Raw genomic sequence first — 57,671 nt, 5'->3', positions numbered from 1 at the left:
GGCAATTACGAAGTTCAGGAACCAAATGAAAAGCAGCTCAAAGCTCTGGCCTGGCTCTGTGCCAAATTAAGTCTTAAATATCAGGTGCCTCTGGACAAGATAAAAGCACACAAAGATTACGCAGAAACATTGTGCCCCGGTAAAAATCTGTACCGCTATTTGCAGGATGGTACTCTATTGAAAATGATTGAACATTTTAAAAAAAATTAAAGATTAAAGGGTCTGGGTGGCTTCGGCTGTGTGTTGGCGGGTAATATGTCCCTTCGTTTCCAATGAAATGAATCGTGTACACCTCAATGCCCCGGCGCAAGCAGAGAAGAGATGAACATTAAAAACAGGGGACCTCGAATTCAGAAGTCCCCTGCTCAGTGGTTTCTCAAATGTCCTGTAAACCTTATCTCAAAGCCGGCTTGCTTTTATCAGGATAGGACGGTTTGGGAAATGGGGGACGGGGATGTTCTTTGATCATCTTTAACAACACGTCAATGGTGCGCTCTAATTGAGCATCCCTACCAGCCAGCACATCTTTTGGCCAGTTAACCACCGTAATATCCGGATCAACCCCGTGGCCTTCGATGATCCACTGTCCTCTGGCGTTGTACTCTCCAAATTGAGGTGGTGTAACCGTCCCGCCATCCACCAGATGCTGGTGGGGCTCAATGCCTACAGCGCCGCCCCATGTACGCTGCCCGATAACCGGCCGATCTTTGTAACGGTACTGCCAGGCTTCGGAAAACAGTTCTCCATCCGATCCGGTATCGCGGTTAATAATCAGGGCCATGTGTCCGCCAAACGTTCTTTCCGGAACAGGGGTCGGTTTGCCTTCGCGGGGCTGAACGTAGCTGTTAATCGTACGTTCCAGGCGATCGTGAATCATTTTACTGGTAAATCCGCCGCCATTGTACCGCGCATCAATAATGATGGCTTTTTTGTAGTATTGCGGATAAAAATATTTAGCAAACTGGATCAATCCCCCCTCCATCATGTCGGGCAGATGGACGTAGCCAATCTGGCCTTTACTTTTTTGCTCCACGTACTGCGCATTGTTTTGTACCCACTCGTTGTAACGGAGCTGATATTCTGAACGCAGTGTTTTTACCAGATACGTTTTTGCTCCTTCAAACGTGGGCTTTGAGTTGTAGAGGATTTCAATCACTTTGCCGGCTTTGTTTTGCAAATATTGGTACAGGTTGTCGTTTTTGTGCAACCTTAGACCATCGATGCCCAGGATGTAATCGCCCGTTTTAATGGGACAGCCCGGCGTTTCAAACGGCGAACGCAACTGCTCTGAAGAATTATCGCCATGCACAATACGCTGGATTTTAGGGAAGCCTTTCTCCAGAACAAAATCGGCGCCCAACAATCCACAACTTACATGTTTACCGCGTTCCATGTCGCCGCCATATACGTAAGTATGCCCGGCGTTTAATTCAGCGATCATTTCGCCAATCAGGTAGTTTAGATCACTACGTCGCCCACAAAAGGGTACAAATTTTTCGTAGATTTTGCGGACTTTGGGCCAGTTTAAACCGTGCATATTTTTGTCATAAAACCAGTCGCGTTCAATGCGCCAGGCTTCGGCAAACATTTGTTGAAATTCCTGAAGCCGGTCGATCATCAACGTTACATCTTTAAAATTTAGCGCGCCATCGCCCACTTTGGCTTTGCCCACATCAACCACGCCAAAACGATCACCCGCACGGTAAATCAACCGTTTCTTGTCAGCCGACAGATGGTATTGGCCAATTCCACTTAACAAGGTTTCGTCTTTCTGCTTTTTCAGAGAAAAGCGATGCAATTCCAGATTTGTAGCCCGATTTTCATCGTTGACAAACTGATATTTTAAAAATTCATATTCCGTCTTTTTTAAATAGAGAAGGCCATCGTCAATGGCTTCCAGACGAAAGAGATTACCGGCCTTGACCGGTACCGGAAGAATGCGCTGTGCAAAGTGTTCTGTGGTGATTATAACGTTGTCCGCTCTGGAACTTTCCTCTGTTTTCTCCTGCTGATCGCTATCATTTTGCGGAGCAAAGGGCGAAGGATCTCCCTCTTTCAAAATCAAAATGTAAGGCCTGGTCATGTCTAGAAAGATGTGATTTTGATCCACAAAGCCCATGATCGGTTTAAACGTACGATTGGACAGAAAATACAGGTATTTGCCATCCGGACTAAACGATGGACTCCAATCTTTGGTCATGGAATCGGTTACACGAAAGCGTTTTTGGGTTTGCACATTGTACAGAAAAATGGAAGGGTAGAGCGATTGCTCCAATTTGGAATAGGCAATCCAGCGGCTGTCCGGTGACCAGCAATAGGTCTGAATGCCCCATTCGTACCAGGCGTCATCGTATTCGCCCTGATCTACCACCGTAATTTTCCCGGTAGCCACATCCACTAAATTCAAGCGCATAAATTTATCGTGAAAAATAATGTACTTACTGTCCGGCGACCATTTAGGATTTGTACGGAAGCTAAAGCCATTGTGCGTAACCTGTTTCCATTCTCCGCCGTTTGGTTGGACCAGGTACAACTCTTCTTCACCTGTTTTGTCAGAAAAGAAGGCCACCCATTTGCCATCTGGCGACCAGATGGCGTTTTTTTCCCGGGAAGCGGAAGAATTTGGTGTGAGATGGTAGGTTACTCCCTTTTCCGTGGGCATATTGACGATTTCACCCCGAATATTCAAAAGCGCCCTTTTACCTTTGGGAGAAAGCGCAAAGGTGTACACATATTTTTCCGGATTTTCGAGTAAAAATTGACGCACCAGCGTGCGATCAGAAGGAATTTCTACCGGCACCATTTTACTCTGTTGGGTCTTCAAATCAAACAGGTACAAATTTTCGGCGTACTGGTAAACAATGTAATCGGGCCCCAGAGAAGGGTATTTGATATCGTAATCATCGTACATGGTGAGGCGTTTAAACTGTTTGCTTTTAAAATCGTAATGGTAAAGATTCATAGTGCCATCCAGGCTGTCTGAAATAAAATAGAGGCCGGAAGTGTGCCACATGGGGAAATTGTCCGTTCCGCGAAAGGTCGTAATCGGTCTGTAATCCCCTCTGGCAATTTCGCCGACCCAGATATCCTGGGCCATGCCGCCCTTGTAGCGCTTCCAATTACGAAATTCACGCGAAATGCGATTGTAGGCTAATTTTTTTCCGTCCGGAGAAAGCGCAGCCAGTCCGGCCCGATCCACATGTACTTTTTCGGGCATGCCCCCTTCAATGGACACCTTGTACAACTTATCGGCGCGATAAGGCCATTCTCGGCGTGAACGAAACAGAATGTGTTTGCCATCCGGGTACCAATCAATCACCAGATCGGATGCCGGATGAAAGGTTAGCCTTCGCGGTTCCGAACCGTCACGATCCATCACGTAAACGTCATTGCCCCCATCGTAATTGCCGGTAAAAGCAATTTTTGAGCCGTCCGGTGAAAATTTCGCAAAAATTTCATTGCCATCACTCCGTGTGATCCGTTTGGCTTTGCCTCCGGTAATGGGCACCAACCACAGATCACCTTCGTAAGTAAAAACAATGTAGTCTTTAGACACATCCGCAAAACGCATTAGATGCGATTCGGCCCATGAAAAATTCAAAGACAGCAATACAACAAAGATGTAAAGATACCCTTTCCGCATAGTAGACCCTTTCTGCTTTTAATTGGACAAATCTATTTCATAAAACAAATTAAAAAATAATTTCAATAAAAAAAATTGATTTTTACAACTTTTTTCTACCCCAGCGCGCCATGGCCATCTACAATACGCTTTTCCCCAGGGCAAAGGTTGCCCCTCAGCCGTGCAAAATAATTTAGCCATTGACCAGCGTCTTAAAAGTCATTAAAATACAAAAAAAAGAAGAGGGTTCACTTTGGCTTATTTTATCAGGCGTTTTTGGGTATTGGTTCTTTTAACCGTCTTGCTGTTGAGCATTTCCACCATTTTCTTTAATCTGACCTATCAGGCATTAAAACAGGAAGAATTAGAAGGGAAAATAGCGACAAAGGTCCAATCCATCCGGGCTGCAGCCCGACTATTGTGGCAGGCCGACTCCGGCAACGCAACGCGTTTTGTCGACCAGCTTTCAAAAATAGTGGACGATCTGAATCCGGATGGTGGTTTATTCATCATTAAAGAGAACAACCGGATAATCTGGAAAAAGGTTCAAAATGTTTCTGAAAATGTTTTAAGTGCATTGCCTACTGATGCTGATGCCGATTCCGCCTCTCGCCCTCTGATCAGTGGCTGGAGCAGAGATCAAGCGTTTTACTGGTCGATCTTAACTCTGCCTTCTGACAACTGGCAATTCATTTTGGTTTACCCGGCCAGTCTGCCCGGACTCTTTTCTCTTGAAGCCATTAAACAGTTCTCTCCCGTTTTAATCAATTTGACCGCCTTATTAAGCTTAATGTTGTTCCTGGTTTATTATTCATTCAAGAAACCATTCAAATCGGTGCGCAATCTGGCTGAGCATCTGAATGCCGGCGATTTTCAATACCGGATTGATTACGATCGGAAAGATGAGTTTACCGACACTTTCATGCGTCTCAATCAATCTCTGGAACGCATGGGCATGATTTCTGAAAGTTACCAGAAGAGCGTCAAAAATATTGAAAACATGCTCGAAGCGCTGGAAGAGAGTTTAGTTATTGTGGACGCCAACTTTAAGGTAGCCACCTTTAACCCGGCTGCGGTGCGGCTGCTGCGCTGTCCTTCGCCCAAAATATTCCGCGAATTTTTTGACAACATTCTGGCAGAAAACATGGAATTTCGCCAGCTACTGTTGCGCTGCAAAGCCCTGCCGGAAAAATCGTTAAGCAAACAATTGCTGGTCTGGTTACCCGGTAGTCAAGAAATCAATGTTGACGTCACCATTCAAAAATTGCCAGAAGGGGGCTACCTGATCCTGTTCAAAGATCTGTCGCGTCTAAAGGAGCTGGAGAACAATCTCCTGCGCTCCATGAAATATGGCATCATTGCCAACCTTGTCTCTTCGGTTAGCCATGAAATTCGCAATCCTCTTTCTGCGGTGGGTATTCATGCCGAAATTTTGAATAACCGCCTGCAAAAAGAATACCCCGACCTTGATCCAAAACTCAAAAAATCATTGAATCTGATTCAAAACGAAATCAAGCGCATTCACCGCATCCACACGCAATTTTTCAATTTAGCGCGTAAACGGGAATTGAAACTGACCACTCTTAAACCCAATGCCCTGGTCGAAGACGTGGTTCGTCTGGTGCAACATCACGCCCTGGAACAACAAATCACAATTGAGCTTGAACTGGACGATGCCATCGATTTCATTTACGGGGACGCCGACCAAATCCAGCAGGTTTTGTTAAACATTGTGCTTAATGCCTTTCAGGCCGTTGACAGAGGCGGGAAAGTGGCTATCAAGACCGACCAGGACCAGCAAAAGATTTACATCCATGTTAAAGATAATGGTCAGGGAATTCCACCGGAAATCGGTCGGCGCATCTTTGACCTGTATTTTTCAACTAAACAGGAAGGCGGGGGCATTGGGCTGGCCCTGTGCAAAAAAATCATGAAAGCCCACGAAGGGGACATCACCTACCGCAGCAAAGTGGGAGTTGGCACCATTTTCACCATCATTTTTCCGCGTGGATTTAAAGAACGCCAGGAAGAAATTAAAACGCGCCTGCAACATTTGCAGGGTTAAGACAACCCACAAATCATGAAGGCGGCCGACGAAAAGAGTTGAAGGTAAAAATATCTTCACCCCCTTTGCGGTTAAAAGAATTCTTGTTTTAGAATACTTCCTTCAAAACTTATAATCCCGCTTAGCGGGATGCGAAAATTTTTGTGTTGAGTGAGTGAGTGATTTAAGCTGTTGAATTGTTGATTTGTTGATTTGTTGAAGGGTTGAATGAGCATTGGGCTGACACAGCGAATTTCCATTAATCGTGAAAGGGGCCATGAAAGAAAATCTTCAACACAAGTGGTAAGCCCTCCCCCTCTCCCAGATTTTTATTCTGGGAGAGGGGGATCGAGGGGGTGAGGGCTAATTCATGAAATGACTTCTGCTGTTATATGAGTGTAAAAGTTAAAAGGTTCCGAGGCACCGGACTGTCATTTTTTAAAGAAGTTTTTTTGTTGCGGCTATGCTTCCTTAGGATACTTCCCTCAAAACTTATAATCCCGCTTAGCGGGATGCGAAAATTTTTAAGCTGCCTAATTACAGGGCAATCCCAAACGATTGAGTAGATGAACATTTAGAAATCAAATTTTACAAAGCAAAGATTAAAACTCCCCCTTCTCTTTTTTTAAAGGGAAGGGGGGCGGGATGATGGGTTTTAGAATAAAAACCTACCTTAAATGCTTAGCCCTTACAAAGTCGCGGACTGAAGCACGAATTAAATTGCTCTTTCGAATGGTCTGCCAATGTAAGGGATTCTCAGAATGACATGCCGGCACAGGCCTTCACCGCCTGGGCATAAGTTGCCCCTTCGCAAATTAATTCGTAATTCGTCATTCGTAATTTTTAATTAAAATTAATTCTTACTGCCCTTTGCGGTTTTCTAAAGGACGCGGCTTTGCTGCCTTTGCTTTTTCGTCCAGGATTGCCTTTTTAAAAAAGTTCATTTTTTTCAGAAAGAGATATTGACAGGCGTCAATCTATTATTTATATTCTATGCCTCGTTTAAGTGAAGGGTGTTTTAAGATAGGTTGCAGAGCGGGCTGCTGTTATCCCGCAGATGCGATAGTTGATTCAATTTTCTGCTACAGTAAAAAGGTCCGGCGTAGCTCAATTGGCAGAGCGGGTGGCTGTTAACCACTAGGTTGTAGGTTCGAGTCCTACCGCCGGAGCTTAAAGCCTTCAAGAATAAAATTTCTTGAAGGCTTTTTTGTTTGAACTGCATGAATAGCAAAAAAACTCCGGCTTAAAATCGAAGTTTAGAATACTTCCTTCAAAACTTCAATCCCGCTTAGCAGGATGCGAAAATTTTTAAGCGCCCTAATTAACAGGGCAATCCCAAACGATTGAGTAGATGATCATTTAGAAATCAAATTTTACAAAGCAAAGATTAAAACTCCCCTTTCCTTTTTTTAAAGGGAAGGAGGTCGGGGGGATGGGTTTTAATAAAAACCCACCTTAAATGCTTAGCCCTTACAAAGTCGCGGATTTAAGCACGAGTTACATTGCGTTTGCGTGTGTTCCAGTGGAGGGGATTCTTCTCCCGCTGAAGCGGGAGAAGAATGACATGCCAGCACAGGCCTTCACCGCCTGGATCCAACTTGCCCTTTCACAAAATAATTTTTAATTTAAAAAGCTTCTCTGTGCCCTCTGTGGTTGCTTAAATCCCTGCAAAAACGTTTTTGGTTGCGGCTATGCTGCCTTAGAAAATTTACCTGACTTTAAATAATTTGCAGGTTTTGAATTGTTGATTCTGCCAAATATATCATTTCAACTTTATCATTTTTTTTAGCGCACGAAATGTGCCTGCCTGTAAACGATAGATGTACAGCCCACTCGGTAATTTATCTGCTTTGAACTCAATCGTGTAATAACCAGGATTTTGAACACGATCTACCAGTGTGGCTACCTTACGACCCAGTAGGTCATAAACCTGCAATGTAACACGACAGGGTTCTGGCAATTGATAATGGATGATCGTTCCCGGATTAAATGGATTAGGAAAGTTTTGCGCCAGTTTAAAATTTTGAGGTAGGTTTGCTTTTTGCACCTGTGAACCGCTCAAATCAGCCGATGCTTCAGGTGAAGGATCGCTATGGTTATCATGAATGTCTATAGTAACCACTTTGTAATAATTGACTTTACCTGCTTCAGGACTTTCATCCAGATAAGACGTATCAGTCGTGGTAGCAATGCGCAGTTCTTCGCTGGGCGTAAAGCCCTCTTGTGTAGATCGGTACACTGCGTATTCACGCACATCTGGATCGACGGTATTTTTTTGCCAGTTCAATTTTACTTTTGAATCTTCCGTTACCTCGGCATTCAATGACTGCGTACTTTGAGGCGCTAAATTATCCAGACTATAAGCAGAAACCACGTTAGAAATCCATGAATCTTTTCCATCGGCCGATCTGGCTACTACCCGATAATAAGCCCGGCCATTTGTTTCGTCACAAGAATCGTTTAATGTGGCTACTGTGTAACTGTAAAAGGGCTGGTGATTAGCCGAAATTGAAGCCACACTTTCCCAGGCAAATTGGCCATAGTCTGGTTTTAAACTGCGCTGAATAATGTATTCGCTTACGCCTTCAATCTCAGGTTTATCGTAAGCGCTGCGTGAGAATTGCATGTAAAGGTAGCCCCCCTGGTCGCCAGGTACGTCGCTAATACTATAAATATGTGGCAAGACTGACGGCCCACTGGGATTATACAGATAGGCTCTGCCAGGCGTACCATCGTAAACCTTCGCACCAATTAATAAATCCGGAATACCGTTGAGGTTTACATCGCCAATGTCGGCTAATCCTGCGCCCAGCTGGTAATAAGGCGATTCTCCGTAAAATTTTATGTCAGGTTGATTATCCATCGAAGCAGCCCCAAAGTAGATGTACACTTTACCGGCATCATAACCAGCCTGATCATCCCTGGTTGCAGAAATGGCCAGATCAACATAGCCGTCACTATTAATATCGCCGGCTGCAGAAACGGCAACCCCAAAATAATCATTGTTTTGCTCTCCGCTAAAGGTTACATCGGGTGTATTGTCCATAAATTCGCCGCCATAAAAAAGGTAGGCTTTGCCGGGATTACTTACGTAGCTATAATCGTAAGGAGATCCAATTAGAACGTCATCGTAGCCGTCATGATTGACGTCTCCCACACCGGCAACACTCTGTCCAAAATGGTAGTAACCGCTTTCACCGTTCATGACCACATCTGCTACGGTATCCATATTAGCGCCGCCAAAATAGATATAGGCTTTTCCAGATTTCTCACCATTTTCGTCATTGAAATGTGCGCCCACAATAAGATCGGAATAGCCATCATGATTTACATCTCCTGCACAAGCTACACTGTTGCCAAATTCATCCCCGGCATTTTCTCCAGTTATGGTTAAATCGGCCACGTTATCCAGCGATTCGCTGCCAAAATATATATAAACCTTACCGACATTATTTTTATCGGGAAGATCAAAATATTGTGCCGAAACAACAAAGTCGGCATAGCCATCGCCATTGAGATCTCCGGCCGGAGACACTTCGGTCCCAAACTGATCCCCGGCATTTTCACCATATATAAAAAGGTAGTTATTCTTAATAGTTGGCCCTCCATAGTAAAGGGAAACTATCCCTGAATTTTCGCCGTTTTCATCGCTTAAATAAGCTGCTATTAAAAAATCATCAAAGCCATCGCCATTTACATCGCCAGCCGTAGAGAGAGCATTCCCGAAATAATCTTCGCTATCTTCCCCGACAAAGGTTTTATCAGCCTTATTATAGCGCGCCTTCCCTCCAAAATAAAGGTACACTTTTCCAGCATCATAGCCAATTTCGTCATTTTCTTGTGCACTAATTAAAAAGTCGGGTTTATTGTCTCCGTTAACGTCACCTGCGCTAGCCACCACCGAACCGAAATAATCGCTATTTTCTTCTCCCTGTAAGGTGTAATTTGTTTGCGCTCGAGTGGTTTTTAAGGTGTTAAAATAAAGCAGCGCTTTACCTCGATTGTTATCAAAATAAGGAGCGCTCACCAAAATTTCACTGAGACCATCCCCATTCAGGTCTCCTCCAATGCCCACCTTATTTCCAAATCCACTACCGTATTCTTCCTGATAGATCAATAAGTCTGGAATATTATCCATATCGGGTGAACCAAAAAAGACGGCCACATAACCTGGAGTGGTATCATAATTCCCCTCGGCACCAACAACCAGATCCTGATATCCATCCCCATTTACATCCCCGGCCATTGAAATGCTGTTACCGAAGAATTCTTTAGTGCGTCTTCCTTCGAAGGTTAAATCAGCCGTATGGTCCATATTGGCGTCGCCATAGAAAAGATAGACCTTACCGGAATTGAGACTGTCGCTATCGTAGTAACCCGTACCTACCAAAATATCGTCATTCCCATCTTTATTAACGTCTCCGGCGGAACAAAGCGCATAGCCAAAGTAATCGTATTCTGCTTCACCATCCATGGTCCAATCGGGGACATTATCCATGGAGCTTCCGCCGAAATAAAGATAGACCCTTCCGCTACTTTCACCATGATTGTCAGCCTCTGGCGCGGCTATCAGCAAATCATCATAGCCGTCATTATTGACATCCCCGGCGCCGGCCACGGTTGAGCCGAAATGATCATAACTGGCTTCGCCTAAAATTGTCAAATCAGCTACGCCGTCCATTTGCGGACCGCCAAAATACACATAAACTTTACCGGCCTGGTTATCATTTTCATTATTGTCTTTCGCGCCAACGGCCAGATCGGTGTAACCATCGCCGTTTAAATCTCCTGCTTCGGCAACAAAACAGCCAAACTCTTCAATTGAGGATGTTCCATGCAGTTGCACATCGGGAATGGTGTCCAGAACGAGTCCGCCAAAATAGACATAAACCACATCATTGAGCGTTCCCACCATAAAATCGGCATAGCCATCGCCGTTAACATCTCCGGCAGAACTCGCCGAACGACCGAGCCAACTGCCGTCCTTTTTACCATTTAGCACCAGATCCGGCAAATTACTAATTTGTCTTCCGCCAAAATAGAGATATACCTGCCCGCGATCTTCACCTAACACGTCTACCCGGTCTGCGCTAATTAGCATATCGTCGTAACCATCATTATTTACATCTCCAATAAACGCCACAGATTGCCCCAAATAATCATCAGGCTGTTTACCTTTAAATACACGTTTACTTAAACTGGTTGTACTGCTAATGCTTTGTGATTTCTGTAGAAGGTCTTGAACATCAAAAAAAGGCACATTAAAAGTCGTCTGAGCCCTAAGACCTGAAGAAATTAGGACAACTAAAATCAAAAGGAATACAATGCGTTTCATAACAACCTCCTTTTTTAAAATTTGAATTAAGTATTCAGTTTTTATTGGAGTTTGGTATTTCGAAAAATTTGTCCATTTAACAAAGAATAGGATTCCATTTTTCTAATGGCTTCAACTCTATTAATTAATACAACATAATATCGATGTTTATATGTGTTAAGACAAAACGGTTATAAAATTTACGCCTCTGGCGTTCCTTAAAACAATTTTTAATTGATGCCATTTCCTGCAATATAACAGCAATTGTTTTCTATATCTACAACTTTCTAATATTATGTTAGCCATAATTTTTAGATTTGAATAGAATAGCAATTTGCCTTCAGAATCAACATTTTGTAACCAAGGAATTTTAAATATCAGAAAAATCGATCAATATAACAGCAAACATTAAGATTACTTTTATGGACAACTTGAGCAGAAAAAGGACATTAAGGTTCGTAACGCGAGTCACCCCATCTTTTATTACAATTCCATATGGTTTCTAAAGTTGAAGTTGTTTTTGTAATTCCCTGAACTACAATTAATATGTTGCTTGTTGATAATTATTTTAATATTCTGCTGTTGGGACCTGTCATTTGTCAAAGAACAGGCTTTTTTTTTATTTTCGTTAGAATCTGTTTTAAACTTTAGTGAAGAACTGTTTTATAGTGTGCAAAAATTTGTGCACTACCGGCAATTTGCAAGACAGGCCTACAGACGAAAAATCGTAGTGCCTTCATGCTCTTTCTGCAAGCTCATTGGATTTAATAAAATAGGCAGGATAGCCCCAGCTACAGAGAAAACCGCAAAGCTATAATTGTATAAATGATATTTTGATAATAGAATTTCTCCATTACCGGTTTCTGCAATTCCGCATTGCGGTAGTGAGAGCTGAAAGGGAAGGGCTGTTACTTAACAGATTATGGCAAAAAAATTAAGCCCCTCCCCTAAAGCACAATAAGATTTTTGCACATTATGGAGCTATATTTTTTAAATGAAATTCTAAATTGAAAAAGGCTACCAAAGCGGTAGCCTTTAATTAGGTGGCGCCTCCCGGAATCGAACCGGGGACACACGGATTTTCAGTCCGTTGCTCTACCGACTGAGCTAAAGCGCCAACCATTTTTAAAGAATTCAAATTTATTATTTTGTTTTCTTCAATGCAAATTTTATTATTTAAAAGAGACTCAGTTTTAATCCCTTTTTACGTAAACGACGGGTTAAAGAATCTACCGAAAGCAGTGTTTTGTTCAAATTTTTGTACAGCGTTGAATCGTAAATCACTTTACCTAAAGTGCCTTGTTGGGCCTTAATAGCCTGCATGGTTTTGTTGAGTTGTGTGGTAAGAAGATTGATATTCTTGCCCATAGCCTGAATTTCTTTAAGAGAAGCGGCCACCGGTTTTTGATTCTCATCCACCAGCTGGTGTACTTTTTTGATGGCCGAATTCAATTGACTTAACGTAAAAGAAAGTGTGTCGGGAAGCGTTTTTAATCCTGAGCTCATCGTATTTAAATTATTTAAAGTCGCGCTGATATCTTTCTGCAGTTGTCCGGAACGGAGTAATTGGTTAATGAGAGCCGTGGTGGTATCCAGGCGGAAGGTTAAAGCGGACATGTCCTGGGCCAGCTTGTCGATGGTTAAGCCAACATCCACAATGCGTCCCCCATATTTGCCACGAAACGGTTGTCTGGCCAGATTCAGCCTTTTGTTGGATTTTCCTGGAAAAATTTCCACTTTCATACCGGCCAGCAATTCAGCGCTAATAATGATGAACGTTGCATCCTCGTACAACTTTACACGGTCATTTAACTCAATAGTGACCAGGACCTCGCGCCCTTTCCAGTCGATGGCCACCACTTTGCCCTCTTTAACCCCATTGACTGTAACCGGATCTCCAGGCACCATACCGCCCACATTGTCAAACACCAGTTGCAAATGATATTTATTGGTTTTTAGTCGATAGCCTTTGCCCCAGATGATGCCATAGACCAGAATAAAGGTGGCCAGCACCACTGTCAGGCCGACTTTAAGTTCGGTTGAAAAAATTTTCTTGTTCATCGCACTTCATTTATTTTGTAAAACTTTTTTCAAAGGAATGGGCCGGGCCGAAGGCACATCCTGACAATAAAAATCGATGCCCAAAGCCATCAATTTCTTAAAGGAATCCACCTCCTGTTCATTTAAAAACAGGTAGGGCAAAAATTCCTTACGTCCTTCTTTGTAATGGATGCCCCCTACATTAATAGATTTTGGTGCACTGCCCTTTTGCACCAGGGTTTCGACCACAAATGGTGAATTAACTAACACAATGGCTTTGCTAAGATCGTTTTTGTCTTTTTTGAAATACTCAACCATCTCATCGGTAGAGAGAACCCGGGCCTGGACATTTTCAGGAACGCTGGACAGGTAGAGTTCTTTTTCCCAATCATTAAGCGCTACAGAATCATCACATAAAAAAATTTTTTCTGAATTGAGAAAATTGAACCAGCCAATGACAACCTGTCCGTGAATCAATCGATCGTCAATACGAAACAGTTGAACATTCATACTCTGAACTCTGCTCCCCAATGAAACTGATTTTTTTTTTCGTGTACCTTAGCGCAAAATAATGCCCTTCTGAGCGTCTGCAGTAATTTTTTCCATCAATGCCGCCCACTCCAGTCGCTTAAAATTGATCAGAAAAGAGACAATCATCGGGACATTTACGCCGGCCAGCACATTGATATTATCGTTGTTCTTTTTGATTTTATTAGCAATTATCCAGCATCCGCCGCCAACCAGATCAACAAACAGCAACACCTTTTCCGGATTTTGCCTTTGAATTTTTTCCTCGAGTCGCGTAATGATTTCTTCGGATGAAAGCACTTTGGTTGAAAAACAGTGTAATTTAATTTCCGAAGCCATCAAATTCTCTGCTACATTGGCCAGAGCACAGGCCAGTTCACCATGGGTAATGATAGCCGCAAAAATATTCTCATTCATTCCCTGTCTTTCTTCAAATAATCCCGATCCTGGTAAATGGGCACTTCGTCCTTGTGCATCATGTAATCACGTAAACGTTGATTAAATTCGCGTGCCGCATGATAGCCATAGGTTTTTAGCAGATGATTCATGGCAATGGTTTCGGCAATCACGGTAATGTTTTTACCGGGATTGATGGGCAAAATAACCTGGGGAATTTCCACCCCTAATATTTCGGTAAAATTGTCTTCCAGACCGGTGCGTTCGTAGTCCCTGGTCTTTTCCCAGTCAACCAGTTTTACTTCCACTTCCACACGCTTTTGCATGCGTACACCTCGGATACCGAAAATACGTCGAACATCGATTAAACCAACACCGCGCACTTCCAGAACATGCTGGGCAATTTCCCGGCCTTTACCGATTAAAACCTCTTCGCCCTGACGAGTAATAATTACCAGATCGTCGGCTACCAGGCGGTGCCCGCGCTCAACTAAATCCAGAGCCACTTCGCTTTTACCAATGCCGCTGCGCCCGGTGAATAAAATGCCAATGCCGTAAACATCCACCAGCGAGCCGTGCATGGAAATCCTGGGCGCAAATTTTTCCTCTAAATACTCACTGAGCAAATGAACCAGGCGGGTTGTACTTAAGGGCGTACTAAAAATGGAAATGTAGCGCCTGGTGGCAACCTGAACAAGGTATTCAGGAATTTCATTGTTGTTGGTGACAATTAAGGCCGGAATCTCAAATTCCATAAATCGATCAACAGAACGGGCTAATTGCCTGGGAGGCAAACTTTGCAGATATTTGATTTCAGTATTACCCAAAATCTGAATGCGATCCCAGGTGAACAATTCTACAAAACCAGAAAGCGCCAGCCCAGGCCGATGAATTTCACTGGAAACGATTTTACGGTTCAGACCATTTTCTGAACAGATAAGCTGAAGCTTTAAACGTTCCTGGTTTTCTCTCAGTAAGGTTCTTACTGTAATGTATTCATTCATAACGTCCTAAGTTATTAAACATACTTTCAATGTGCAAAATAAAAAAGAAAAGCGCCTTGCGGCGCCTTTCTTATTGTACAACTTCGGTGATTTTCTTTTTATCGTGCCCTTTGATTTTTTCTTTGATTTTGGTAATTTGCCGTTCCACATTGTCTATGGCTAAATCTATGGATTTAAAAATATCTTCCGATCGTTCTTTTACAATAAATTGCTTTTTTCGAAGATTAACTTTGAACTCAACCACTTGATCAAGCTTTTCATAAGAAAAAATAGCATCTATATCCATAATCTGATCCTCAAAACGATTCAGACGTTTCAGTTTGTCGACCAAATAGCTCTTTAACCGTTCAGGTGCTTTGTAACCACGAGTGGTGATTGATACGTTCATCACGACCTCCTTCGGTTTTTTGATGATTTATTGGATGCCCGCGGATGGGCTTGATTGTAAATTCTTTTTAAATGGTCTATGGAAAGATGAGTGTAAATTTGTGTGGTGGCTAAATTTTCATGCCCTAACAGATCCTTAACCACACGAATGTCCGCGCCATTGTTCAAAAGGTGCGTGGCAAAGCTATGTCGTAAAACGTGGGGACTCTTTTGCTTAAGATTGCTGGCCAGGGTCAAATATTTTTTTACCATCCGCTGAATTGCCATTGGGTACATTTTTTTTCCAGATTTAAGCACAAATACATTATCGACAGATTTTTCTGCAAATTGAGGCCTAAGAAGAAGATATTTTTCAAGAGTCGCTTTTGCGCTTCCGCCAAATGGCACAATCCGTTCCTTATCTCCTTTGCCAATGATTCGAATCAATTGCTGATGAAAATCAATTTGATCGACTTTTAAATTAATTAACTCAGAAAGGCGAAGGCCAGTTCCGTAGAATAATTCCAGAATAGCCCGATCGCGTAACCCTTCAAAGGTGTTCTCGTCCGGTAGACTTAGCAATTGTTCTGTCTCTGAGGGGGACAGATGCTCCGGCAATTTCTTTTCCAGTTTAGGGGTCTTTAATGAAGAGACCGGATTGCTTTGAATAATTTCATTTTTAATCAGGTAGCGGAAAAAGGATTTTAAGGTGGCCAGTTTTCGGGCAATGGTCTTGCGCGTCACCTGTTTTTCCTGGAGCTTGATCAGAAAAAAACGAATGATGCGTTTGTCGATCAGGCGCCAGTTAACCTCTGGGGTACCGAATAATTCTTCTACAAAGGTCTGAAACTGAATTAAGTCGTTTCCGTAAGAAACAATGGTGTTGCGCGCGTAACGCCGTTCTAAATAAAGATAACGTAAAAAATCACGTATTTCTTTGTTCATCTATTCTTTTATGCTGGTTCTTCGTATTTACAAGCCGGACAGCGAAGAATGAGCCCTTTACTTTTCAGGTTCTTTTCTACCATGTAACGGTTGCCACATTGCGGACATTCCCGATTAACCGGTTTATCCCAGGAGACAAAATCGCAATTGGGGTAATTGGAGCAACCATAAAAGGTTCTCCCGCGTTTGGTACGACGTTCAACAACCTTTCCGTCGCAGCCTTCTTTGGGACAGTTAACGCCGGTGCTTATGGGCCTGGTGTTCTTGCACTGCGGATAGTTGGAACAGGCCAAAAACGCGCCAAAACGTCCGCGCTTAATCACCATGGGGCTACCGCATTTTTCGCAGATTTCATCGGTCTCCTGCGGCGCTTCGTTTCCCAGGGGCTTGGTGTTCTTACATTCCGGATAACCTGTGCAGGCCAAAAAACGTCCGTTCCGTCCCCAGCGGATGACCATGGGGCGCCCGCACTGATCGCAAACCTCATCCGTTGCTTCGGTGAGCAGGGCCTTTAACTCCTGTGTCTGGCTTTTTACTTTTTCCAGATCAGAAACCAGGGGCTGATAAAATTCGTTCATCACATTCTCATACGTGTTGCCATTCTGTGCAATCTGATCCAATTTTTCTTCCATTTTGGCTGTAAACCGAACATTAAACAGATCCGGAAAACTCTTGATCAGAATCTTGTTCACCACCTCGCCTAATTCGGTAGCATATAGTTTTTGCTCTTTACGTTCTACATATTTCCGTTGTAAAATAGTGCTCACAATCTGGGCATAGGTGCTGGGTCTTCCAATGCCCAAACGATCCAATTCTTTAACCAGGGTGCTTTCGGTGTAACGAGCGGGCGGTTTTGTAAAGTTCTGCTCGAGAATCAGTTCTTTAAGTGTACAGCGCATATCGGCTTCCAGGCCTGCCGGAATATCCGATTGCCCATTGGCTTTTGTACCTTCGTCAACATCCTCCCGGTAAATTTTCATAAAACCAGGAAAGGTCATCACCTCTCCCTGGGCCTGAAATAGATAATTTCCAGCCGTAACTTCAACCGTAGTCTTTTCAAATTCAGCTGGCTTCATCTGGCAGGCGATAAAGCGTTTCCAGATTAAATCGTAAAGCCGGAATTGTTCCTTGTTCAGTTTGTCCTTTAGGGCCTCCGGAGAAAATTCGGGCGTGAGGTAGGTAGGCCGAATAGCCTCGTGAGCATCCTGAGCCGATTTTTTGCTGCGAAAATGGTGGGCGCGGGCTGGCAAAAATTCTTCGCCGATTTCATTTTGAATGTACTCACGCACGGCGGAAATAGCCTGCTCACTGATGCGCGTTGAATCGGTACGCATGTAAGTGATTAAACCAACGCTGCCCTGCCCGGGAATTTCCACACCTTCGTACAGAGATTGGGCAATGGCCATAATACGTTTGGTGCTCATGCGTAATTGTCGGGCAGCTACCTGTTGCAGTGTGCTGGTAATAAAGGGCGGCGGCGCCTGACGTTTTATTTTTTTCTTTTCTACTGCAGAAATAACAAAGGGCAGCTGTTTTAGCTGTTCAACATGCGCTTTAGCCTGCGCTTCATTTTCTATTTTTACTTTTTTATTATCTACCTTGATTAACTTGACTTTAAAGACCGGTTTGTCCTGCGCCTGCAAAAGAGCAAAAATGTTCCAGTACTCTTGCGGCTTAAAATTTCTGATTTCCTCTTCGCGTTCACAGATTAAGCGCAACGCCACAGATTGAACGCGACCGGCGCTTAATCCACGGTAAATGATTTGCCAGAGTAAAGGAGATATTTTGTACCCTACAATGCGGTCTAATACGCGTCGCGCCTGCTGGGAGTACACGCGATTCATGTCAATAGTACGCGGGTGCTGCATGGCCTGTTCTACAGCCGACCTGGTAATTTCGTTAAACTCCACGCGTAAAATGTCGGATTTCGGTTTGTCTAAAATCGAAGAAATATGGTAGGCGATGGCCTCGCCCTCACGGTCCGGGTCGGTGGCCAGATAAACTTTATCGGACTGTTTGGCTTTTTGCTTGAGCTCTTTGATTATTTTTTCTTTGCCCCTGATGCGTACATATTGAGGTTTAAAGCCCTCTTCAATGCTCACGCCCAATTTACTTTTAGGCAGATCAATGATATGGCCAACAGAAGCCGCCACGTCATAATTCGTTCCCAGATATTTATTAATGGTCCTGGCTTTTGCCGGAGATTCTACAATGACTAAAGATTTTTTATTATTGGCCATAAATAGTTCTGGCGTCTCCTTTCTTTAATAAATAATAAACGATTGTCTTCAAGAATGCAAAAATTATTGTATGGTATTAGAGCCAAACGGGAAAAAGAAACCATCCCAGACGCCTTCTCTCATGGAGTCGTTGCCGAACACAACCATGGCCGCAAGGCGCTTAATCTCTTCAATTTCAACAGTGGGCGCAGCATTGACAATGGCTTCGTCGAGCACCTCTTCAAATTCGGCATCGTTCAGCAGACCTAACTGATGCATTTGTAGTAAATACCCGTAGGCTTCCGGAGTAAAAACAATCTTTTCCAGATCGTGCAACAGGCGATTGGCGCGTGAAGAGTACTCCAGCGCGTGATCGCTCGTGCGTTTTTTTTCGCTCAAATGGTTAAAAATCCAGTTCAGAGCAAAATTGATTTCCATATTGCTGTAGCCACTGGCTACCAGTTTTTGTGAAAGTGAGTTGTAATCCGCTTTGTTCTGTTCGCTATTGAATTCCTTTAACAGGTACATAATAACTTCAATTAAGCGTTTTTGCATTTTTTCGACCTTCTCTATGTTTTTGAAATGGTTCAACTCCGGTTTTCAGTAACGGTTCCCTGTTTTATTGTATTGTAAAACGAGCAGAGCTACTGTGTTCTAAATCATTTAATGCGGTCGAATATCTTCAATGACCAGTTGTAAACGATTTCGGCCCTGCCAGTTATTAATGGCTATCCTGAAAGCGACGTCAACCGCCTGGCCAAACCTAAGGGCATCTTTGTATTCTGAAGCATTCCACCACACGCACTCATAGGACTGATTGCCTTTTTCGATGAACAGTCTTAGATGTTTGCCTTTGCCCATGAGATACATTTCGCTGATGAGCACATTCTGGAAGACAAATACCGGTTCCGGATTGCCTTCGCCAAAAGGGCCCAGTTCTTCCAGGGTGTGGGCCATGTTCATGTGCACCTGATCGATATCCACCACAGAATCGATGGTTAGTACCGGAATCAGGTCTTCGTCAGACAATCGTTCATTCACATAGGCTTCAAAGGATTCCTTGAATGTTTCAAAATTTTCCGGACTCATGGTCAAACCGGCGGCTTTATGGTGTCCTCCGTAATTGAGAAACAGATGCTTAAACTGCGTTAAAGCATTGGTGATGTGAAAGGCATCGATGCTGCGGGCCGAGCCAACCAGGTTGCCATCTTCGTCGCTGGTAAAAGCGATGGCCGGCCTGCCGTAGCGCTCTTTTAGCTTGCCGGAAATTAGACCGATCAGGCCGGCGTGCCACTGGCTATTATTTACGATGATTACCTTGTTCAGTTTGTTCTTTTCTTTTGGCAAAGAATCGATTACATTTTCCAGGTAATTTTGTTGCAGATTCTGGCGCTTCTGATTCAGCTTGTCCAGGTAAGAGGCCAGATACGAGGCCCGTGTTTTGTCCTGCTCAATTAACAGTTTGACCGAGGTGTCCGCTTCCTCAAGGCGCCCGGAGGCATTTAAGCGTGGTGCCAGAAAATAACCAACGGAGATAGGGGTTATGTTCTTGCCGTTTAAACCGGCAACTTTTTTTAACTCAATTAACCCGGGTTTTTTGGTGCGCGACAAAACTTTTAAACCAAATTTAACCAACGCGTGGTTTTCGTCGCGCAGGGGCATCACATCGGCTATGGTGCCGATGGTAATCAGATCCAGTTGATCCAGCAGAAATTGCTTAAAATCATCTTCGGGCAGCAGCTTTTTAATTAAAGCCCAGACCAGTTTGTAGGCCACCACAGCGCCGCAAATCGCTTTAAAAGGATACTCCGAATCGTCGCGATTCGGGTTGATTACGGCCACGGCTTCGGGCATTTCCCCTTCCGGAAGATGGTGGTCGGTTACTACCACCTCAATGCCTTTTTGCCTGGCGTAGGCGATGGCTTCTGCGGATGAAATGCCATTGTCAACCGTAATGACCAGTTGCGTGCCTAATTTGGCGATCTGGTCAATGGAAGAGGTGCGTAATCCATAGCCATCCTTTTGGCGATGGGGTAACATATAATTGACCGGATAGTTGATTCGACGAAAAAATTGCAGCATCAAGGCCGTTGAGGTGATCCCGTCCACATCGTAATCACCAAAGATCAAAATGTTCTCACGCTTCTCCAGAGCCTGTAAAATGCGTTTTACGCCTTTTTCCATATCCGGCAGCAGATAGGGATCGTGCATCCTCTCGGAAAGCTTGAACGTTTTTAGGTGACGGTCAGACAGCTTTCTGTTTTCTAAAAGAACTTCAACAATCGGGCGATTGGGGTCTGTATTTAAAATTTTCCAGGTGTTTTTAGGTAAGCGCAATTTTTACTCCTTATCAGAATGCATGTCCCGTTGACCAGGAACATACTGTCATCGCTGTTCTCAAGTTCGGCACACTACGTTGTTCATTTTTTTAAAGGCAATTTTACACAATAATCGCAAAGGAAGCAAAATTGATCAAAGGACTGTTTTAATATCAATCATGGGCCGAATGTCTTCTAAAAAGGGACTCGACCGGTGCCGTCTGCCAAATCGGTTGCGAACCAGAGTGAAGATAACTTCACTTTTACCCCGCGTGATGCCCACGTAAAGAAGTCGTTTTTGTTCGGCTAATTTTTTCTGAAAAGGACGATCGTCTTCGTCGTCATCACGATAGGTGTAACCACTGGGAATGTTTCGGTCTTCCATACCGCAAATGATCACTTTTTCAAATTCCAACCCTTTGGCAGCGTATAGGGTCAGCAGCGAAACGGCATTGATGGTTTCCAGGTTGTCCTGTGTGTTCATCAGGGAGATAAAGGCCAAAAATTCACTGATCGCCTGATCAATAGGCCTATTTTTGTACTCTTTGCTCATCTGCAAAATACGTTCGAAGAATTCATGATTGGAATCGAACTGCTGTAAACGCAGATCGTGCCTTTGGGCTACGGTTTTTAGTTCCTCATTGAGTTGCGCCTCATCTTTTTGAAAATGGAGAGCAAAAGATCTTCTAATTCTGGAAAATGGCGACAGCAGTTTGTTCAGCCCAATGGTAAAAAGCACACGATCTTCTTTTCTGATTAAAGTTTGTTCCAGAAAATTGCCCAGCGCCACAAACTCGGTAAATTCTTCACCCGCTGTAAAAATTTCTCTTTTACGCGCCTCTTTTAAAAGCTGGAGAAAAATCAAGTTCAACACTTTTACATCATCCAGAGCCCGATGGCGCGTGCCGGCATCCAATTTGTAGCGGTAGGCGAGAGCGTCGATTGAATTTTTTTCATTGGGGAAAAGGCTGCGTGCCAATATTAAAGAATCGTAACGAATGTGCTGTGGTTTCTTTAAATTTAGTTCTCTGTTCAAACGATCCAGAATTTTAAAATCAAAAGCATAGCCATTGTGGGCAATTAGGAGATCGTTTTCGATGAACGCCAGAAAACGGGGCAAAACTTTGTCGATAGTCGGTGCGTCCTGGATATCGCTGGCGGAAATGTGATGCACTTCTTCAGCCCGCGGATCGATCTCCATCTGCGGATTGACCAGGCTCTGGAAGGTATCGATGATCTCTCCGTTTTCCACTTTAATGGCAGCGATTTCCACAATTCCGGCCGTTTGCGGATTGTTGTCTGTGGTTTCCAGATCAAAAACAACGTAGCGGTTGAAAATTTTTTCATCAATCGTTTGTAGCTGATATTGTAGCCAGCGAAAGAGTACGGTAAGGCTACCCTGACGCGCGCTGCCTTTGCTGCGGTAAAGGTGAAGTTCAAAGTCGGACAACGGTTCACTCTTAAAAGGGCTTAAAAGTAAAATCAAATCGGGCTTGGCCACATGGACGGTCTTCTCTTCATCCAGACCATGGATGGGAAAGTCCAGAGCCTGTTCCAGCATCTGGCAGGCAATGTAGCAAATTTGCGGGTCGGGATGGTAGAGCCAGACCTTGCGCTTTTCGCTGAACAGATATTTCTCTTTTTTAAAAGAGACCTCTTCCAGGTGTTGATAGGCTGCTTTTAAATGGGAAGCCTGTAATGATTGAATATTGTTAATGATCTCCTTGGCTAACTGGTCAAAGTGGAAAAAGCTTTTCAGGTTGATCAGGTTGGCCAGGTTGCCGATAAAGGTTTGCAATTTATTGCGTACATTTTTACTGTTGAATTCCTGCGCAGCCAGTTCGTTTAGCGCTTTTTTTAAAGAGACATTGTTTTGCCTGGCCCACTGTTGAATCTTTTTAAAAAGATGTTCGCCCAGCTCGTAAAGCATGAGTTGTTCCAGAATAAGCGGATCGGAAGGATCGCGGATGAGTTTCAGATAGAGTAAAAAGCGTTTCATCACCGGATGATCGGTCAGGTTGCGCCCGGCAGCCATCTGAAAAGGAATGTGATCTTTAATGAAAAAAGAGGCCAGTTTTTCTCCCATGGCGTGATAAGGGTAAAGAATGGCCATGTCGCTGAAATCAATCTGCTCTTCTTCATGCCATTGGTGAATTTTTTTTAAAATAAAGTCGATTTCCTGAAACTCCGTGTCAAAAAAAATGGCGGTTAGGTTGGCTTCCGAGGACTGCACACTTTTAATCTTTTTTTCAGGTTCAATGCGGTCGGTGTCTTTTAAAATGGTTTGTGCCGCTTCAATGATCGGCTGGGCCGAGCGGTAGTTCTTTTCCAGGAAATGGATCTGTTCGATTCGAAAATCTTCAATAAACTGGCGGATGTTTTCGGGATTGGCGCCGCGCCAGGAATAAATGGACTGATCATCATCGGCCACGACAAAGATGTTCCGGTGCTTTTCGGCGAGCATCTTTAAAATTTGGTATTGAATTTTATCCGTGTCCTGAAACTCATCGACCAGAACGGCCTGAAACAGAAAACGATATTGTTCCAAAACATCGGGATGCTGTTCAAATAAATCCCGGGTCAATACAAGAATCTGATCGTAATCAATCAGATGATGCCGATCGAGATGGCGCTGATATTCTTGAAAAACACTGGAAGAAAACGGAGGCAGAGGTTTTTCTTTTACACGATGGTTGGCAATGGCCAATTGAATGGCCCGCGTTTTTTGCAGCACATCGCGTACCATTCTGCGATTCAGAATGTCGCGGATCAGGGATTTTTGATAATCATCGTCGCAAACAGAGAAGAAAGGATGCAGGTTAACCAGTTCATGGTTTTTTCGGAGAATCATTAAACAGAAGGAATGAAAGGTTCCGCAGAACACTTTGTTGGCCCGTTCCTGAAGGGTTTGTTCCAGGCGGCTTTTTAATTCATTGGCAGCTTTATTGCTAAAGGTCAGAGCCAGAATTTGATCCGGCGCCATCTTAAATTTTTCTACCAGATAAATAATGCGGGCAATAATAGTACGCGTTTTACCTGTCCCTGGCCCGGCAATTAATAAAATAGGTTGACGTGGACTTGTAACCGCAGCTAATTGTTCTTTGTTTAGCTCGTTCAAATATTTTTCGCTATCCATCCTTTAAGAAGCTTTAATTAGTTTTACGAAGCTGCCAAATTTTTCAAAGGAAAGATCAAAACGCCCGGCGTCTCTGAAGGCTTTGTATCGTTGCCGGCTGGCTTTCAGGCGTTGCGGATCGTACGTTTCTGCAAAATCAATAATCAGCGGATATTCTCCAATTTGATCTATCTGGAGAGGATCGTTCAAAATGAGAGTGTCTGCCCCAAAGTCAACCGGTCTGTCAATCAAAAGAATCGGGTCGGGGGCCCCTGCTTCCATTTCACCACTGTTTAGAATGGAGTGAGGTAAAAAGCTGTCGGGCTTACGGGTCCACAATAAATTGTTTATCTTTAGCAGCGCTTCACGAGTTGATGAAAAAATGTGCACCTTTTTGCCTGCCAGATAGAGACTTTCTGTAATATCTGCAACAAAATGATCTTTACGTGCAATGGCCAGTTCAATAAAAACAACTTTTTGCATCTTAAAACATCTTTCCGATTTCTAAACGAATATCAAAGGTAGAATGATTGGTCCGTTGAGCAAACGATTCGGTAAATTTGATAAGGCGATATTGCAGGCGAATCCCCAGAAAGTACTGCCGTTCCAGAGCCACATCCACGCCGCTGGCCAAATAGCCGCTAAACCCTGGTACGTATTCATCTTTACGCCTTTTGTCTTCCGGAAAATTGATGCCATACACAGGCCCCAGCCCCACCATTACAAACGGTCGTAAGGTGTCGTCAATTTCTCTGGCGAAGAGTCGCTTTTTTACGGTGATCAACAGGTCCATCATGTAAGCGTTGTTCTGTTTGTTGATGGTGATGGGTAAACCGGTCCAGGGATCAACCAAATCAATTTGATTGCGATCTCTTAAGAGGAAGACATCAAGCTCAGCGCCAAAATGGAAAAAGCGGCGTGTTGGCAAAGCGTAAAACACGCCAATACCGGTTCCTTGTTCAACCACGCTAAAGGCCACCCCACTCTGTTTAAATGATTTAGGCTCAGGGTCTTTTAGCAGGTATTTTTCATATTGGGCGAAAATTTGCACGGGCAACATCAAAATGATTAAAAAAATAAAAAAGGATTTATTCAAAATGGCCTCCTGATTCGGTTTCCTTTTCTTTTTAATGGATTCGGGCGCCATGTGTTCCGTTGAAATTTTTCTGAGTATTGCAATGTTTAGTAAAATATTTTTCAGTTCCATCTTTGCCATTCATTAGATATTAACAAAAGATTCTGCCACCCGGCCCCTGGCCATAAAAGCAGCGCAGCCTGCTTTTAACCCCAACTTACCATTTTTTTTACTAAAAATGATACATTTGTCGTTAAGAATATTGACATTTTTTAAGTATATACCTTTGATATATTTAATTTCAAGTGAATAATATTGATAAAACATTGTATTTTTTTTCGCCTCTTTTTTTAAGGGACAATGAAAAAGACAAAATTCTAACCATAACTTAACAATTCTTTAGAAACAAAAAAACCCTTTTCCAATAGAAAAGGGTTTACATAAAAATTCGTCGAAAAATCAACTTAGCGAAACATGGCTTTGATCGCTCCCCAGGTGCGGTAAATGTCGGAAATACTGGGATGCACAATCAAAGACATCTCTTCAAGCACTTTATTATTGGCGTCCACAGCACGAACCTTGTAAAAAAAGATGGAAATATCTTTAAACATTACGTTGCGGTCAATATATTCGTATTGGCTGCCGGCGCCTTGAGGGGCAATGCGCGCCATTTCAACATAGTGGTTGTCATCATTAGAGCGTAAGACGACGAATTGGGCTACATCATCTTCTGAACGCGTCGTCCAGGTAATCTTAACCTGATTATTGCTGGGAGAAGCGATGCATTCTACAAAAACATTATCGGCCAGAGCCAGGGAGAAAACCAGCATTAAAAATGTGACAGTAAATAAAAAACGACGCATACGCTCTTCTTTTTTAAAGAATTACACTTCAACAAGAATATAATATTTTATTTATTAAAGTCAAGATTTTTTTTGATTTGAATTTCGTTAACATCCGGTAAGGACGGGACAATCAGGATCAGAGAATCTCCGACCGTTCCCACATTAAAAAGCCAGAGAACCGTTTCCTGATCGAGTTCGGCCAGAACAGAATCACGATTGTCAAAATAACTGGCCGGCAAAAAATCTCCTTTCATGTTTTGCAGATGAACGTAACCATGCACAAACAAATCATTTGCCAAATTCAGACGCTGATTGGGAACAATAATCGTTAACCAGTTATCCTTGCTATCGACATCCAGCACGGCTCCTTTAATCTTTAATGAGTCATGGAACAGCGTAACATTGCTGTTTCTGGAAATAAATGGCGTCTGCCAGGGGTTAATTTTGGCACGCAAGGTAAGGTTGTCCCTGTTTTCCAGGGAGAGTAGAATTGCACCCTGTTTAACTGTGTCGTCTAAGCTGACGAAGATTTGGGCCACCATGCCATTCATCGGAGAAAAAATTTCGAGCGGTGTGTAGCCGCTGTATCTGCTCAGGGGCCACAGGTGCAATAGAAGGTCTTCTTTCTTTACGCGTTCTTTCTCTTCCACCAGCAAAGAGACAACACGCGCCTCTATTGGAGAAATGATGTCGATTTTTCGCCAGGCTATCAGTTTCCCTTCGATTGGAATATTTACATTCAATGTGTCTTTAATAATGCTGATTTTCTCCCAGAGGGTAAAAGGGTTCTGGTCTTGTTGGTTTGTCTGTTCCTGTTTTTGACAAAACCAGAAGAGAGCGGCGATTACCATGAACAATAAAAATTTTTTCATCGTCAATGAGATTAAATTCTACCGGCTATTCAATGTAGCAAAATTATTGATTGCAATCTACAAAAATCTATTGTTTTTAACTTATTTGTGCAAAAAATTAACATGGGGAACAGCATTTCTAAACCATCACTTAATTTTACTCTTGCCAAAGGCAAGCAAAGTAAAAAAAGCCATCATGAGATTCAGAATCCCTAAAACGGTACCGGTGGCGATTAATCCAAAAATAGGAATTAAAAGCACACTGCTCAAGAAAGAACCGGTCAGCGACCCAATGAGGTCCCAGGCGTAAATAACACCACTTTGGGCCTGATCTTCTTTGGGCCTGAGAAACAGATGATTAAAAAGAGGAAAGGAAAAGCCACCCAAAAAACCGCTCGTAATAGCTAGCAGGTAAAAAATGGTTCTGGAATGCAATAAATGAAAAATTTTCCCCCAGATCAGGTTAAGGGCAAAGCATAACAGAGCAATAATCAGCAGAACCAGGGCTGCATTTAATTGAAGATTTTTAGGGCTTTTACTGATTTTTCGTATGCCGGCAAAACTGCCCATGGCCATTCCGCCCATAAACAGGGCAATGAAAACGGCAATTTGCTGATAGATGTAACCATGCGCTACCTGGAAAGCGATTAAAATCAACAATTCTAAACTGATCATGCTAAACCCAACGGAAAACATGCCCAGCACAGACGAAACCGCCGGTAAAGTTGCTTTTGCTTTGAATAGGAAAAAGGAGAGCAAAAGAAAAAAAGGCAGAAAAAAGATCAGTAGAAAAAAGGGCCAGGGGAAAAATAACAGTTCACTGAAAAAATGGGCCAGGGTGGTTGATGTTTTTCCAGTCCACAAAATAATGTCAAAATAGTAGGCAAGGGGATGGAGGTCGGAGTTGTAAAAAGAAAAGGGCGTTGTTGTAAAGGCTTGGCGGAACATTTGAATGCGATCTGGTAATAGTTTAAATGGAATGAAATAATCGCGCACAAACAGGGTTTCAAGTTTTCTCTGATTCAAACGCTGAATGAACATTGAACTGGAAATGTTCAGAGGTTTTGAATCAGTGGACAGAAAAAGCTGTACTTTTTCACCAGGTAAAAAGGCCCAGTTTTTAAAAATGGGCTCAAAGGAGTTTTTAATAGCCTTAAGATATTTTTTTTGCGCTTCATTCAAATAGTTTTCAGAAGCGCTTAATTGAAAAGTCACCATCCCGCCGGCACGTAATTTGGCTTTGCAGAGGTTGAAAAACTCCCGCGTGTAAAAGCGATTGAGTTGTACATTGTAAGGGTCGGGCAAACCGATGATGATGACGTCAAACTTCTGATTGCTGTTTTTTAAAAAGGTTCGCCCGTCGGTCTGATGGATAATAATTCGCGCATTGGAGTTTATTTTTTGCCAGTTTTGCGGGAAAAACTTCTGGTAAAGGGTAATGACCTCTGCATCCAGCTCCACATAGTGAACGTGCTTAACCGAGGGATGTTTTAGCGTTTCAAAAAGTGCGCCGGAAAAGCCCCCGCCAATCAGCAGAACAGAAACAGGTTTTTTGTGTAACAATAGCGCGTAATGAACCGTCTCTTCGGCTGTTTGAGGGTCCGGTATGGTAAAGAGCGGAACGCCATCCTGGTAAAGCGTGTAGCTGTGGTCCAGTCTGGTCAAAACCAGATCGCCATAAGGCGAACCCCGATGAGCCACGATTTCCATTCCCTGCCAGAGCTGTTTAAAGCGTTGCTGATAACCGTTCAAAAAGCTGGAAAGGGCAAAGAAGCCAATTAAAAAGTAGATGGAGATGATCAGGCTTTTAGAACGTTTTTGCGTTCTGGAAAGGAAAAAGAAGGCCAGCATTAAATAAACAATGCTTAAGCCCACAACGAGGTTTTCGGCGGGCAGCCAGCGGATCAGGATGAGGCCACTAATCAAACCGCCCAGCATGGAGCCACTGGTCTCCCAGAAATAGACACGGCTTCCGGAAAGATCGGTGAGCTCGTTGGTGATTTGCTGGAATAACTTTCCGTACAGGGGGAACAGGCCGCCCGAAAGTAAACCAAAGAGGATCAGGGAGGCCAGAGCGGTGAAAATGGTTAATCCAAAACCGGGTAAGGCGATACCAACCGGTAAAAACTGTAACCGGATGAAGAGCATCAAGAGTAGCGAAAAAGGAATAATCAGCCCGAAAAGAAAATGGTGCGAGGGCAGGTAGTCCGCTACGCGTTTAATTTTGCCGAACCAGTAGCTGCCCAGGGCGGTCCAGAGCATCCAGCTAAAGAGAAAAAGACCGATGCTGAGTTCGTTCCCGTAAAACAGGGCAATGAAGGAGCGCAGATAGACGATTTGCAAGGTTGTTAGTGTAAAACCATAGATGAAGAAAATGATCATCAGGGCTGAACTTGACATCTTTTTTGGCGCATCCATTTTTTGATACTCTTCATCCTGTGATAAAAATTTTACAATTGATTGAATAATTTGTGAACTCTTGCAATTATTTTAAGACAAGATTTATTACTAAACAAATCAAAAAGGATGTACATTGAAACGATTAAGCATATTTCTTATGGCATTGCTGTTATTGGGGAGCTGTGAAAAAAACATTACCACCGAATGTGCCACCGAACCTCAGGTTGAGCCAAAGTTATCTTCCATACAAAAGTACATATTTAATCCGAATTGCGTTGGGTGTCATTCGGGTAGCGCTGCTTCCGGAGGAATGGATTTGTCTCCGGGCAAGGCCTACACCAATCTAGTAAATGTAAAGGCGACGGCTTCAGAGTTGAAACGTGTGCTGCCGGGCAATAGCGATCAAAGTTATTTAATGAAACGATTGACAGGCGCTGATGGCGAAGCCATCATGCCGCCATCCGGTAAATTACCGAAAACTGACCTCCAGGCTATTCGGCAGTGGATTGACAATGGGGCAAAGAATGATTAGACGCATGGGGAAAAAGCAAATACAATTATTTATTAAAACATTAGGAGAAACGCCATGCGAGTAATGCACATTTTGGTGATTAGCCTGGCCATCGGATTTCTGGGAATATGGGCTGGTGAATACAATGTAAAACAGAGCGATGCCAATGTGGTTAAATTCATCTCGGATGCCCCCATCGAAGATTTTGAGGGAGTTACTTCACAGATTGATGGCTACATCATCTGGAACGGTCCTGACCAGCTCGAAGGAGCTGATTTTTATTTTGAAGTAGATTTAAATACTCTGGACACCGGCATTGGTTTACGAAATCGTCACATGAGGGAAAATTATTTGCACTGCGATCAATATCCCAAAGCCACCTATCAGGGAAAAATAATAAAAATATTAAGCTCCGACGCACAGTCCTTTAAGGTGCTTACCGAGGGCGAATTTTTTTGCCATGGGGTCAAACAAAAACGACAGATTCCGGGAGAAATTCTGGTGCAGGGCGATGAACTGCGTATTAAAAGTCAATTTGAAGTTAAGTTGTCAGACCACCAGATTGATATCCCTTCGATCATGTTTTACAAAATAGATGAAAACATGCAGGTGCAGGTAGATTTTAAAGTAAAGGCAGTTAAGGAGTAAGATGAAACAAAGCGTCACGATTTTTATGTTATTGATCTTTTTAATGGTTTCCGGAGCCCTGGGCCAGGGTGTAAAATGGAAACCAAAACACACAAGCAAACCGAAACTGGAATTATTCCATTCAACGCAAAGCGTCCATTTTGCCACAGCTACCTTTTTACGTAAGGGAGAGTTTGAATACGAAATTTCACATCGTTTTTTGCCGACAATTTCCACCGATAAAGCCTTTTTGGGTATTGACGGGCCAGCCCGTATTCGTATGGGCCTGGCTTACGGTCTTTCGCCCAAAACCATGCTCATGTTAGCGCGTAGCAATGCCCAGGACAATATTGATTTCAACGTTAAACGACAATTAATCACGGTGCGTAATGCCGTTTTGCCAACTCTGATCGCCCTGCGTGTAGGCCTTGGCTGGAACACAGAGGTCATTAATCGCAAAGCGCTGGACAGTAAAAATGTTCAATACTACGCCCAGATCATCCTGAACAGCATGTACAAAAAAAGGCTGGCCATGGGGTTGGTGCCCTCCTACCTTTACAACAGTCACATTTATTGTCCGGACAAGCAATATTCGTTCACCATGGGCGCCTATGTTCAATATTACCTTGGCGCCATGTGGAGCGTGTTTGCCGAAAGCAATACCACCATAAGCGGTTTTCGGGGGCAATTTAACTCACTGCTGTTGGGTTTTGAAATAGAGACCGGCGGCCATTTCTTTAAAATATTTGTAGGAAACAACGCCACCCCGAACCCTTCGCAATATTTAGCCGGTTCGGATCTGAAATTTAATGCAGATAATTTACGTCTGGGGTTTAATATTACCCGTATTTTAAAATTTTAACATCACTAAAATAGAGGAGGAGTACCAATGCGTACCATTTTAACCATGGTGAATGTCCTGGTCCTGGGGCTGATGCTGTTCAGCAATGTGGCTTGTGACAAAAATTCTACGAACAACGATAAAGAAGAGGAGTTCGTTGCCACCACCGATGATTTTAAAGACTACAAGAGCTGGACGCTAAAGGCCACGAAAAATGGTCCGGATCCCTTTTTGCAAAGCGCTCATGGAGTCACCGATTCGTTGACGCGTAAGGTCTATTTTAACCCCACAGCCAAAGCAAAAAATGGCGAATATCCGGTAGGCTCTATGATTCTTAAAGAATTAACCGACGCCCAGGGTAATTTGCAGGGGGCATTTACCGTACTGGTAAAACGTGGAGGCGGCTTTAATCCCGATGGCAATGGCTGGGAGTGGTTCATGGTTAGCACCGATTTTTCGAAAGTGTTAACCCAGGGCGACAATGCAACGGCAGGCGGTGGCGCCTGTGCCAGTTGCCATAGCGCAGCCAACCAGAACAACAACGGCATAGATTGGGTGTTTACTAAATAAGAGCCTTGATGTTTAAATGGGATTTTTCTCGCAGATCATGTCTTTAAGCAAGAAGGGCTGTTCAGGCCCTTCTTTTATTTATTCGATGCCCTTTCCCTGGAAAATGCGAAAGAAAAGCTTGAAACGCTGAAAATTTTTTTGTGGGTTGCGCTAATAAAAATGTGTGTGTACTTTTTATTCTGTCATTGCTAAGCGAAAAAATCATTGCGTCTTTTGTGTCCTCAATGTTTAATCAAATCCAGAAAGCATGAGTCGATTCGGTTGATAGTAGATTTTGTGTCGGTGGGCGGTGAAGGCAGGAGGCTAGTTGTCTATTTCCTCTTGTTAGATCGCCCGGCAAGGATTTGTGAAACCTTCGCAAAAAATAATTTGAGCTACCGCTCGCTTACAGGCCGTTTAATGGCATTCCCGGCTCGCTTTTAACCAGAATGAATGATGCGGAATTAAAACGAATTGGGGACTAAAGACCCATTCCATTTTTCGGGTTTCAACGTTTTGACCAGTGGCCCTGATAATTTATCAGGGGTATCTAATGGAGGACAAACCATTTTGATTTAAATAGAATCGATCAGAAATTTGTAATATTCTCATTCCATGTTTAAATTAAATTCAGCCTTGATAAGCAAATGAAATTTTGGCCCTTGCACGGCGCTATCTTATCGTAAAGGAGGACATCGACATCGCGATGAAAGAAGCCAAAAAAGGAATTCCCTTCAAAACGATTTTCAAGTTTCTTGGGCCCGGGTTCATTGTCACAGTGGGATTCATCGATCCCGGAAACTGGGCCACGAACATAGAGGGCGGATCACGTTTCGCTTACGAGCTGCTTTGGGTCATTACACTCAGCACGGTCATGCTGATCGTTGTTCAGAATATGGCGGCCAAGCTCGGCATTGCCACCGGAAAATCGCTGGCCGTTAACATTAGGGAACGTTTCTCACGACCTGTGTCCGCATTTCTGGGGCTGACGATCGTTCTGGCTTGCGTTGCTACCGACGTGGCGGAACTGCTGGGAGGAGCTATCGGCTTTAATCTTCTTTTTGGCATGCCTCTCTGGATGGGCGCTTTTTTAACGGTATTGCTTGAAGTGTTCCTCATAGTCAGCCAGAGGTATCACCGTATTGAGGCGATCATCATGGGCTTTTTGGGGATCATCGCAGCATGCTACCTGGTGGAGATTCTGATTGTCCACCCCGATTGGTCGCAGGTATTTCCCTCCATGATTATTCCCAAAGTCAACAGAAGCAGCATTTACGTTGCCATGGCAATCCTTGGCGCAGTGGTCATGCCACATAACATTTTTCTGCATTCCAACGTCATTCACAGCCGAAAATGGGGCATTTCCGAAAACGAGAAACTGGCCCTGGTACGCTACGAAAAAATAGACACATTTACAGCCATGTTCATGGGCTGGATGGTAAATTCGGCGATGATCATTGTGGCGGCGGCTGTTTTTGCCCGCAATCATGTTGTTGTAGACAGCATAGAACAAGCGTCGGCTACTTTGAAACCGCTGGCGGGCCCTCTTGCTGGCTTTTTGTTTGCCGTGGCTCTCGTCTTTGCTGGCGTTGGTTCGTCCGTCACCTCTTCCATGGCGGAAGTCAATGTGATTACAGGATTTCTGGGAAAGCCGGAAGACCCGCGTACCTTCCTCTACAGAATTTCTGTCTTTATTACGGCCATACCGTCGTTTCTTATCATTCTCCTTTCGATGAATACTTTTCGAATCCTCATCTTCAGTCAGGTCGTATTGAGCATTCAGCTGCCTTTTACTCTTATTCCATTATTAATGCTTTGCCGTGACCGCCGCCTCATGGGCCGCCTCAGAAGCAGCAGAATCGAATTCGTTGCTGCGGTTATCATCTCCGCCATCGTTATTAGTTTAAATCTTTATCTGCTCTATTCCACCATAAGTGGAGGCTAATATGCAAGTGTACAAAAAGATTTTAGTTACCATTGACTGCTCGCCCGTAGACCAGGCGGTGGTAGAGCATGTATCAGTTCTGGCTCTTCAGAACAGCGCCGAAGTTCATCTGCTGCACGTGGTGCATTCCCACACACTGGACCAGGATCGCGCGCTACGCGACCGGGCAATGACCTGTTTAAATACTCACCGCGATGCTTTGCAGGCAAAAGGTATCAAGGTACAGGTTCTTATTGAAAGAGGGGAACCGGCTACGGAAATACTGAATGTGATCAGGGGATCAGACTATGACCTGGTGGTTATGGCAACACATGGCCATACCTTTTTTGGCGACATCTTGTTCGGGAGTGTTTCGGAAGTCTTAAAGCATAAAATCAGCATTCCTCTTTTGCTGATCGCTCCGCCTTCGCGCAAATCCAAAAGGAAAGACGGGGAAAATTGAACGGGGGCGGCCCGGACCTCTGAACATAGTTCATGAACGCAGACCGTTAATTAGTGTAACATGGTAAACCCTATTTGAAGTAATTCAAATAAGGCGTTGGATTTCTCCCCTCAAGAAAACCCAATGCCTTTGCCGGAGAAAATTTACTGGGCATGTTCCCTCATCCTCAGGCCCCCTTTCTCGCAGCCGATCTTTTCAATGGTCTCCCAAACCGATTTTCCCCCATTTCTAACTTAGAAAATAATTTTTTAAGCAAGGGAAATTTTTTCTTCAATAAGGAAAATACATTCTCTACACTGAAAAAATACAGTCAGTAATTAAAAAGAAGTTGGATTACAATCCGTTTTAGATTTGAAACATATTGCGCAACATGGCTTGGATAAAAACCATTAAAGCGCCAGGGCGATAAGCTAAACAGGCAACAAAACTTTTTTTATTGGAATAAATTTGACTTTTGGAGAAATGTTATTTTATTTAACATTTGAAATATGTTTTAAATGATTGAAGTACAATTGGATTGAGCCAGTAATTTTGTATTAAAAATTCTCCCAATTAAATACACTACCAAAATTTAAAGGAATTGTATGCAAAAAAGAAAAAAGCATTGGAATCTAAATTTATTTAAAACATTTTACACGCTATGCTTCGTGCTATTTCTACTTCTGACTTGTTCCGGGAAATCTACGCCTATTCAAACTCTCCCTAAAAGATTCGAAATTTTCGATATTTCCTACCCCACACCGGTGAATGGAGACTCATCGATGACGAAGCTGGATGTTTATTATTATATTCCGGATGGCCAGCCCAAAAAATTAATGGTATTTATCCTCAGGGGAAGCTGGATTGGGGGAGATAAAAGCAATCTTAAACTTAAATCTGATGCAATGATTCAATGGTTTCTGGATAGGGGGGTTGTGGTGGCAGAACCCAATTTTCGTCTGGCAAGTAAATCCAATGAACCGCAGGAAAAGACCTATCGCGAACAACCACGGATATTGTTCATGCCCTTGCCTGGCTTAAAGAGAATGGCAGGAAATATGGTGTTGAAAAAGATGTTATTTTGTTAGTCGGCTATTCATCCGGTGCGCATTTTGCCCCTTTAATTACATCTGATTCAAGCTACTTAAAATCGGTTGGACATTCATTTGAAGATATCAGAGGTGTTGTCTCCCTGGATGTACACGCTTATGACATACCTTACGCCCTTCAACTAATGGTAGGAAGTGTAGTGGAACAAAACATTCCTCTGATCAGGTATTTATTTGGAAACTCAAAAGAAGAACAACTGAAGGCTTCACCTGCTTTTTATATATCGGATAATCCACTTCCTTCAAGACTCATTATTTCAGTTGGAGAATTCTCAACTGAAAGAAGTAGAGGATATATTACCCCTCAAGCTTCTCGACATTATGTGAAATTACTTTTAGATCGAGGACACAAGGCAATCTGGAAACATATTAACAACGAAACCCACGCCACATTGGTTTTAGATTTTGGAACTAATGGGGATGAACCGACAAATGAAGTATAGAATACTTCCTTCAAAAGATGTAATGCATTAGCGTGCGAAAATTTTTGTACTGAAGATCCTAACCCCCCGGCCCCCATCCCTTTTTTTAATAAAGGGGAGGGGGGGCAAATTGTTAAGGGTTGTTTAGTTTTGGCCGTATATGTGAATAAATTTTATTTTTTTTCGAAATCTTTGTGCTCTCTACGGTTAATTTTGGTTGCGGCTGTGCTGCCTTAGAAATTATTCTGAATAATCTGTTCCGTCTGCGACTCCGGCCAAGCATTCCGAAAATTTTTAGCCGGATTCACTTACGTCAATCATTTTTAATTTTTTTAACCTTACCTCCTTCAAAATCCGTTTGTTTTTTTCACAGAACTTTTTTACACTTCTGTCGTTGACAATGGTCTGAAATTCAGAAGGTAGTGACGAAAAGGAGGTTACGAGCCATGCGACGATTTGTTCAGATTCTGGTACTCAGTTTGATTTTAACAGGTATGCTTTGGGCCCAGACCAGTGGCAAAGGGGTTGGCGTGATCATCGGCGAACCGACCGGCATCAGTTTAAAAATCTGGCAAACGGCTAACACAGCCCTGGATGGGGGACTGGCCTGGTCGTTTGGGCCTGACAGCAAACTGCACTTGCACGCCGATTATCTGTACCACAATAAAAACTTGCTCAAGGAACCCAACTACCTTGTGTATTACGGGCCTGGCCTGCGCCTGAGGATGGGCGATGAAGATCGTGTGGGAGTGCGTGGGGTCATCGGTGTGAACTATTATTTTCAATCGGCGCCTTTGGATATGTTTCTGGAAATCGTGCCCATCATGGATTTGCTGCCCGGTACCTATCTGAGTTTTAATGCCGGAGTCGGCCTACGCTATTTTTTCTAGAATGCTACTTTCAGAAGATCTAATTCTTTAGTGGGCGAAAATTTTTGTGCTGTGAGAGGAAGTAAAAAGGTTGAGTTGTTGAGTTGTTTAATCGTTGAATGGCCTGTCCGGCTGCCACGGCCAGACGGGCCTGTCCTTCGGCCGGATAAACCTATCCGGTGGCCAGACGTGTCTGTCCCCGAGACTCGGGATTTCCACTTCGTTCCAACCTTCGGCCGGACAAGCCTGTCCCCGAAAATCGGGGCGAGGGGGAGTTAAATCTACCAGTGTAAGGGATTCTTCTCCCGCTAAAGCGGGAGAAGAATGACACTCAGCACCATTTAACGATTCAACCATTCAACTAATTAACTATTACACTTAACTCTTTCGCACATACGCTTTTCTGGGCCAGGGGAGGTCTCGTGCTGAAGCTCGAGTTACGTCGCGCCTACGCCTCCTTAGAAAAACGTTTGCGCAGCCAATGCAAATCGCGCATTACCGGTACTAAATTTCGCACAGCAGACATGCGCGAGTCCCGATCGCAGCGCCAATCGATCGGGAACTCTTTCCACACAAAGCCCGCTTTTTTAGCTAAAAGATAAAGCTCCAGATCAAAAACAAATCCATCGATTTGCGAATGGTTAGCCAGCCAATGGGCTGTTTTTCCCTCAAAGATTTTAAAACCGCATTGAGGATCGCTAAGCTTTGCGGTCAAAGGCAAATACCCATGAACCAGGGTTCTGAAAAGGAAGGAGATGATCCGTCGACGCAGGGGCATGGGCTTTAAAAAATGACTTTTCTTTAAAAAACGGGAGCCGGCGGCAATGTGACAGGTTTCTTTTTGAATGAGCTGTCGGGCGGTGATTAAAAAATGCAGCGGCACAGTGCTTCCGCTGTCCATAAAACCAATCAGCCGCCCCTTGCCAGCCAGCAGGCCCTGTCGCACCGCGTGGCCTTTTCCTAAGTGTTTACCCGGGAAAAGAGCCTGCAGGGAGGGGCCAAATTCTGTTTGTAACCGCCGGACGATGCCGGCTGTTTGATCCCGGCTGCCATCATCGGATACAATGATCTGGCCGTCCATGTTGTGTTTTCTAAAAAAAGCGAAGGCGGCGCGCACATCCTGTTCGATCTTGGCCGCCTCATTCCACACCGGAATCACCAGCGAAAGGTCAAAGCTCTCAGCCATTGAGGTAACCAGGCATCGTTAATAGACGCGTTTTCCACCACTGAACGAGTCAGTAGTGATTCTGGCTACCACGCCTGCCAGGAACAACAAGCCGATCAAATTGGGGAAGGCCATCAAAGCGTTTGCTGTGTCGCCCACATTCCAGACAATGTCCAGATATTGTCCCTGTAAATTAGCTCCAATGAACAACAAAGCGATGTAAATAAAGCGATAGGGCTTTTTCACCTTTACGCCGGCGATGTACTCCAGACACTGTTCGCCGTAATACGCCCAGCCGATGAGCGTGGTGTAGCCGAACAGAAAAGAAGCGATGGCAATGATCGTGCCGCCAATGCCAAAGGGCAACACGGTATTGAAAGCCGCGGAAGTTAACGCCGTACTGGAAAGCCCTCCGTTTTGCAGATTGTAGCCTACCTGACTGGCGAACTCGACCACCTGGGAAGGTAAATTTTGCAAATGGACGTTAGCCCCGTTTAAATCGACGCCCAGCGCCGGGGTGAACATCCACATGCCGCTCAAAACAATGGTCAGCGTGGTCATGGTATTGACCACAATGGTGTCAATAAACGTGCCGGTCATGGCAATCAAACCGTTTTTGGCCGGGTCGCTGGATTTTGAAGCGCTCTGTGCAATGGCCGCCGAGCCGAGGCCTGATTCGTTGGACAGCACCCCCCGACTCACTCCCAGACTCAGGGCTTTTTGCACGGAAGTGCCAATCAGCGCTCCACCGACGGCTTTACTGGTGAACGCTGCAGCAAAAATGATTTCAAAGGCTTCCAGAATGTGGGCCGCATTGACCAGAATAACGATAATGGCGCCCAGAAAGTAGAATACAATCATGGAAGGCACCAGGCGTTCGGCCACAGCGCCTATGCGTTTAATCCCTCCTATCACCACCAGACCGACGAGCAGAGTTAACAGCGTGCCACTGAGCAAAGGAGGCACGCCAAATTGGGTTTTAAAGGCCAGAGCCATGGAATTGGACTGGGCCATGTTGCCGGTTCCAAACAGAGCTGCAAAAGCGCCGCACACGGCAAACAGAGCGGCCAGAAATTTACTGAAGCGGCCTTCTTTTAAACCATAGCGGATGTAGTACATGGGCCCGCCGGCCATGGTGCCGTCTTCGGCTACTTTACGATATTTGACGCCTAAAAATCCTTCGGCGTATTTGGTGGCCATGCCAAAGAAGCCGGAAATCCACATCCACAATGGGGCGCCGGGACCGCCGGTGGCAATGGCCGTGGCTACGCCGGCAATATTGCCGTTACCTACCGTGGCAGCCAGAGCTGTCATCAAAGCGGCAAAAGGAGAAATGTCCCCTTCCTCCTCGGCAACATGATCTTTACCCCGGGCGCCCAGAAAAACCAATTTTAAGGCATTGCCCAACCGGCGTACCTGAATCATTTTGGTAACTATGGTCAGCACAATACCGGTAATGACCAGCAAGGCAACCATCCAGTTGCCCCACATGAAATCCCGAACCTGAAAACTCAAGCTAAGCAGCGTCTCCAACCATCCCATGGAATCTCTGTGCCTCCTACAATGTGACAACCATTGAAAATTGATTTCTAATAATAAAAGAAATTCATGAAAGATGCCAGAAAATATTGAGCGACACGCGAATTGTCAATTCGGCTGATACGCTGAGTACGTCAGGGCAAATAGGCGTAAGGGCGAGGTATTTTTCTGAAGATGGTTCCAATGAGCGCAGCCTATTTGTGTACCAGTTAAAATTGCTCTTAAGCAAAACTTTGCAAAAAATGCTTCGCCTTTAGAAAACTCGAGCTAAAGCTCGAGTTACGTTGCGCTAGCGAATTGTCTGACAAAGTAAGGGATTTATCGGCTTAGCTCTCTTCCGCAAACCGGGGCAAGGGGAAAAATCAACCTGCCGGTGTAGGGCTCGAGCTAAAGCTCGAGTTACGATTGAAACGGACATTCGGATTGAAAGTCCTGGGTGAAAGAGATTCCTCACCCCGCTGAAGCGGGATGAGGAAAGACACCCCGTCACGAACCCATTCTCCCGCAAAAGTGGAAGAATGAAAAAACAGTGCGCGGATTCTTTAACCCGCTAAAGCGGGTTAAAAAACAACAGCCAGCACCGCTTCACCCTCTGCGCACTCTCTACCCTTTTTCCTTTCCCACGCGCTGCAAAATCAACGCCGGCCGGCAATGGCCAGTAGATCATTCAGCACGGCATAGCCTGTTTCATGCTCCCCTGCGCCCGGCCCGATGATGGTCACCTGACCCAGGTAATCGGTGGTAATGGTCAGCGCGTTGGTGGCTCCCCGTACACTGGCTAAGGGATGGCTTTTGCTGAGCAACTCAGGCTGCACCGCGGCCTTGATGCCTTCTGCGCTTTTTTCTAAAGTGGCGATCAGTTTCCACACCCTGTTCTCTTTTTGGGCCTGCAGCACATCCGCCTGACGCAAAGAGCTGATTCCTTTCCTCTTGATTCTCTGTTTGTCCAGGCCCACCTTAAAAATGGCCTGACTCAAAATCATCGTTTTGGCCACGGCGTCCCAGCCTTCCACATCGGCCGTGGGATCGGCTTCCAGGTAGCCTTTCTGGCTGGCTTCCGAAACGGCCTGGTCATATTCCAGTCCCTCTTCCATGCGCGTCAAAATGTAATTGGTAGATCCGTTTACAATGCCCTGCACTTTTTGCACTTCCAGTCCGGCCAGATTTTCTTTGATCAGATTGATCAATGGGGTTCCGGACACCACCGTGCCTTCGTAACGCAACTGAACCTCGTTGCTTTGAGCCAGAGCTTCCAGCTCAGTCAAATGAAGAGCAATGGGCCCTTTATTGGCTGTAATGACGTGTTTTTTCCGTTTTAAAGCCGAGCGGATGTAGGAGGTCGCCGGCTGGCCCGTTTCAAGATTTGTAACCGACAACTCGATCAGCAGATCGTAATCTACGGTCTCCAGCAATTTTTCCGTGGCAGTTTCTGTGGTTTGAAATCCGCTTTCCGCAAACCTCTTTCCTGTTCGGGCGGCCTTTAACACTTTTTCCAGATTAATGCCTTGAGGATCGATGATTTTACCTTTGCGGCGTGTAAGTATGCCCACCGTCTTAACAGTCACATCAAAGTCCTGGCGTAGGATTCGTTCCTTTTTAATCAGCAGATCGGCAAATCCCTGGCCCACGTGGCCAAAGCCGATGATCAGCATTTTTAATTCCATCCTCTACTCCTGCTTTGCAAATATTCTGGGCGCAAAGTATCAAAAATCTGAAATATTTTCAAATTTCTGAACTTTTTTTCGTGGTTTGCTGGCGCTCATTGCTTAAATTTGCAGTGTGGTCAGGCTGGCACACATTTTGAAGATCCGAACAAAAGTACAAAAACCTGAGGAGCAATCAGATGAGAACCTTAATCCTTTCTGGCATCTTACTTTTGAGCCTGGTTTCAGCCCGCGCACAATTTTCAAGCAATGATGTGCTGGAAAAACAGTTCGAGAATTCCGAACTCTACTTTCAGCGTTTTTTTCTGAACACCTTTGGTCTGGTCCATTTTTCAAAGGTTTCACCCGGTTTTTTTGATGATCCCTTTGTCAGGCTGAAGCTGAATCCGGCTATCGGTGTGCAGGATTCGCTCCGAAAAACGGAGTTGTATTTTGACTACCGCAGCGATCGTCAGCGATCTTTTCCTGAACCGATCGTTCAACCCCAGGTGATTTACAGTCCCAATGTTCTGACGCCCATCTATCGGCCCGATCTGCGCTGGTACCGGATTACGCGTTCCGAGCCCGAGCCCGTGCTGTCTGCCGGCTTTCGCTCCTGGCTGGCTGCCCGATGGCATGTTACTATGGGCTATCAGTTGATTTACAAAGAAGAACCTTTTTACCATCAGCCAAATTACTTTTACGAGCCCAATCCTTATTACGATGAATTTAACCACTACCTGTTTCCCGCGGAAATGGACGCGCCGGTTACCAGGCTGAGTCAACAGGGCGATCAAGCGCTGACCCGCGCCCACCTGTTTGCCACCTATCTCTCTTACCGCTGGAGTCATTCGCTCAGTGTGGGCCTGGGCGCTGATTTTGTTGCACACAATCGAAAAGGCGATTACCTCGATCTGCTGCGCGACGATTATTCCGCTTTTACCTTACGGAGCTATTCCGATAAGCGCAATATGGATTACCAGCATTCCGATTTTTTTGCAGGCTTAAATTGGCAGATCAACAAAAAATGGCAAATGGGCTGGCAGGCGGGCTTCCTGGCAGGCCAGGCCAAACAAAAAGAACTTTTTGACGACACACTGCGCACAGACGACAACCAGGGCTTCTACGATTATCATCAGACCAAAGACCTTCGTTTGCAACACGACGGCAAAAGATACTACTCCACACTCACATTTCAGTTTTCGCCCAACCAACGCAACAAAGTTTTTGGCTTTTTTAACTACGCCCGGTTGCAAAACGATATCGGAACGTCATCCCAGGTGGCCACCCGGCGCCAGTCGGAATATTCTTCGCAAAACGGGCTGGAATATGCTTCCCACACACACCTTTCTACGCTAACGGATGTGCGAAGCGGTTCAGGAACATTAAAAGAAAATCTGTGGGAAGCTATGTTTACCGTTCAAGTCAAGCAGGGCGCCCGCACCAGATTGCATTTTGGCTTTTACTATTCCTACCTGAAAGGTCAAAAGCAGGTGCAGGAACCAGTGTGGTATGAAGCCTATTCCCACTCTCTTGAAGAAGGAGACCGGCAAACAACCGGCTACTACCGCTACGAATCCACCTACCACAACCGGGAAAACAAAACTCTTTACTGGACGTACGACTACACGCGACAGACGATTCAGATGCCCATCTACTGGTGGCACCGTGTTTTCGAAAATCTGGCCGTTTTTGTGATTATCAATAAGATATGGACAGCCTGGGAAACCGGTGAAACAACAGACGCTTACTACAGAGAACGTTACGATTTACACGATGGCCAGGAAAGTACAAAAAAAGATTTTATCGAACGCTTTGAGAAACAGAGTCGACATTACACAGAAGACCTGTCCGATCTGGCAATGGGTTTTGAAGTGCCCCTGGTTAAAAACACAACCGTCCGCTATCTGTTCAATCCGGATTTATTGGATGAAATGCGCATCAGCCAGTGGTGGCTGAGCGTTCGTTTTCGCTTTTAAAGATCACTGCCCGGAATCTGCTCCGGCTCAGATCAATTTTCTGGTAGCAAGAATACCTCAGAAGGCGGAAATTGTTTAAGTGGTTTAAATAACAAAAGGTTTACCATGATCCGCTGTTGCAAAATTGTACTTTTGGGCATCGTTTTAATTGGCTGCGGCCGGGAAAAGGCAGGAATCATCGGTTCCCGCATTCTTTCCCTGCCAGAGCAAAAATATCTGTTTGAAATCGAATACATTAATTTCGCCTGGGGTTACATGCAACACGGCTTGTACATCGATTCCAGTGGCCATGTCTTTAATTTTCAGTACAGTCCGACCGACACGCCCTGGGCCTACATCGGTCATCCTATTGTCTCTGAAGGACAACTGCAGGAAAAATATGCGCATCAGGCTCAATTTCGTCTGTCCATCCCCAGATCGGTTTTACGGCAGAAAGCCGCTTTAATTCCTCTTACGCTGAAGGCTCAGTATTCCGACACGACATACCCGATGGTCGATGCCGGACTTTTAATCTACAAATGCTATTGGAAAGACGAAAGCACAGGATTGTATCGGGTTATTGAACTGGAAGTTTCCGGTGACTCCCAATATCACAATCAATCGGCCGCAGCCCGAGAATTGAGCCGCTGGTTGGAAGATATCAGGAAGAAATTAGAACGAACGAATTAAGCTACCATTAAGTACAAAAGATAATAAGAGAAATCAAAACCAGGGAAAAGATGACCATACATCGTGTAATATTTAATCTCATTTTACTGTTTTCCATTTTGCTGTTCTATTGTAACCGGGAAACAGAACCTCTGGTTCCGCCGGAAGATTCAGCGGGTTCGGCCATTAATCAAAGCGAATTTGTCGCCATTAACAACACCTTTGGTTTCGAACTGTTTCGTCGGATTAACTACGCCAGACAGGATTCCAATATCTTCATTTCGCCATTCAGCGTTTCCATGGCCCTGGGCATGGCCTTAAACGGCGCCAATGGCAACACCTTTGAACAAATCCGCCAGACACTGGGATTTGACGCCCACGAACTAAACAGCATCAATCTGGCTTACAAAGCCGCTTTTGAACAGTTGCAAAACAGCGATGCGCAGGTTGTGCTGGAACTGGCCAACGCCCTGTTGTACGAAAAGGCATTTCAGGTGTTGCCTTCGTTTTTGGAGGTCAATCGAGCTTATTTCTTTGCAGAGGTACAAAAAGCGGATTTCGCTGATCCCGCCACTCTGCTAGCCATCAATAACTGGGTTAAACAGAAAACCCATGGCAAGATTGAGTCCATTTTAAAATCCATTCCGCGTGATGCGCTGTTGTACCTGCTCAACGCCATCTATTTTAAAGGCACATGGACCTACGCCTTTAATGCGGATGACACAAGAGACTGGATTTTTCACACGGCAAACGACTCGTTGGTACATTGCCCGATGATGTTTCTAACCCGGCGCCTGGCTCACTACCAGGGAAACCATTTTGAAATGGTTCTACTGCCTTATGGTAAGGGAGCCTTTAACATGGCTGTCATTCTGCCGCGCCAGCCCATGGACCTGGACGGTTTGTTAAGAACATTGGACAGGACGCGCTGGCAGTCATGGCTGGCAGCAGCTCAAACGGACAGCGGCACCATAGGTCTGCCGCGCTTCTCCATACAATTTGAAATGAAACTGAACAATCTGTTAAAAGAGATGGGCATGAGTGATGCTTTCAATCCAGCTACTGCCGATTTCAGCCATTTAACGCCCGAAAACGGAATCTACATCAGCCTGGTAAAGCACAAAACCTTTGTGGAAGTGAATGAAGAAGGAACCGAAGCGGCCGGGGTAACCATTGTTGGTTTCGAGCGTAATTCCAGCGACTTTTTTGAGATGATCGCCGATCGGCCTTTTTTGTTTCTCATTTACGAAAAGAACAGCGGAATCATCCTGTTCATGGGCAAGATGGTCAATCCTGCTGAAGATTAATACGTTGCAGGGTATAGGTTAGGTAACAGGAGGGAATACAATGAAACATTTGATCTTTGCTCTCAGCCTGCTGTTTTGCAGCCTGTGGCTGGCGATAGGCTGCAACTTTGATCGCACACCTTTGTCGCCCAAAGAAAACCGCTACCAAACACTTCCCGTAAAGCCATTGCACAAAAAGGTCATCCAGGCCAGCAATGCCTTTTCCTTTGATCTGTTTTCTCAGGTGAATGAGCAACAACCGCAGAGCAATGTTTTCATCTCGCCTTTCAGTGTTTCCATGGCCCTGGGCATGACGTTAAACGGAGCCAGCGATTCAACTTACTCTGCCATGCAAAAGACGCTGGGCTTTGATGGCATGGATGAACAGGCCATAAACGAGGCTTACGCCTATCTTTATCAGAACCTGCAACAGCTTGACCCACGCGTCATTTTTGAAATAGCCAACTCCATCTGGTGTAGAAAGGGCATCGATTTTTTGCCCGAGTTTTTGGCTGTTAACCGACAATATTTCAACACTGAAGTGCGTTCCTTAAATTTTGCCGATCCTCAGGCTGTTCTTACGATTAACAACTGGATTGCTCAGGTTACACATGGGAAAATCCCCAAAGCGCTGGACAACATATCGGCTGACGCAGTGATGTATTTGATCAATGCGCTGTACTTTAATGGCTTGTGGACCTACCAATTCCCGGAAGATGAAGTACAACAACACGCGTTCATGCAACTTAACGGACAGACCACAGAGTGTTCCATGATGTACGTGACCTGCAAGATTCCGGTATTAATCGATGGGCGGATTAAGGTCGCTCAATTGCCGTACGGTCAGGGCAATTTCGTAATGACGCTCATCATGCCAGAACATATAACCGATTTCGTGACCTACGTGCAGGAGTTTACTCAGGAAGAATGGATGCGTATTCTGGAAAACTTAAAAGAAGACAGCTGCACCATCGGGTTGCCAAAACTACGATTTGGCTTTAAAACCTTGCTGAATGAGCCGCTAAAGGAATTAGGCATGCGGATCGCCTTTGACCCGGTGCAGGCCGATTTTTCACGCATGGCAGACAAATACCAGCTGTTCATCAACCGTGTTATCCACCAGACCATTATTGAGGTCAGCGAAAAGGGTACTGAGGCAGCAGCCGTTACTATTGTGGAGATTGTGGTCATTACAATTGGAGGCCCGCACATCTTAAGTCTGGTATTTGATCAACCCTTTATTTTTGTGATCAGTGAAAAATCAAGCGGTTCAATCCTGTTCATGGGCAAGGTCATCAAACCCGTGTGGGAAGAATGAAGGTAGAAGAGGAATTTTGAGCGTCAGCGCAATTTTTTAAGTGCGAGTGGTGCCTAAATGGCCAGGCCTAAGGCCAAATGTCATTCAAATCGCGATTTATCGGAAGAAGAATTCCTTACACTTGCAGACCATTCGCAAGCGTACCATAACTCGAGCTTCAGCTCGAGTTTTGTAAGGGCGAAGAAAGTATCAAGCGCAGGCTTGAAGCTTGCGCCTACCGGCTAACTGAATTCCCCCGCGCCCCGATTTTCAGTGCTAAAAGATTAGAGGGCGAGGACTCCGCTCAATTGTATTCGGTTAAACGAATTTGTACATTATTACGTAAAAAAAAGGCCAGGGTATGAAATTATTCAACCTCAATTCTCTGAAAACGCGGACCATTGTTCTGTTCACCTGCATTAACGTGCTGGCCCTGGTTCTGCTGGCCCGTTTCAGCTATCTGTTTGTGCGTAATTTGTACATCAAACAATTTCAGGAACAAATGCAAATCAGCCTGAATGTCATTGCCAGGCAAATCGATCCGCAATTATTACCGTTTCTGGTTCCCCAAGAAAGGTCCAGAGCTCAGCGCTATTTTACCACCACACTGCTTGAGCTGGACTCTCTACTCAACCTGGAGAATGCTTTCATTTTTAATAAACAGTGGCAGGTTCTCAGCGCCATCAACCGTTCAAACGCCGTAACGGGTCTGCTGGTTAACAAAGAGAGTTTGCGTCATTTAAAACGCGGCCAAACGTTCATCGGTCAGCCCTTTACCGGCGACGACCGGCAGTGGTATCTCTGGGCTTTTGAACGCTTAACAGAAAACCACTACCTCGGCCTGCAGGCCAATGCCCGTCAATTGGCGCAAATCACACGCCTGTCTGGCCAATTCATCTTGTTTGTTTTGATCGGCCTGATTTTAACCCTGCTGGCCGGGCTGTACATTGCCCACTCCATTCACACCCCTTTAAGCGGCATTACTGCTTTTAGTCGCAAGATCGGAGGCGGCGACTTTTCAGCGCGCCCCCCGGCCACCCGGTTAAAAGAGATCGTCGATCTAACACAGGCCCTGACCCAAATGCGCGATGCCCTGGCTCAACGCGATCAGGAAAAGGAACAGATGCTGGCCCAAATTGCCCACGAATTGCGAAATCCTTTAGGGGGAATCGAATTATTGTTAGGCCTGATTCGCGACGACCTGCCAGACGATCATGCCGATCAAAATTACTTAAAAAAAGCGCTGGAAGAGGTGCGTCATCTGAAACAACAGATTAATGAATTTTTAGAATACAGTCGGCCCCGCCCGGCGCAAAGAACAGAAGTTGACCTGCCGCAACTGGTGAGCGAACTCAAAGAGCGGTTCGCCATCGAATTGAAATCCAGAAAAGTTGAGTTGCTTACGCAATTTAAACAGAAAACCCTGTATTTTGATCCGGACCATCTGAAACACATTTTGAACAACTTATTGGCCAACAGTTTGCAGTCTCTGAACGGCAGGCCCGGCATCATTTTCCTGCGCTGTGAACAGAATGCGCTGGAAATTGAAGACAATGGGCCGGGTATTGCCGCCGAATACCAGGAGAAAATTTTCCAGCCCTTCTTTACTACCCGAAGCAACGGCGTTGGCCTGGGACTGACCATCTGTCAGAAACTGTGTGCCTTGAACGAAGCCACCATCCGCCTGGTACCGGGCGTTCAGGGCGGAGCGCTATTTAGAATTGAGTTAAACGGAGAAACCAATTAAATGAAACAAAGGAAACTGAGCGTGGTCGTGGTAGAAGACAACCCGACCATGCGTCTGGGACTGCGCGAAAATTTAAAGCGCGCCGGTTACCTGGCCTTCGATTTTGCCGACGGACCGGCTGCGCTGGAATTCCTCAAAAGCCACGAAGTCGATCTTCTGGTAACCGATTTACGCATGCAGCCTCTGGATGGCTTGCAGGTATTGCAGGAGAGCAAAAAATTACAGCCACGCCTGGAGGTGCTGCTCATTTCCGCCTACGGCACCATTGACGAAGCCGTCAAAGCAATGAAAATGGGCGCAGCCGACTTTTTAACCAAACCCTTTTCCGGCGATGAATTTTTACTGCGGGTGCGCAATGTAGCGCAAAAAATTCTTCAACAACAACAAATTGAAGCCCTGCAGGCCGAGAACGCTTACCTCAATCAGGAAATAAGCGGCCAGTTTGGACAGATGGTCGGAAAATCGCCGGAAATGCAACGCATTTTTCATTTAATCGAAGCGGTAGCCGACGAAGACAGTCCTGTGCTCATCCAGGGCGAAAGCGGAACGGGCAAAGAACTGATCGCCCGGGCCATCCACCAAAGGAGCAAACGGGCCGCGCATCCTTTCATCAAAGTAAACTGTGGCGCGCTAAACGACAATTTACTGGAAAGCGAACTGTTTGGCCACGAAAAGGGCGCATTTACCGGAGCCATCCGGCAGCGCAAAGGCCGCTTTGAACTGGCCGATGGCGGCACCCTCTTTCTGGATGAGATCGGCGATGTCTCTCCCGCTTTGCAGGTTAAATTATTGCGTGTTCTACAGGAAAAAGAGTTCGAGCGTCTGGGCGGTGAAAAGACCCTGCGTGTGGACGTGCGCATCATCGCAGCCACCAATCGCAATCTGGAACAACGTATCGCCAGCGGCCACTTTCGTCAGGATCTTTACTACCGTTTGAGTGTCATCCCGATTAAAGCGCCGGCCTTGCGTCAGCGTAAAGAAGACATCCTGCTTCTGGTGGAATATTTTCTGCAACAGTTGAATCAGCGACGAGGCTGCACCAAAAAAATCGAACCGCAGGCCCTGGAAATATTGAGCGCCTACCACTGGCCGGGCAACATCCGTGAATTGCAAAACGTAATAGAACGTCTGCACATCATCTGTGCGGATGAGGTCATTCCCACGCACCTGGTGGCCGCTCAACTGACCGGAATCAATCTCAGTACACAGGATTGGCAAAACCTGCCTTTAGACCAGGCGCTGTACCAATTTGAAAAAAATCTGATTATTCAGGCTTTAAAAAAGGCCAATGGCGTCAAACAACAGGCCGCTAAACTGCTGGGCATCGGCACCAGCGCTCTGTACTACAAGTTGGAAAAATTTGGACTCAACACATGAAAGCAATCGGACTACTCATTATCCTGTGTTCGTTTTTTAGTCTGCAGGCGCAAACCACCCCGCTGACGCGCGCCGAAAGGGAGCGCCAGACCTTACTGCAACACATCTGGCAAAGCGCCCTGCAAAAAGAAGCTCTGAACCGACAATTGCGCCCCTTACAAATTCAGATCGATTCACTGCAACGAAGACAGGCAAAGTCCTCCAAAATCGCTCCTTTACAAAAGAGAGCATTGCACCACTCCCAACAAATCGTAATGCTTCAGGCCAGATTGGATTCGCTGTACGAACGGCTTGTCGCCGTTAACGCCCGTCTGTTCCGTCTGTACAATCAACAAATCGACTCCTTACGGCAACGTGTAACAACAGCCAGAAAGGCAGCGCAAAAAAACGTCCTGTTAACGCGCATTAAACAACTGCTGCGTAAACGCTTACTGGTTTCTCCGGAGCTGAAAAATTTGTCGCTGGATGTGCAAAATCTTGGTAAGCTTAATCCGAATGAGGTGCAGGATAGTCTGAAAAGGGCTATTTTAATCGACTATTTGCAAAACGCCTTGCGGGAAATCGACCGCCAGGTTGATTTTCTACAATTAAAACACAAAGAATTACGTCAGATGCAACGCTTGCAGGAAAAAGCCCGCGCTTTTGTAGATGAAATCAACGATGCGCAACTCAGCAGTGCGCTTCCTTTTCAACAGACGCAAAAGCGCAGCATTGCGCCCCAGGGCTATGGCGACCGCGAGATCGACATGGTCCCAGAAAGCATTCTCCCTGCGGCCTCTCCGGCCGGTGTGGTGGTAGATCTGCCCCAAATCGACCGGCTGATCAGTCAATCTCTGCAAGCCCAATCGACCGTGCCCATCGATTCGGTACTCAAAACCATTGAGCGCGCCCAGAACACATTGGAGAGCTACCGGGCGTTAATCCAATCCCGCTTAAAACAGTAAAGTGCAATGGATTGTACTTCAAGATTACAGCGCTGGATTTTGTTCTGTTTTGTTTTTGAACTTTCCTTCATTGCTGGTGGGAAGGCCCAGTTTTTTTCACACTTCAATCTGGAAAGCGGCCTGTCACGTTTCCGCAATGAACAGCAATATCTGTTGTTCAGACCGCGCCTCGAACTGGGCCAGACTGTGACCAATGCCCCGGTTCGTCTCAAATGGCTCACCGCTTACCAGCCGGAAATCTTCGACATGGACGCCTCGTTGTTGACCCAACGCCTGAAAGGACAATTTACCTTGCAGGTCCAAAAAAAGGGATTCAGCGCTGAGATGCGCTTTCGGACGCGTTACCAGCACTTTAAATTAAAGACGGCCTCCTACGCCTGGCAAAGCAGCGATCTTTCTTTTCAGCTCACCTATCAGGCCTCGCGCTCTCTTTTATGGAGCGCAGCCGCCATGCTCTGGTACCGCGACACCAAAGACTTCGACCGTCAGCAGCTCAATGCCCGGGTTTTGCAATTGGGCCCCGGCTTCTGGCTGCAATCGTTTCTCTTGCGCGTACTGCTCTACCATGAACGTTACTCTTTGCAACCCGTTGCCGTTGATTCTTTGCAGCCCAATCATGGCCAGCGCCTTGGACTGGCCTTTGGCCTTGATTGGAAAGGTCGCTTTCTCTTTTCATTCCACTACGCTATTCTGTTACACTTTCATCAGGGCCTGATCCGACCGCTGACCGATCAACAGTTCAATCTGTTGTTTGGCGCCTGGCTGGGCCGGCACTGGTCTCTCCTCTTTTTCGCAGAATACTACCGACTTCCGGCTGCACGTGTAAAAAGCGCTTTTGTACTGCTCTACTCACCGGTCAATTCCACTAACCGCTTGCATCTGAAAATCAGCCGTGATCTGAGTCGAAAAACAGAGTTGTACATCCGCCTTGGTTACGAGCAGGAAAAATTGATTCGTCCTGAAGATCGCTGGCAGTATGGGCAGGTTGTGTTGGGCTTCATGAAAAAGCTGGGGAAAAAGTAAAAGCGGTTTTGTCCTGTGTAAATCGGCCGGGCAGATTGTTAAGCCTTCTTCTCCGAATTGCCTCTCTCCAGAATAGGCTTCAGGGATTGTCACTTCGCGAACGATGCCCCGATGCAGTCGGGACAGAAAGACGTAAAGGCGAAGCATTTTTAAATTAAAAATTAAACATTACGAATTACGAATTAATTTGTGAAAGGGCAAGTGTTGTCCAGGCGGTGAGGAACCGTGCCGGCATGTCATTCTGAGAATCCCTTACATTGGCAGACCATTCGAAAGAGCAATGTAACTCTAGCTTTAGCTCGAGACTTTCTGTCATTCTTCTCCCCGATTTTAAGGGACAGGCCCGTCTGGCCGTGGCAGCCGGACAGGCCATTCAACAAATCAACAAATCAACAATTCAACAGCTTTAATCCCTCACATAGCACAAAAATTTTCGCACGCTATTGCATTACATCTTCTGAAAGAAGTATTCTAAAAATGGTTCCAATTAACACAACCTCTTTGTGTACAAGTTAAAATTGCTCTTAAGCAAAACTTTGCAAAAAATGCTTCGCCCGTAAAAACCTCAAGCTAAAGCTCGAGTTACGCTTTACTTAAAATAACACCTGGCCTCACTTCTTAAGTACAACCAGTCATTGCACAAAATAATTCGCAATTGAATTCGGTCTTTTGGAGAACTAAACTACTTGCTATTGAACAGATACTATTTTAATTTAGGACACATTAATCACCAAACAGCGAGTTCATCATGAAAAAATTTGTCATTCTGTTGTGCGCCCTCTCATTCCTTCATGCCCAATACCATTACCGTGTAGACAACACCTTGATCGTTGGTCCGGGCATGGTTTACAAGCATGTGAGCGTACCCGAAAAATTGTGGAATATCAACATTCTGGAAATTGATCTTAAAAACCCTTACGTGGCCATCGAAACGGTGAAGGCCAAAGACGCCTATGTGGGGCGAGAAACCACCAGCTCCATGGCCAGACGACGCAGCTACCAGGGACATCAGGTCATTGGCGCCATTAATGCCGACTTTTTCAGCAGTGAAGGCGTGCCCATCAACGTACAGGTCATTCAGGGTCAGATGTTGCGCAATCCCATTGCTGTTTCGACCATTGGTTTCGACAAAGAAGACCATCCCTGTCTGGATATTGTTCATTTCAGCGGTCAGGTGCTCACGGCCCAGGGCGAGCACGTCATCAATCACGTCAACGGTGTGCGCAATACAGATGAAACCGTGCTTTACAATCGCTTTCATGGCACATCAACCGGCACCAATCAATGGGGAACCGAAGTTGCGTTAGTTCCCATCACGCCCTGGGTGGTTAACGACACGGTTTGGGCCATTGTACAAAACAAAGAAACCCTAAAAGGCGACATGGCCATTCCGGTCAATGGCGCCGTCCTTTCGGCCCACGGCAATGCCATGCCCTTTTTCGACGACAATGTTGCTTCCGGTGACACCATCGGTCTTGTTCTGCGTCTGACGCCTGCTTTACCGCAATTAATGGAAATGGTCGGCGGCTACCCCAAAATCGTTTACCAGGGAGAAAACTGGGCCGATGAAGGTTACCAGGAAGAGGGCGGCCCCGGGCACGCCTACCAGGTTCACCCCCGAACCGCCGTGGGATTTAATGCCGATTCCAGCAAACTTTACTTTTTTACAGTCGACGGACGCCGAGCCGGTCTTTACAAGGGCATGACCTTACCCGAACTGGCCGATGTGATGATCGATTTTGGCGTGGCTTATGGTTTAAACCTGGATGGAGGCGGTTCGACCACCTTTGTTGTGCGCAATGCCATTAAAAATCACCCTTCCGACGGTTCTGAACGGCCGGTTGCCAATGCCTTGCTGGCTATTTCCTCGGCGCCTGAAGGAGAATTCGGCGCCATTCAAATCGAACCGGACAATGTTGAGCTCTATTTCAACGGATCGCAGCAATTTACCGTAAGTGGCTGGGATGAATTTTTTAATCCATACGCCATTGCCCTGCAACAGGTACATTTTTATGTGGATTCCACGCTGGGCACCATTGACAGCCAGGGAATGTTCAAAGCCACGGCCAATGGTGGTAGCGGCTATGTTTACGCCCAATATCAAAACAGCGTCGATTCGGCCTTTGTTCGAATTAAGGCCATCCGGCAAATTGACCTCGAACCCGAGTTTGCCGTGACCGACACTCTGCAGCCCATCACCTTAAGCGTAAAGGGTCTGGTGGAAGATGGAAAAACCATTACCCTATCGGCGAACTCCTTGCATTGGGAAGTGAGCGTTCCTCAAATCGGCTTTATTCAGGATGGGAAATTCTTTGGGTTGCAGGAAGGGCAAACCCAGGTTATTGCCTTATTCGATACCCTGTCCGATTCCATCACCGTACGCGTTGAAGTGGGCACAGACACCCGATTACTGGATATCATGGATGATGCGAACAGCTGGCAACTAAGCGGGGAACATTTCGATTCGTTACATTCTGCCCTCTCTCTGGACTCAACCATTCATTCGGCCGGGCAGTACGCTCTGCGTCTGGATTATCAATTCGTCTACTCCAGCGCGCAAAAAGCGAACTATTATTTGACCAAAAAGATTCCGATTTATGGCCTGCCAGAAAAAATTGGCCTTGATTTTAAATCCGATGGCGGGAATCACAAAATCTATTTTGTCGTCTCAGACAACAATGGCGAGCTATTTAAAACCGACATGCGCGGCTATCTTAAAGACAGCACGCAATTTGTTACCGTCTGGCATCCGGTCACTACTTTTTCGCCATTCGACAACCTGGCTCAATTTAATTACCCGATTCAAATAGAGTACATCTGGTTTAAGCCAGGAAGTTCTGTTGAAAATGGAGAAACAGTAGCCGGTTCGGTCTATTTTGATTATTTACGCGTCCAGTACCCTACTTTGACCAGTTTAATCCCTTTAAACCAAAACAAGCTACCGCAGACCATTCGCTTATTTTCCAACTTCCCCAACCCTTTCAATCCGGCGACAACCATTCGTTTTGAACTACCACAAGCCGCTCGTGTGGAGTTGAGGATTTACGATGTTCGCGGGCGTTTAATCGAAAATCTATTACAACAAAAACTATCCGCCGGGCTGCACCAGATTGACTGGCAGGCTGATCGGTTCGCTTCCGGCATCTATTTTTGCAATCTCACCGTAGAAGGCAAATCCTTTGTACGCAAGATGATGTTTTTAAAATAAAAGACTAAAGCAGCACAGCCGCAACCAAAAAACTTATTTAAAAAAAGACAGACCGATGTCCGGGAACCCTTTAACTCTTACACTCTTAATTCTTCCCTTCCAACAAAGGAAGTCATTTCACTAATTAGCCCTCACCCCCTCGATCCCCCTCTCCCAGAATAAAAATCTGGGAGAGGGGGAAGATTTTTCTCACTTATGTTGGAAATACCATTCACGAACAATGGGAATTCGCCATGTCAGCTCGATGCTCATTCAACCATTCAACAAATCAACAATTCAACAGATTTACTTCCTCACAAAGCACAATAATTTTTGCATCCCGCCATGGCGGGACTAGATCTCTTGAGGGAAGTATTCTAACCGATTTCAGCCTGCCCAATCTTCGGAAGCTTCTTGTTGTTGCTTACCAGCGAATTAAGGAGGAAGCCCAGGTGAAGCCGCTGCCAAAGGCTGCCAGGCATACCAGACTGCCTTCTTTAATCAATCCCTGCTCCAGGGCCTCGCTCATGGCGATGGGAATGGATGCCGCGGTGGTATTTCCGTATTTGTGAATATTGGAAAACACCTTTTCTTTTGGCAAACCCAAGCGCAATTGAACCGCTTCGGTGATCCTCTGGTTGGCCTGGTGGGGGATAACCAGATCAACGTCTTCGGTCTTAACCTGCGCGGCCTGCAATGCCTCTTTAATCACTTCCGGAAAACGCGTAACGGCATGTTTAAACACATGGCGTCCATTCATATAGGGATAGATTTTCCCCGACTTCATGATCTCTTCTGTAAGATGGGGTCGATAGCGAGAACCGGGTGATTCCACCCACAATTCCTGGGCAAACCGTCCGTCAGCGTGTAAATGATTGGTTAAAATGCCTCTTCCGTCATCTCCCTCATAAGCAGAGACAACAACCGCTCCAGCGCCATCGCCAAACAAAACGGCTACATCTCGTCCTTCAGTACTCATATTCAATCCGCTGCTATGGACTTCTGCTCCCACTACCAGTACATTGTCATACATTCCTGTTTTGACAAACTGATCGGCAGTAGTCAGAGCATAGATGAATCCTGTACACTGGTTTCGGATGTCCATGGCTCCAATACCAGGAATCTCCAGATGAACCTGTAAGGGACAACCGGAGCCAGGGAAAAAGTAATCCGGACTTAAGGTGGCAAAAATAATAAAATCTATGTCCGTCGGTTTTAATCCAGCCATCTCAAGCGCCTTTCTGGCTGCCTGAGCTCCCATGTACGAGGTTGTCTCCCCGTTTTCTATGTCTGCAAAACGACGTTCAATAATTCCGGTTCTCTCCCGAATCCATTGATCAGAAGTGTCCATGATCTTTTCCAGATCAAAATTGGTTACAACCTTTTCTGGCAAATAACGTCCAACACCGGTAATAATTGATTTTCTCATTTAATCCTCCATGGTTTCTTTTATTGTAAAGGATAATCACAAACTCAAATCAAGGTCATGCTTAAAATCACTAATCTAAGTATGTCTTGGTTATGAAATTTTCTATGGCAATAGCCACATTCTCATCTTTTAACAAGGAAGAGTGGTTGTGTCCTCTGGCAATAAATTTTTTAATTCGATTCTTTTTGGCCTCTTTAAAGATCTTTTCCACTTCGGAGTATTCCACCACTTCATCCTTAGTGCCGTGAATCAACAGTACTGGGATCTGGATTTGTTTAATGATTTGGGCCGGGGAAACTTCTTTCAGAGATCGACCGATTCTAAACTCAATGTAAGTAAGCAGGCTTTTGATAAAGCCCCGCGGCACATTGCTTTTCAAAAATCCCTGGTACAAAATATTTTCCATATCGGAAAAGGTACTGATGGAAACCACGCCGGCAACTCGGCGATCATCATGAGCAGTAAGCAAGGCGGCAGCTCCCCCGAGAGAATGCCCAAGCAAAACAATTTTCACTCTGTTGGAGAATTTTTTTTCTATGAAATCCAGCGCATGGCGAATATCAGTTTCATATTTCAAAATGGTCATGGTTTTTTCGTGATCGCTTTTTCCGTGATTACGGGTATTCAGTAAATAAACCGGGCCCATTTTAACCAGATGCGTGGCAATTTCTAAAAAATTATCTACCGTATTGGCCCAACCATGTACGCAAAGAAAAACCAGATTACCCGGATTTTGTGCAGGTATTTCAAATAATTGCAACTTTTTATGGTGAACCGTTTCAATAAAAATTTCATTAAATGGTAACCCCAATTCCGCGGGTGTACGTTTATTTTCTACAGGAGGATGATGAAAAATACGATGCAGAATGCTGTTAAGCAGCATAAAAAAAGCAATAATTCCCAGAGCGCTCAATAAGAAAATGTACAGTATGATCTTTATCATTTTAACCTCCGCATCTAATATATTGGAATCGGACATTTTATGCAATTTTTAAGAACTGCTCCGCAGGATACCTTCTTTCCCAATTTTAGGAACCTTTCTGGCCATTTTTGTATTTCTAAAAAATATTTTACAGCAGCGACTGAGGCCATTAAACGTTAATCTTTTATTTTTTAATTAGTTAAGAAAAATACTCTAATCTGGCATAATAATTGTTTAAAGAGCAGCTCTTTATGTTAAACATTAAATTTTAAAACAAAGGAGAATTTCATGTACGTAGTTCAGGAAGAAGAATGCATCAGTTGCGTGGCTTGCGAAAGCGAATGCCCCAGCGGAGCCATTGAGATGAAGGACGATGTGGCTTACATTAACCAGGAAATGTGCGAAGATTGCGGTGATTGTGCTGCAGTCTGCCCCACGGGTGCTATTTTAGAGAAATAACAGCCAATGTCAGGAACAAAGGTTGTTTTTGCTGTTCCTGGTATGGTACATCCCTTAGCTCTGAATAAATTGTAAAGGGCCGCTTTTCTTTTAAGGCGGCTTTTTAGAATACTTTCCTTAAAAGATCTATCCCCGCCATGGCGGGATGCAAAAATTTTTGTGCGGAGTGAGGAAGTAAAAAAAAGGTTGAGTTGTTGAATTGTTTAATTGTTGAATGGCCTGTCCGGCTGGCCAGACGGGCCCGTCCCCGAAAATCGGGATTTCCGCTTCGCTCCAACCTACGGCCGGACAAGCCTGCCCCCGAGGATCGGGATTTGGAATGACGCTCGGCACGAAACCTCACTGATTGTCATTTCGACCGATGCGCGGATCGAAAGCGACGTTCAGAGTGGAGAAATTTTTTTTCGCCTTTACAAAAGGCTCGAGCTGAAGCTCGCGTTACGTCTGAAGTGGGATTCAGAATGACATGCCAGCACAGGCCTTCACCGCCTGGGCAAAACTTTCCCCTTCGCAAAATAATTCGTAATTCGTAATAGTGTCATTTGACCGGTACTGGTTTGTATTTTACAAGTCAATTTACCTTTCCCATCCAGTGGCTTTTTTAATTTAGCAATCGACAAGAACCTGTCAAGCCCTTAAATGAAAATTTC

General features: G+C 45.0%; 43 protein-coding genes and 2 tRNA genes (1 of these 45 running past the window's edge). 22 read left to right on the top strand and 23 right to left on the bottom strand.

Annotated elements, in window-relative coordinates; all coding sequences use genetic code 11:
- Positions 1 to 210, top strand: partial view of a peptidoglycan recognition protein family protein gene (locus ACWB0I_RS02060; protein ID WP_479386369.1) — the 3' end only. 381 nt of this gene lie to the left of the window's left edge; only the last 210 of its 591 coding nucleotides appear in the window; its start codon lies off the left edge, out of view; the stop codon is at positions 208 to 210.
- A 184-nt stretch (positions 211 to 394) separates the two neighbouring features.
- On the opposite strand, the gene ACWB0I_RS02055 is transcribed toward ACWB0I_RS02060, so the two are convergent.
- Positions 395 to 3,643, bottom strand: coding sequence for a S41 family peptidase (locus ACWB0I_RS02055; RefSeq protein ID WP_479386368.1), 3,249 nt, complete (start codon positions 3,641 to 3,643; stop codon positions 395 to 397).
- Positions 3,644 to 3,875: 232 nt separating this feature from the next.
- On the opposite strand from ACWB0I_RS02055, the gene ACWB0I_RS02050 reads away from it, so the two are divergent.
- The gene (locus ACWB0I_RS02050; RefSeq protein ID WP_479386367.1) at positions 3,876 to 5,687 is read left to right on the top strand and encodes a sensor histidine kinase; all 1,812 of its coding nucleotides are present in this window, start codon (positions 3,876 to 3,878) and stop codon (positions 5,685 to 5,687) included.
- Positions 5,688 to 6,762: 1,075 nt separating this feature from the next.
- Positions 6,763 to 6,835, top strand: a tRNA-Asn gene (locus tag ACWB0I_RS02045).
- A 593-nt stretch (positions 6,836 to 7,428) separates the two neighbouring features.
- Here the strand turns inward: ACWB0I_RS02045 and ACWB0I_RS02040 are convergent.
- The 17 genes from ACWB0I_RS02040 to ACWB0I_RS01960 all read right to left on the bottom strand — a co-directional run bounded on the left by ACWB0I_RS02040 (position 7,429) and on the right by ACWB0I_RS01960 (position 29,100).
- Complete coding sequence (locus ACWB0I_RS02040) at positions 7,429 to 11,001, bottom strand: FG-GAP-like repeat-containing protein (RefSeq protein ID WP_479386366.1); 3,573 nt, start codon at positions 10,999 to 11,001, stop codon at positions 7,429 to 7,431.
- Between the two features lie 1,023 nt (positions 11,002 to 12,024).
- Positions 12,025 to 12,097: transfer RNA gene (locus tag ACWB0I_RS02035), tRNA-Phe, on the bottom strand.
- 59 nt (positions 12,098 to 12,156) lie between these two features.
- On the bottom strand, positions 12,157 to 13,041 hold the full coding sequence (locus ACWB0I_RS02030) for an MlaD family protein (RefSeq protein ID WP_479386365.1): 885 nt from the start codon (positions 13,039 to 13,041) through the stop codon (positions 12,157 to 12,159).
- Positions 13,042 to 13,047: 6 nt separating this feature from the next.
- A complete protein-coding gene (locus tag ACWB0I_RS02025; protein WP_479386364.1) occupies positions 13,048 to 13,530 on the bottom strand; it encodes a PTS sugar transporter subunit IIB in 483 nt (160 codons plus the stop codon).
- Between the two features lie 48 nt (positions 13,531 to 13,578).
- Complete coding sequence (locus ACWB0I_RS02020) at positions 13,579 to 13,965, bottom strand: PTS sugar transporter subunit IIA (protein WP_479386363.1); 387 nt, start codon at positions 13,963 to 13,965, stop codon at positions 13,579 to 13,581.
- Positions 13,962 to 14,948: an HPr(Ser) kinase/phosphatase gene (gene hprK, locus ACWB0I_RS02015; RefSeq protein ID WP_479386362.1), complete on the bottom strand. Its 987-nt coding sequence runs from the start codon at positions 14,946 to 14,948 to the stop codon at positions 13,962 to 13,964. The genes ACWB0I_RS02020 and hprK overlap by 4 nt, the downstream gene beginning before the upstream one ends.
- A 70-nt stretch (positions 14,949 to 15,018) precedes the next feature.
- Complete coding sequence (gene hpf, locus ACWB0I_RS02010; protein WP_479386361.1) at positions 15,019 to 15,336, bottom strand: ribosome hibernation-promoting factor, HPF/YfiA family; 318 nt, start codon at positions 15,334 to 15,336, stop codon at positions 15,019 to 15,021.
- The gene (xerC, locus tag ACWB0I_RS02005) at positions 15,336 to 16,259 is read right to left on the bottom strand and encodes a tyrosine recombinase XerC (protein WP_479386360.1); all 924 of its coding nucleotides are present in this window, start codon (positions 16,257 to 16,259) and stop codon (positions 15,336 to 15,338) included. The genes hpf and xerC overlap by 1 nt, the downstream gene beginning before the upstream one ends.
- Before the next feature lie 8 nt (positions 16,260 to 16,267).
- Positions 16,268 to 18,499 carry a type I DNA topoisomerase gene (gene topA, locus ACWB0I_RS02000; RefSeq protein WP_479386359.1) on the bottom strand — a complete coding sequence of 744 codons (2,232 nt, stop codon included), beginning with the start codon at positions 18,497 to 18,499 and terminating at the stop codon, positions 16,268 to 16,270.
- A 63-nt stretch (positions 18,500 to 18,562) separates the two neighbouring features.
- A complete protein-coding gene (locus ACWB0I_RS01995; protein WP_479386358.1) occupies positions 18,563 to 19,033 on the bottom strand; it encodes a DUF494 family protein in 471 nt (156 codons plus the stop codon).
- A gap of 108 nt (positions 19,034 to 19,141) precedes the next feature.
- Entirely contained in the window at positions 19,142 to 20,815 is a 1,674-nt protein-coding gene (gene recJ, locus ACWB0I_RS01990) for a single-stranded-DNA-specific exonuclease RecJ (protein ID WP_479386357.1), read from the bottom strand.
- A 135-nt stretch (positions 20,816 to 20,950) separates the two neighbouring features.
- Positions 20,951 to 23,932, bottom strand: coding sequence for a UvrD-helicase domain-containing protein (locus ACWB0I_RS01985; protein ID WP_479386356.1), 2,982 nt, complete (start codon positions 23,930 to 23,932; stop codon positions 20,951 to 20,953).
- 3 nt (positions 23,933 to 23,935) lie between these two features.
- Positions 23,936 to 24,394 carry a DNA polymerase III subunit chi gene (locus ACWB0I_RS01980; RefSeq protein ID WP_479386355.1) on the bottom strand — a complete coding sequence of 153 codons (459 nt, stop codon included), beginning with the start codon at positions 24,392 to 24,394 and terminating at the stop codon, positions 23,936 to 23,938.
- Between the two features lies 1 nt (position 24,395).
- Positions 24,396 to 25,007: a hypothetical protein gene (locus ACWB0I_RS01975; RefSeq protein ID WP_479386354.1), complete on the bottom strand. Its 612-nt coding sequence runs from the start codon at positions 25,005 to 25,007 to the stop codon at positions 24,396 to 24,398.
- Between the two features lie 443 nt (positions 25,008 to 25,450).
- On the bottom strand, positions 25,451 to 25,849 hold the full coding sequence (locus ACWB0I_RS01970) for a hypothetical protein (RefSeq protein ID WP_479386353.1): 399 nt from the start codon (positions 25,847 to 25,849) through the stop codon (positions 25,451 to 25,453).
- A 47-nt stretch (positions 25,850 to 25,896) separates the two neighbouring features.
- Positions 25,897 to 26,703 carry a hypothetical protein gene (locus ACWB0I_RS01965; RefSeq protein ID WP_479386352.1) on the bottom strand — a complete coding sequence of 269 codons (807 nt, stop codon included), beginning with the start codon at positions 26,701 to 26,703 and terminating at the stop codon, positions 25,897 to 25,899.
- Between the two features lie 126 nt (positions 26,704 to 26,829).
- Entirely contained in the window at positions 26,830 to 29,100 is a 2,271-nt protein-coding gene (locus ACWB0I_RS01960; protein WP_479386351.1) for a fused MFS/spermidine synthase, read from the bottom strand.
- A gap of 115 nt (positions 29,101 to 29,215) precedes the next feature.
- Between ACWB0I_RS01960 and ACWB0I_RS01955 the strand changes: the two genes are divergently transcribed.
- From ACWB0I_RS01955 to ACWB0I_RS01915, 9 genes are all read left to right on the top strand, one after another.
- Positions 29,216 to 29,614, top strand: a complete 399-nt coding sequence (locus ACWB0I_RS01955; protein WP_479386350.1) for a c-type cytochrome domain-containing protein — start codon at positions 29,216 to 29,218, stop codon at positions 29,612 to 29,614.
- A 54-nt stretch (positions 29,615 to 29,668) separates the two neighbouring features.
- Positions 29,669 to 30,241 (top strand): YceI family protein, encoded by a 573-nt coding sequence (locus tag ACWB0I_RS01950; protein WP_479386349.1) that lies wholly within the window; start codon positions 29,669 to 29,671, stop codon positions 30,239 to 30,241.
- Between the two features lies 1 nt (position 30,242).
- The gene (locus tag ACWB0I_RS01945; RefSeq protein ID WP_479386348.1) at positions 30,243 to 31,082 is read left to right on the top strand and encodes a DUF5777 family beta-barrel protein; all 840 of its coding nucleotides are present in this window, start codon (positions 30,243 to 30,245) and stop codon (positions 31,080 to 31,082) included.
- A gap of 27 nt (positions 31,083 to 31,109) precedes the next feature.
- Positions 31,110 to 31,631 carry a cytochrome P460 family protein gene (locus ACWB0I_RS01940; RefSeq protein ID WP_479386347.1) on the top strand — a complete coding sequence of 174 codons (522 nt, stop codon included), beginning with the start codon at positions 31,110 to 31,112 and terminating at the stop codon, positions 31,629 to 31,631.
- 685 nt (positions 31,632 to 32,316) lie between these two features.
- Positions 32,317 to 33,555: an Nramp family divalent metal transporter gene (locus tag ACWB0I_RS01935; RefSeq protein ID WP_479386346.1), complete on the top strand. Its 1,239-nt coding sequence runs from the start codon at positions 32,317 to 32,319 to the stop codon at positions 33,553 to 33,555.
- Position 33,556: 1 nt separating this feature from the next.
- Positions 33,557 to 33,997, top strand: coding sequence for a universal stress protein (locus ACWB0I_RS01930; RefSeq protein WP_479386345.1), 441 nt, complete (start codon positions 33,557 to 33,559; stop codon positions 33,995 to 33,997).
- A 761-nt stretch (positions 33,998 to 34,758) separates the two neighbouring features.
- Complete coding sequence (locus ACWB0I_RS01925) at positions 34,759 to 35,064, top strand: hypothetical protein (protein WP_479386344.1); 306 nt, start codon at positions 34,759 to 34,761, stop codon at positions 35,062 to 35,064.
- A complete protein-coding gene (locus ACWB0I_RS01920) occupies positions 34,992 to 35,528 on the top strand; it encodes a hypothetical protein (protein ID WP_479386372.1) in 537 nt (178 codons plus the stop codon). The genes ACWB0I_RS01925 and ACWB0I_RS01920 overlap by 73 nt, the downstream gene beginning before the upstream one ends.
- A 425-nt stretch (positions 35,529 to 35,953) precedes the next feature.
- Complete coding sequence (locus ACWB0I_RS01915) at positions 35,954 to 36,397, top strand: hypothetical protein (RefSeq protein ID WP_479386343.1); 444 nt, start codon at positions 35,954 to 35,956, stop codon at positions 36,395 to 36,397.
- A 427-nt stretch (positions 36,398 to 36,824) separates the two neighbouring features.
- On the opposite strand, the gene ACWB0I_RS01910 is transcribed toward ACWB0I_RS01915, so the two are convergent.
- The 3 genes from ACWB0I_RS01910 to ACWB0I_RS01900 form a co-directional block, all read right to left on the bottom strand.
- A complete protein-coding gene (locus ACWB0I_RS01910) occupies positions 36,825 to 37,562 on the bottom strand; it encodes a glycosyltransferase (protein ID WP_479386342.1) in 738 nt (245 codons plus the stop codon).
- A gap of 18 nt (positions 37,563 to 37,580) precedes the next feature.
- Positions 37,581 to 39,083, bottom strand: coding sequence for an alanine/glycine:cation symporter family protein (locus ACWB0I_RS01905; protein ID WP_479386341.1), 1,503 nt, complete (start codon positions 39,081 to 39,083; stop codon positions 37,581 to 37,583).
- A gap of 632 nt (positions 39,084 to 39,715) precedes the next feature.
- Positions 39,716 to 40,744, bottom strand: a complete 1,029-nt coding sequence (locus tag ACWB0I_RS01900) for a homoserine dehydrogenase (RefSeq protein WP_479386340.1) — start codon at positions 40,742 to 40,744, stop codon at positions 39,716 to 39,718.
- Between the two features lie 179 nt (positions 40,745 to 40,923).
- Here ACWB0I_RS01900 and ACWB0I_RS01895 point away from each other — a divergent pair, with 179 nt between their 5' ends.
- From ACWB0I_RS01895 to ACWB0I_RS01855, 9 genes are all read left to right on the top strand, one after another.
- Complete coding sequence (locus ACWB0I_RS01895) at positions 40,924 to 42,702, top strand: hypothetical protein (protein WP_479386339.1); 1,779 nt, start codon at positions 40,924 to 40,926, stop codon at positions 42,700 to 42,702.
- 105 nt (positions 42,703 to 42,807) lie between these two features.
- Positions 42,808 to 43,371, top strand: coding sequence for a hypothetical protein (locus ACWB0I_RS01890; protein ID WP_479386338.1), 564 nt, complete (start codon positions 42,808 to 42,810; stop codon positions 43,369 to 43,371).
- A 50-nt stretch (positions 43,372 to 43,421) separates the two neighbouring features.
- On the top strand, positions 43,422 to 44,657 hold the full coding sequence (locus ACWB0I_RS01885) for a serpin family protein (protein WP_479386337.1): 1,236 nt from the start codon (positions 43,422 to 43,424) through the stop codon (positions 44,655 to 44,657).
- A 40-nt stretch (positions 44,658 to 44,697) separates the two neighbouring features.
- Positions 44,698 to 45,954 (top strand): serpin family protein, encoded by a 1,257-nt coding sequence (locus tag ACWB0I_RS01880; protein WP_479386336.1) that lies wholly within the window; start codon positions 44,698 to 44,700, stop codon positions 45,952 to 45,954.
- A 340-nt stretch (positions 45,955 to 46,294) separates the two neighbouring features.
- The gene (locus ACWB0I_RS01875) at positions 46,295 to 47,680 is read left to right on the top strand and encodes a sensor histidine kinase (protein ID WP_479386335.1); all 1,386 of its coding nucleotides are present in this window, start codon (positions 46,295 to 46,297) and stop codon (positions 47,678 to 47,680) included.
- The gene (locus ACWB0I_RS01870) at positions 47,681 to 49,057 is read left to right on the top strand and encodes a sigma-54-dependent transcriptional regulator (RefSeq protein WP_479386334.1); all 1,377 of its coding nucleotides are present in this window, start codon (positions 47,681 to 47,683) and stop codon (positions 49,055 to 49,057) included.
- A complete protein-coding gene (locus ACWB0I_RS01865) occupies positions 49,054 to 50,001 on the top strand; it encodes a hypothetical protein (protein ID WP_479386333.1) in 948 nt (315 codons plus the stop codon). The genes ACWB0I_RS01870 and ACWB0I_RS01865 overlap by 4 nt, the downstream gene beginning before the upstream one ends.
- A 6-nt stretch (positions 50,002 to 50,007) precedes the next feature.
- A complete protein-coding gene (locus ACWB0I_RS01860) occupies positions 50,008 to 51,024 on the top strand; it encodes a hypothetical protein (RefSeq protein ID WP_479386332.1) in 1,017 nt (338 codons plus the stop codon).
- Between the two features lie 748 nt (positions 51,025 to 51,772).
- Positions 51,773 to 54,232 carry a phosphodiester glycosidase family protein gene (locus tag ACWB0I_RS01855; RefSeq protein ID WP_479386331.1) on the top strand — a complete coding sequence of 820 codons (2,460 nt, stop codon included), beginning with the start codon at positions 51,773 to 51,775 and terminating at the stop codon, positions 54,230 to 54,232.
- 403 nt (positions 54,233 to 54,635) lie between these two features.
- Here ACWB0I_RS01855 and ACWB0I_RS01850 read toward each other — a convergent pair whose 3' ends face one another.
- Both ACWB0I_RS01850 and ACWB0I_RS01845 read right to left on the bottom strand, forming a co-directional pair.
- Positions 54,636 to 55,640 (bottom strand): 3-oxoacyl-ACP synthase III family protein, encoded by a 1,005-nt coding sequence (locus ACWB0I_RS01850; RefSeq protein ID WP_479386330.1) that lies wholly within the window; start codon positions 55,638 to 55,640, stop codon positions 54,636 to 54,638.
- A 70-nt stretch (positions 55,641 to 55,710) separates the two neighbouring features.
- The gene (locus ACWB0I_RS01845) at positions 55,711 to 56,583 is read right to left on the bottom strand and encodes an alpha/beta hydrolase (protein ID WP_479386329.1); all 873 of its coding nucleotides are present in this window, start codon (positions 56,581 to 56,583) and stop codon (positions 55,711 to 55,713) included.
- A 267-nt stretch (positions 56,584 to 56,850) separates the two neighbouring features.
- Between ACWB0I_RS01845 and ACWB0I_RS01840 the strand changes: the two genes are divergently transcribed.
- On the top strand, positions 56,851 to 57,021 hold the full coding sequence (locus ACWB0I_RS01840) for a 4Fe-4S binding protein (protein ID WP_479386328.1): 171 nt from the start codon (positions 56,851 to 56,853) through the stop codon (positions 57,019 to 57,021).
- Positions 57,022 to 57,671 lie beyond the last annotated feature (650 nt).

It is taken from the genome of Caldithrix sp., assembly GCF_056497305.1.
Note: the sequence above shows the minus strand (reverse complement) of the source record. Positions and strands in the feature narration are given on the sequence as shown.

What these genes read in the sequence shown, in the direction of transcription:
- ACWB0I_RS02055 (WP_479386368.1), bottom strand. Translation starts at nt 3,643, where the DNA reads ATGCGGAAAGGGTATCTTTACATCTTTGTTGTATTGCTGTCTTTGAAT.
- ACWB0I_RS02040 (WP_479386366.1), bottom strand. Translation starts at nt 11,001, where the DNA reads ATGAAACGCATTGTATTCCTTTTGATTTTAGTTGTCCTAATTTCTTCA.
- ACWB0I_RS02030 (WP_479386365.1), bottom strand. Translation starts at nt 13,041, where the DNA reads ATGAACAAGAAAATTTTTTCAACCGAACTTAAAGTCGGCCTGACAGTG.
- ACWB0I_RS02025 (WP_479386364.1), bottom strand. Translation starts at nt 13,530, where the DNA reads ATGAATGTTCAACTGTTTCGTATTGACGATCGATTGATTCACGGACAG.
- ACWB0I_RS02020 (WP_479386363.1), bottom strand. Translation starts at nt 13,965, where the DNA reads ATGAATGAGAATATTTTTGCGGCTATCATTACCCATGGTGAACTGGCC.
- hprK (WP_479386362.1), bottom strand. Translation starts at nt 14,948, where the DNA reads ATGAATGAATACATTACAGTAAGAACCTTACTGAGAGAAAACCAGGAA.
- hpf (WP_479386361.1), bottom strand. Translation starts at nt 15,336, where the DNA reads ATGAACGTATCAATCACCACTCGTGGTTACAAAGCACCTGAACGGTTA.
- xerC (WP_479386360.1), bottom strand. Translation starts at nt 16,259, where the DNA reads ATGAACAAAGAAATACGTGATTTTTTACGTTATCTTTATTTAGAACGG.
- topA (WP_479386359.1), bottom strand. Translation starts at nt 18,499, where the DNA reads ATGGCCAATAATAAAAAATCTTTAGTCATTGTAGAATCTCCGGCAAAA.
- ACWB0I_RS01995 (WP_479386358.1), bottom strand. Translation starts at nt 19,033, where the DNA reads ATGCAAAAACGCTTAATTGAAGTTATTATGTACCTGTTAAAGGAATTC.
- ACWB0I_RS01985 (WP_479386356.1), bottom strand. Translation starts at nt 23,932, where the DNA reads ATGGATAGCGAAAAATATTTGAACGAGCTAAACAAAGAACAATTAGCT.
- ACWB0I_RS01980 (WP_479386355.1), bottom strand. Translation starts at nt 24,394, where the DNA reads ATGCAAAAAGTTGTTTTTATTGAACTGGCCATTGCACGTAAAGATCAT.
- ACWB0I_RS01970 (WP_479386353.1), bottom strand. Translation starts at nt 25,849, where the DNA reads ATGCGTCGTTTTTTATTTACTGTCACATTTTTAATGCTGGTTTTCTCC.
- ACWB0I_RS01965 (WP_479386352.1), bottom strand. Translation starts at nt 26,703, where the DNA reads ATGAAAAAATTTTTATTGTTCATGGTAATCGCCGCTCTCTTCTGGTTT.
- ACWB0I_RS01960 (WP_479386351.1), bottom strand. Translation starts at nt 29,100, where the DNA reads ATGGATGCGCCAAAAAAGATGTCAAGTTCAGCCCTGATGATCATTTTC.
- ACWB0I_RS01950 (WP_479386349.1), top strand. Translation starts at nt 29,669, where the DNA reads ATGCGAGTAATGCACATTTTGGTGATTAGCCTGGCCATCGGATTTCTG.
- ACWB0I_RS01945 (WP_479386348.1), top strand. Translation starts at nt 30,243, where the DNA reads ATGAAACAAAGCGTCACGATTTTTATGTTATTGATCTTTTTAATGGTT.
- ACWB0I_RS01940 (WP_479386347.1), top strand. Translation starts at nt 31,110, where the DNA reads ATGCGTACCATTTTAACCATGGTGAATGTCCTGGTCCTGGGGCTGATG.
- ACWB0I_RS01935 (WP_479386346.1), top strand. Translation starts at nt 32,317, where the DNA reads ATGAAAGAAGCCAAAAAAGGAATTCCCTTCAAAACGATTTTCAAGTTT.
- ACWB0I_RS01930 (WP_479386345.1), top strand. Translation starts at nt 33,557, where the DNA reads ATGCAAGTGTACAAAAAGATTTTAGTTACCATTGACTGCTCGCCCGTA.
- ACWB0I_RS01925 (WP_479386344.1), top strand. Translation starts at nt 34,759, where the DNA reads ATGACGAAGCTGGATGTTTATTATTATATTCCGGATGGCCAGCCCAAA.
- ACWB0I_RS01915 (WP_479386343.1), top strand. Translation starts at nt 35,954, where the DNA reads ATGCGACGATTTGTTCAGATTCTGGTACTCAGTTTGATTTTAACAGGT.
- ACWB0I_RS01910 (WP_479386342.1), bottom strand. Translation starts at nt 37,562, where the DNA reads ATGGCTGAGAGCTTTGACCTTTCGCTGGTGATTCCGGTGTGGAATGAG.
- ACWB0I_RS01905 (WP_479386341.1), bottom strand. Translation starts at nt 39,083, where the DNA reads ATGGGATGGTTGGAGACGCTGCTTAGCTTGAGTTTTCAGGTTCGGGAT.
- ACWB0I_RS01900 (WP_479386340.1), bottom strand. Translation starts at nt 40,744, where the DNA reads ATGGAATTAAAAATGCTGATCATCGGCTTTGGCCACGTGGGCCAGGGA.
- ACWB0I_RS01895 (WP_479386339.1), top strand. Translation starts at nt 40,924, where the DNA reads ATGAGAACCTTAATCCTTTCTGGCATCTTACTTTTGAGCCTGGTTTCA.
- ACWB0I_RS01890 (WP_479386338.1), top strand. Translation starts at nt 42,808, where the DNA reads ATGATCCGCTGTTGCAAAATTGTACTTTTGGGCATCGTTTTAATTGGC.
- ACWB0I_RS01885 (WP_479386337.1), top strand. Translation starts at nt 43,422, where the DNA reads ATGACCATACATCGTGTAATATTTAATCTCATTTTACTGTTTTCCATT.
- ACWB0I_RS01880 (WP_479386336.1), top strand. Translation starts at nt 44,698, where the DNA reads ATGAAACATTTGATCTTTGCTCTCAGCCTGCTGTTTTGCAGCCTGTGG.
- ACWB0I_RS01875 (WP_479386335.1), top strand. Translation starts at nt 46,295, where the DNA reads ATGAAATTATTCAACCTCAATTCTCTGAAAACGCGGACCATTGTTCTG.
- ACWB0I_RS01870 (WP_479386334.1), top strand. Translation starts at nt 47,681, where the DNA reads ATGAAACAAAGGAAACTGAGCGTGGTCGTGGTAGAAGACAACCCGACC.
- ACWB0I_RS01865 (WP_479386333.1), top strand. Translation starts at nt 49,054, where the DNA reads ATGAAAGCAATCGGACTACTCATTATCCTGTGTTCGTTTTTTAGTCTG.
- ACWB0I_RS01860 (WP_479386332.1), top strand. Translation starts at nt 50,008, where the DNA reads ATGGATTGTACTTCAAGATTACAGCGCTGGATTTTGTTCTGTTTTGTT.
- ACWB0I_RS01855 (WP_479386331.1), top strand. Translation starts at nt 51,773, where the DNA reads ATGAAAAAATTTGTCATTCTGTTGTGCGCCCTCTCATTCCTTCATGCC.
- ACWB0I_RS01850 (WP_479386330.1), bottom strand. Translation starts at nt 55,640, where the DNA reads ATGAGAAAATCAATTATTACCGGTGTTGGACGTTATTTGCCAGAAAAG.
- ACWB0I_RS01845 (WP_479386329.1), bottom strand. Translation starts at nt 56,583, where the DNA reads ATGATAAAGATCATACTGTACATTTTCTTATTGAGCGCTCTGGGAATT.
- ACWB0I_RS01840 (WP_479386328.1), top strand. Translation starts at nt 56,851, where the DNA reads ATGTACGTAGTTCAGGAAGAAGAATGCATCAGTTGCGTGGCTTGCGAA.